We start from the raw sequence: 57671 nt of genomic DNA, 5'->3' as shown, positions 1-57671 counted from the left end.
CCGATGGAGAACGCGGTCGTCACGATCGGCCAGATCCATGGCGGGCTCGCCTCGAACCAGATCCCGACCCATGTCTGGATCGAGGGCACCTATCGCGTCTTCACCGTGCCGGTGCGCGAGCGCGTGGTGCAGCGCATCCGCGACATCGCCAACAACATCGCCGCCACCTTCGAGATGACCGCCGAGGTCGATTTCTCGCTGGGCGGGCTGGCGACGATCAACACGCCGGCCGAGGAGGACATGGCGGCGAATGCCGGCAAGGCCGCGGGGCTCGAAGTGCGCCGCGACATCCCCGCCAGCACGACCTCCGAGGACTTCTGCTATTTCCTGCAGGACCGGCCCGGCGCCTATGTCTGGATCGGCAACGGCCCGGCCGTGGACGGCGGCGAACTGCACAACGACCGCTACGACTTCAACGACGCCATCCTGCCCGCGACTTCGGGCTGGCTCGCGGCGGTGGCAAAGCAGGCGCTGGCCAGCAACGCGCCCTGAGCCCGGGATTACCCGCTGAGCTATTCGAAGGCGAGGCGCGGACGTGCCTCGCCGCTGGACCTGGGACGAGAGTAAGCCGAGCGGCTCGCTGCTCCGGCACGTGAATTTTTGTCGCTTATATTCAAAACAATTTTAATATTGATCGCGCCGATCTTCCATATCGTTCGCGAATACAACCTCTACTTGAGTCTTTATGTTTTTAGGTGATTGTCCCCCGTCGATATGATTGCGCAGACGGGGAAGCGGATGTCCTGGCTGTCTTGGATCTTTCATCAGTCTCCTGAAGCCGCCCTCTTCCTCTCCCTGGCCGTTGGCTACTGGGTCGGCAAATTCCAGTTTGGTAAATTCCAGCTCGGCGGCGTCGCCGGATCACTGCTCGCCGCCGTGTTGATCAGCCAGGTCGGCGTCACCATCGACAACGGCGTCAAGTCGGTGCTGTTCGCCCTCTTCATCTATGCCGTCGGCTTCGAGAGCGGGCCGCAATTCTTCCGCTCGCTCGGGCGGCAATCCATCCGCGAGATCGTGATGGCGGCGGTGCTCGCCCTCAGCGGCTTGGCGACCGTCGTGGTGCTGGCGCGGATGTTCGGGCTCGACAAGGGGTTGGCGGCCGGCATCGCAGCCGGCGGGCTCACGCAGTCCGCGATCATCGGCACGGCAAGCGCCGCGATCGGCAAGCTCGGACTCGCGGCCGAGGAGGTGCAGCGCCTGCAGGGCAACGTCGCCGTCGGCTACGCTGTGACCTACATCTTCGGCTCCTTCGGCGCGATCATCGTCTGCGTCAACATCCTGCCCTGGCTGATGGGGCGCAGCATCCGCGACGACGCCATCAAGGCCGAGGCCGAGATGCTGGCAGGTATCCGCGTCTATGGCGTCGGCGAGCAGCCGGCGGCACCTGATCTGGTCGGGCGCCTGTTCAAGGTTGAGGGCGTGGCGGGACGCTCAATCGCCGAAGTCGAGGGGTTCGCCGGCCCGGCGGCCTTCGCCATCGAACGACTCAAGCGTAACGGCTCGGTGATCGGTGTGGAGCCGGATCTCAAGCTTGAGGCCGGGGATACCATTCTGGTCGTCGGCAGGCGGGCGGGCGTCGTTGCCGTCGCCAGCAAGATCGGCCCCGAACTCCAGTCCTCCGAGGGTATGGATCTGGTCGTGCTCAGCCGCGACGTCGCCATCGCCAATCGCGACTTCATCGGCAAGACCGTGCAGCAGATCAGGGATGCCACTGCCGGCAGCCTGCGCCACGGCATCTACGTCACCGGCCTGCAGCGAGCCGGCAAGCCGCTTCCGCTGGCGGCTGGCACCGTCATCGAAGCGGGCGACGTCGCGACGCTCTACGGCACGGCGGAGGACGTCCAGCGCGTGGCGAAGGTCGTCGGCACGCTGCTGGTCTCCAGCGACAAGACCGATTTCGTCTTCCACGGGCTCGGGCTGGTGGTCGGCCTGCTGATCGGCCTTATCGTGGTGCGCATCGGCTCGATCCCGCTGACGCTCGGCAGCGGCGGCGGCGCGCTGCTCTCCGGCCTGCTGTTCGGCTGGTATCGCAGCCGCAACCTCGCCATCGGCAACATGCCGACGGCGGCATCGACGCTGCTGCGTGATCTCGGCCTTGCCGGCTTCGTCGCCGTGGTCGGGCTGCAATCCGGCCAGCAGGCGGTCACCACCATCATCCAGCAGGGGCTGTCGATCTTCCTGATCGGCGTGGTCGTGACCATCCTGCCGATGATCATCACCATGCTCGTGGGCCGCTACATCCTGCGCTACGACAACACGGCGGTCTTCGCCGGCGCGCTCTCGGGCTCGCGCAGCGCCAACCCCGCCTTCGGCGAGGTGCTGGACAAGGCCGGCAATTCCATCCCGACCACGCCCTTCGCGATCACCTATGCGCTCGCGAATGTCTTCCTGACCCTGCTCGGCCCGCTTGTCGTGGCCTTCGCCTGAACGAAACGAGGAGACGCAAGATGGCCGCCGACTACAGCCAGTATGCCAAGCTCAGCCCGTTCGAGCTCAAGGACGAGCTGATCAAGCTGGCCTCCAGCAGGGAAAACCGGCTGATGCTCAATGCCGGCCGGGGCAACCCCAACTTCCTGGCGACCTTGCCGCGCCGGGCCTTCTTCCGGCTCGGCCTGTTCGCGGCGACTGAATCCGAACTGTCCTTCTCCTACATGCCGAACAATGTCGGCGGCCTGCCGCAGATCGCGGGGATCGAGGGACGTTTCGAACGCTTCATCGCCGAGAATCGCGACCAACCTGGCGTGGTCTTCCTCGGGCGGGCGCTGAGCTATGTGCGCGACCAGCTTGGTCTCTCGGCCTCGGCCTTCCTGCACGAGATGGTCGAGGGCATCCTGGGCTGCAACTACCCGGTGCCGCCGCGCATGCTGAGGGTCAGCGAGGAGATCGTCCGGCACTACATCGTGAAGGAAATGGTCGGCGGCTTCATCCCGCCGGGCAGCGTCGACCTCTTCGCGGTCGAGGGCGGCACTGCCGCCATGACCTACATCTTCAACACGCTGAAACAGAACGGCCTCGTCAAGAAGGGCGACAAGGTCGCGATCGGCATGCCGGTCTTCACGCCCTATATCGAGATCCCCGAGCTCGACGAATACGGGCTGGTCGAGGTCGCGATCAACGCCGATCCGAAGAAGGAATGGCAATACCCGGATTCCGAGCTGGAGAAGCTCAAGGACCCGGCGATCAAGATCTTCTTCTGCATCAATCCGAGCAATCCGCCCTCGGTGAAGATGGATGATCGCAGTCTGGAGAAGGTCGCCGCGATCGTGCGCGAACATCGGCCGGACCTGTTCATCCTGACGGACGATGTCTACGGCACCTTCGCCGATGATTTCCGCTCGCTCTTCGCGCTCTGCCCGCAGAACACGATGCTGGTCTATTCCTTCTCGAAATATTTCGGGGCGACGGGCTGGCGTCTCGGCGTGGTTGCGACGCATCGCGACTCGATCTTCGACAAGGCGCTGGCCGCCCTGCCGGAATCGGCCAAAGCCGCGCTTGACCGGCGCTACGGCTCGCTCCTGCCGGACGTGCGCTCGCTCAGCTTCATCGACCGGCTCGTCGCCGACAGCCGCACCGTCGCGCTGAACCACACCGCCGGCCTCTCGACGCCGCAGCAGGTGCAGATGGTGCTGTTCTCGCTTTTCGCCCTGATGGACGAGGCCGATGGCTACAAGGCGGAGCTGAAGAAGCTGATCCGCCGGCGCGAGGTGGCGCTCTACCGCGAGCTCGGCGTCATGCAGGGGACCGATCCCAATGCGGTCGACTACTACACGCTGCTCGATCTCGAGGTGATCGCGCGGGACCTCTACGGCAAGGATTTCGCGGCCTGGGTGAAGGACAACGTCAATCCCGACGAGCTGCTGTTCCGCATCGCCGACGAGACCGGCATCGTGCTGCTGCCTGGACGCGGTTTCGGGACGCGCCAGCCGGCGGGGCGCGCCTCGCTCGCCAACCTCAACGAGTTCGAATACGCCAATATCGGCCGTTCGCTGCGCGGGATGGCGGAGGAGTTCCACGCGCTCTACCAGAAGAGTGGCGGGGGCAAGCGGCCCGGCAAGGCCAAGGCGAAGGCGGCTGCCGAGCCCGATAAGGTTTCCGGCAAAGGCAAGGGTGGTCAGAAGGGGCTGACCGGAAAGAAGCGCAAATAGAGGCGGGCATAGGTCCCGTCGTCCCACAGCCCCTGCAGCGCGTAGTCGATGGCGCGCTTCAGGGCGGGATCGTCCTTGCGCAGCAGGAAGGCGACGCCCTCGCCGAAATAGCGGCTCTCCAGATAGGGCCCGCCGGAGAAGGCGAACTCGCCGCCGCTGCCCGCCAGCGTCAGCGACAGCGCCACGCCGTCGGCGAAGACATATTCGGCCTCGCCGCTGCGCAGCGCGGCGACGGCGGAGCCGAGATCGGCGCTCTCGCGACGCTGCACGAAGGGCATCAGCCGTTCGAGGAAGGCCTGGTGCGCCGAGTTGGCGACCACGGCGACGCGCCGGCCCTGCAGGGCGGCGCTGTCGAGCGCCAAGCGCGCATTGCCGCGCGTCGTGGCGAAGCGGGCGGGAGCGCGGAAGTAGAGATGGCTGGCGGCGAAGCGCTCGCGCAGCGCCGGCGTCAGGTTCATCGCCGCGGCGAGCACGTCGCCGCGGCCCTCCGTCAGCGAATCCGGCAGGGTGTCGAAGCGGCGCGGCTGGATCGTGCAGGTCCAGGCCAGCCTCTCGCAGACGGCCCGCGCAAGCTCGACCGAGAAGCCGGTCAGCGCCCCGTCCGGCCCGGCGAAATGGAAGGGCGGGTAGTCGTCATCGGTGAGGAAGCGCACCACGCGCGGCGGGCCGGGCTCCGGCCGGTCGAGCCGGATGCGCGGATCCCAGAGGTTGGGGATTGCGATGCGCGGTTGCTCCTGCGCCGCGGCCGTCGCGGCGATGAGGAGGGAGATCGCAAAAGTGAGCGCGCGAAGCATCGCGCGCATCTGGCGCCGGATGGGGCGACGGATCAAGGGCGAAGGGGCATGTCGCCCTTCCTGCGTCATGGTCGGGCCCGTCCCGACCATCCACGTCTTCCTTCATGCAATGCGGTGTTCAAGACGTGGATGCTCGCCACATGGGCGAGCATGACGGGGAGAGTCCGGGGCCTCCTGCAAGAGATTCTCGGGTGGAGGCTGTGCTTCGCCCGAGAATGACGTCCTCTGTCAGCCCAGGCTCGCCGCCGTCGCCTTGGCGCCCTTGTCGAACAGCGCGGTAAGGTGGCCGGCAACCGGTTTTGTAAACCGCGGGTCGCCCGGCAGGTCATGTCCGAAGATCGCCTCGATGCCGGCGAGGGCCTCGGCCAGCGCCCCGGGATTGCGCCCGGCGGCTTCCGTGCGGCGCTTCAATTCCGCCGCCAGCGGGTCGCGGACCTCGATGACGCCGCCCTTCTCGTCGGTGCCGGTGACGTAGCGCATCCAGGCGGCGACGCCGAGCGCGAGATGGTCGATCGAGGCGCCGGCCTTCAGCCGCTCGCGGATGGTGCCGAGCAGGCGCTGCGGCAGCTTCTGCGAGCCGTCCATGGCGATCTGCCAGGTGCGGTGGCGGATCGCCGGGTTCTGGAAGCGGGCGAGCAGGGCCTTGGCATAGTCCGCCAGCACGACGCCCTGCGGCGCCGGCACGGTCGGCATGATCTCGGCCCAGAGGCCTTTGAGGAAGCGGGCGAAGACCGGATCGCCGCTGGCATCGGCCACCGTCTCATGGCCGGCGAGATAGCCGAGATAGGCGAGGGAGGAATGCGCGCCGTTCAGCATCCGGAGCTTCATGAACTCGAAGGGCGCGACCTCCGAGACCATCTGGGCACCGACTTCATGCCAATCCGGGCGGCCATTCGCGAAGACATCTTCGATCGCCCATTGCCGGAAAGGCTCGCCGATGACAGGCGCGGCATCCTCGGCGCCGATCAGCTTCGCGACCTCGGCGATGTCGGCGTCGGTCGTCGCCGGCACGATGCGGTCGACCATGGTCGCGGGGAAGGCGCCATTGGCTTCGATCCAGGCGGCGAGCTTGTCGTCGGTCAGCGCCGCGAAATCGCGGACCAGGCCAGCCAGGACATGGCCGTTCGAGGGAAGGTTGTCGCAGCACAACGCGGTGAAGGGGCCCAAGCCCGCATCGCGCCGCGCCTTCAGGCCGGCGACGAGGATGCCCACGGCCGAGCGTGGAGCGTGGGGATTGGCGAGATCATGGACGATGTCGGGGTGATCGGCCTTGAGGCGGCCGGTCGCCGGATCGTGGCAGTAGCCCTTCTCGGTGACGGTGAGCGAGACGATGCGGGTCTCGGGCGCGGCCAGCTTGGCGATGAGGGCGGAGGGGCTCTCGGACGCGACAAGCACGTCGAGAACCGAGCCGATGATGCGCAGCTCCGGCCCGGCCGGGGCGCGCTTCAGCAGGGTGTAGAGGCCGTCCTGCGGCTTCATCCGGTCGCGCTGGTCGGGGCGCTGGAGGCTCGCGCCGACGATGCCCCAGGCACCGAAGCGCTTCTCCAGAGCATCCTCGGTGTATTCGGCGAGATGGGCGCGGGCGAAGGCGCCCAAGCCTAGATGGACGATGCCGGGAGCGAGCCGCGAGCGGTCATAGGCCGGGCGGCGGACGGCTGCCGGCAGGCCGGCGAAGGTGGAGGCGGAGAGGCGGGTCACAGCTTGTAGGCCTCCTTGGCGAGGCGATAGGCGAGGTCGTAGGCGACTTCGACGGCTTCGTCCTCTTCCAGCCGGTGCTCGGCGACGAGCTTGGCGAGATAGGCGCAGTCGACGCGCCGGGCGAGGTCGTGCCGGGCGGGAATCGAGAGATAGGCGCGGGTGTCGTCGTTGAAGCCGACGGTGTTATAGAATCCGGCCGTCTCGGTCGTGAGCTCGCGGAAGCGCAGCATCGCTTCCGGAGCGTCGAGGAACCACCAGCCCGGCCCGAGCCGGAGCGCCGGATAATGGCCGGCGAGCGGGGCGAGTTCGCGCGAATAGACGGTCTCGTCCAGGGTGAAGGCGATGACGGTGAGGTTGCGCTCGTTGCCGACCGCATCGAGCAGCGGCTTGAGCGCCTCGACATAATTGGTCGCGGTGGGGATGTCGCAGCCCATGTCGCGGCCGAACTGCTCGAACAGCACCGGGTTATGGTTGCGCCAGGAGCCCGGATGGATCTGCAGGACGAGCCCGTCATCGAGGCTCATCTTCGCCATCTCGGTCAGCATTTGGCCGCGGAACAGATCGGCGTCCTTGGCCGAGACCTTGCCCTTGAGGATTTTGGCGTAGAGCTTCTCGGCATCCGCATCCGAGAGATTGGCGGTGCGGGCCGTGGCATGGCCGTGGTCGGAGGAGGTGGCGCCACGCTCCTTGAAATAGGCGCGCCGCTTGCGATGGGCGGCGAGATAGCCGGTCCAGGAACCGATATCCTCGCCCGTCAGCTCGCCGAATTTTTCGAGATTGGCGGCGAAGCCCTCGAACTCGGGATCGACGACGCTGTCGGGCCGGTAGGCGGTCACGACCTTGCCGCCCCAGCCGGACGAGCGGATCATGTCGTGCCATTTCAAATCGTCGAGCGCGCCTTCGGTCGTGCTGATCGCTTCGATGTTGAAGCGCTCGAACAGGGCGCGGGGGCGAAGCTCGGGTTCGTCCAGCCTCGCGGCGATCTTGTCGTAGATCCGGTCGGCGCTCTCGGGCGTCAGGCGCTCGTTGACGCCGAACACGGTCGAGGCGGCGTGCTCGAACCAGAGCCGGGTCGGCGTGCCCCTGAAGAGATGCCAGTGGTCGGCGAAGAGACGCCAGATCTTGCGCGGGTCGGTTTCCACCTCGCCGCCGTCCTTGCGGGCGATGTCGAGCTGTTCGAGGCGCACGCCCTGCGAATAGAGCATGCGGAAGATATAGTGGTCCGGCTTGACGAAAAGCGTGGCCGGATCGGGGAAGGCGTTGTCCTCGGCATACCAGCGCGGATCGGTGTGGCCGTGCGGCGAGATGATCGGCAGGTCGCGGACGGTGGCGAAGATCCGGCGCGCGATGCCGCGCGTCACCGGATCGGCGGGGAAGAGGCGATCGTCGTGCAACAGCATGGGCATCTCCATCGGTCGCCCGATCTCTAGAGCCGGCTGCGATGGGGGTCAATCGCCTGGTATACTAGTGCGCCAGATGGAGTGAGGCGCTCTGCCGTCATTGCGAGCGGAGCGAAGCAATCCAGGGGGACTGGGTGGAGCGTCTCACCCGGTCTCCCTGGATTGCTTCGTCGCTGCGCTCCTCGCAATGACGGCTGTTCGGAATGGACTGTAAAGCCGGCCGGGCGGGCTTGCGCTCGCCGCGCATCCCGCGCCATCCTCGCGCCGCAACGGCATCGGAGCGATGGATATGACGACGCGGCGTGAACTCCTGGCTGGGGCGGGGCTTTTGGCGCTGGCGGCGCAGCTTCCCGTGGTCGCCCTGGCCCAGGCGAAGGACAGCGTCACCATCGCCCAGACGCTGGAGCCGCCGACGCTCGATCCGACCTCGGGCGCCGCCCAGGCGATCCGCGAGGTGACGCTGCAGAACATCTTCGAAGGCCTGGTCAAGATGGACCGGGCCGGCAAGCTGCAGCCTTGCCTTGCCGAGAGCTGGCAGATCGGCGACGACAACGTCACCTATCGCTTCAAGCTGCGGCAGGGCGCGAAATTCCATGACGACACGCCCTTCACCGCCGAGCAGGTGAAATTCTCCTTCGAGCGGGCGGTCGCGCCCGATTCGACCAACGCCCAGCGCCAGCTCTTCACCCCGATCGCAGAGATCGCGACGCCGGACCCGGCGACGGTGGTGATCAAGCTGAAACAGCCCACCGCGAACTTCCTCTACGGCCTTGCCTGGGGCGACGCGGTGATCGTCGCGCCGGCGACGGCCGCCAACAACAAGACCAATCCGGTCGGCACCGGCCCGTTCAAGTTCGTGCGCTGGAACCGCGGCGATCGGCTCGAGCTCGCCCGCTTCGACGGCTATTGGGGCGAGAAGCCGGCGCTGGCCAAGGCGACCTTCCGCTTCATGTCCGACCCGCAGGCGCAGGTCGCGGCGCTCAGGGCCGGCGACGTCGATGCCCATACCAATCTCTCGGCGCCGGAGGCGGTGCCGCAGCTCAAGGCCGATCCGAAGCTCAAGGTCACGATTGGCGGCACCGAGGGCGAGACCATCCTCGCCATCAACAATGGCAAGCCGCCCTTCGACAATCTGAAAGTGCGGCAAGCGATCGCGCATGCGCTCGACCGCAAGACGATCGCGCTCGGCGTCTACGGTTTCGACGTGCAATTGATCGGCAGCCATTTCTCGCCGCTGCATCCGGCCTATGTCGACCTCACCGGCACCTATCCCTACGATCCGGCGAAGGCGAAGGCGTTGCTGGCGGAGGCCGGCTTCCCGAACGGCTTCAACTGCACGCTGAAGCTGCCGCCGCCCTCCTATGCCCGCCGCTCCGGCGAGATCGTCGCGGCGCTCTTGGCGCAGATCGGCATAAATGCCGCAATCGAACCGCTGGAATTCCCGCAATGGCTGGAGCGCGTCTTCCGCAACAAGGACTATGATCTCAGCATCATCGCCCATACCGAGCCGCTCGACATCGATATCTATGCGCGGGACGGCTACTACTTCCAGTACAAGGACCCGGAGTTCAAGGCACTGATCGCCAAGATCGCCGAGACGCTGCCGGAAGCCGAGCGCAACGCCCTCTACAAGCAGGCGCAGGAGAAGCTGGCGCGCGACGCGGTCAACGGCTTCCTCTTCATCCTGCCGAAGATCACGGTCGCGAACGCCGCGCTGGAGGGCATGTGGACCGACTGGCCGCTGCCGGTGACGCCGCTCGCGGAGCTGCGCTGGCGTTGAGGCCCTCGGCAGGCGGCAGAACGCCATGATCGGCTATATCCTGCGCCGGCTCGCCGCGCTGGTTTTGACCTTGCTGGCGGCGGCGCTGGTCATCTTCGTCGCGCTAGAGGTGCTGCCGGGCGATCCGGCGGCGGTGACGCTCGGTCTCAACGCCGCGCCGGAGGCTCTTGCAGCCCTCAGGGCCGAGATGGGCCTCGACAAGCCGGCGGCGCTGCGCTTCGTGCTCTGGCTCGGCGGGCTCGCCACGGGCGACCTCGGCCTGAGCTACACCTATCGCGTGCCGGTGGCGCAGCTCATCGCCGAGCGCATGGCGGTGACGCTGCCGCTCGCGCTGATGGCGATCGGCCTCGCGACCGCGATCGGCATTCCGCTCGGCATGCTCGCCGCGTCGCGCCGCGGCCACCTCGCCGATGCCGGGGTGATGGCCTTCGCCCAGGCCGGGCTGGCCATCCCGAATTTCTGGTTCGGCCTTCTGCTCGTGCTCGTCTTCGCGGTCGGGCTCGGCTGGCTGCCGGCCGGCGGCTTTCCGGGGTGGCAGGCGGGGCTCGGCACCGCGCTGAAGGCGCTGCTGATGCCGGCCCTGGCCTTGGCGCTGCCGCAGGCTGCGATCATCGCGCGGGTGACGCGCTCCGCCATGCTCGACACGCTGCAGGAAGACTTCGTCCGCACCGCCCGCGCCAAGGGCCTGAGCGAGGGCACGACGATGCGCCGGCACGCATTGCGCAACGCACTGATCCCGGTCGTCACCATCCTCGGCCTTCAGTTCTCGGTGTTGATCGCCGGTGCCATCATCATCGAGAACGTCTTCGCCCTGCCGGGGCTGGGACGACTGGTCTTCCAGGCCATCGCGCAGCATGACCTGATCGTGGTCAAGGACCTGGTGATGCTGTTCGCCGGATTGGCGATCCTGATCAATTTCGCGGTCGAGCTGCTCTACGGGCTGATCGACCCGCGCCTGAGGCAAGCATGAGCTCGGTTCAGGACAAGGCGCCGGGCGGGAAGCGGCACTGGTGGCTCGCGCCCTCCTTCGTGATCGGGGCGGTGCTGGCCGCGCTGGTGATCGTGGCGGCGCTGGTTTCCTATGTCTGGACGCCCTATCCGCCGACGCAGATGGCGATCCTGAACCGGCTCAAGAGTCCCTCTGCCGCGAACTGGTTCGGCACCGACCAGTTCGGCCGCGACGTCTTCTCGATGATCATGGTCGGCGCGCGCAACTCGCTGGCTGTGGGGCTGGGCGCAGTCGGCATCGGCATGGTGCTGGGGACGACGCTGGGGCTGACCGCATCGGTCCGGCGCGACGGCATCCTCGACCATGTCATCATGCGCACGGCCGATTTCACCCACGCCTTCCCGGCCGTGCTGACCGCGATCATGATGACCGCCGTCGCCGGGCCGGGCATGCTCAACGCGGTCGTCGCCATCGGCGTGCTGAACCTGCCCTATTTCGCGCGGCTCGCGCGCGGAGCGGCGCTGCAGGTCTGGGCGCAGGATTTCATCCAGGCGGCGCGGGCGGCCGGGCTGAACAACCGGCAGATCACGCTGCGCCACGTCCTGCCCAACATCGCTGGCATCCTGGTGGTGCAGGCGACGATCCAGTTCGCGCTCGCGGTGCTGGCCGAGGCCGGGCTTTCCTATCTTGGGCTCGGCACCCAGCCGCCGAACCCGTCCTGGGGGCGGATGCTCAACGAGGCGCAGACCTTCATGGCGGCGCAGCCTTGGCTTGCGATCTTTCCGGGTGCCGCGATCGCGCTGACCGTGCTGGGATTCAACCTGCTCGGCGACGGTCTGCGCGACGCCGTCGACCCGCGCCTGCGCCGCAGCCGGTGAGCTTCGAGGATACAGGAAATGACCGATCTTGCCGATCTGAGCGCTGCCGAACTGCTCGCCGCCTTCAGGGCGCGCCGGCTCTCGCCCGTCGAGGTGACGGAGGCGGTGATCGCCCGCATCGGCGCCTGGGAGCCGAAGCTCGATGCGCTCTACGCCTATGACCCGGAGGGCGCGCGGGCGCAGGCCAGGGCCTCCGAGGCGCGCTGGGCGAAGGGCGAGGCGCTGCCGCTCGACGGCGTGCCTGGCACGATCAAGGAGAACATCCGGACGAAGGGCGTAGCCGTGCCGCTCGGCACCGCAGCCAGCGATCTCGCTCCCGCAGCCGACGATGCCCCACCGGCCGCTCGGCTGCGCGAGGCAGGCCTCGTCCTGCTCGGCAAGACGACGATGCCCGATTACGGGATGCTCTCGTCCGGGCTGTCGAGCTTTCACAGGCTCGCCCGCAACCCCTGGGACACGACCAAGAACCCCGGCGGCTCCTCGGCCGGCGCCGGCGCAGCGGGGGCGGCAGGCTACGGGCCGTTGCATGTCGGGACCGATATCGGCGGTTCGATCCGCCTGCCGGCGGGCTGGTGCGGGCTGGTCGGCCTGAAGCCGAGCTTCGGGCGGGTGCCGATCGACCCGACCTATTACGGCCGCGTCGCCGGGCCGATGACGCGGACCGTCGAGGATGCCGCGCTGATGATGCGCGAACTGTCCAAGCCCGATGCGCGCGACGGCATGAGCCTGCCGCCGCAGCAGATCGATTGGCTGGCGCTCGACATCGACCTGAAGGGGTTGCGCATCGGCCTGCAGCTCGATGCCGGCATCGGGCTCGCGGTCGAGCCGGAGACGAAGGCCGCGATCGAAGCGGCTGCGAAGGCCTTCGCCGCGGCCGGCGCCGTCGTCGAGCCGGTGGCGCCTCACATCACGCGCGCGATGCTGGACGGGCTCGACGATTTCTGGCGCCAGCGTGCCTGGGTCGATATCGGTGCGCTGCCGCGCGAGAAGCAGGACAAGGTGCTGCCCTACATCTTCCAATGGGCGGAGGGCGGCAGGGATCTGCCGGGCGAGCGCGTCTATCGCGGCATGAGCCAGATGATGGCGATGCGCGATGCCGCCCTGAAGGCGATAGCGCCTTACGACTTCATCCTTTCGCCTGTCTCGCCCGTGCCGAGCTTTCCGGCCGAATGGGCCTCGCCGATCGACGATCCGGCGCGGCCCTTCGAGCATATCTGCTTCACGGTGGCGGCGAACATGTCGGACCAGCCGGCGATCTCGGTTCATGCCGGGTTGACGGCGGCCGGCCTGCCGATCGGATTGCAGATCACCGGCAAGCGCTTCGACGATCTCGGCGTGCTCAGGATGGCGCGCGCCTGGGAGACCATGCGGAGCGAAGCGATCCGCTGGCCGGCGGCCTGAGCGCGGCGCCGAGAGGGAGAGAGGCCATGGACCTGAAGCTCGAAGGCAAGCGCGCGCTGGTGACCGGGGGCAGCAAGGGCATAGGCCGCGCCATCGCGCGGCAGCTGGCGCTGGAGGGCGTCGACGTCGTCATCGCCGCGCGTAATCGGGCCGAGCTGGACGAGGCGGCCGCGGCGCTCGCCGCCGAGAGTGGGCGCAAGGTGGTCGGCCGCACGGTCGATACCGGCGATGATGCCTCGGTCAAGGCGTTGATCGCCGAGGCCGTCGCGGCGCTGGGCGGGCTCGACATCCTCGTCAATGCGGCGGCCAAGCCCGGCGGCCAGGCACCGCCGCCGAAGCTCGCCGAGATCACCGACGCGCTGTTCTGGGACGATATGAACGTCAAGGTGATGGGCTATCTGCGCCTGGCGCGCGAGGCCGCGCCGCATATGGCGGCCAATGGCTGGGGCCGGGTCATCAATATCAGCGGGCTCGCCGCACGCTCGACCGGATCGACCATCGGCTCGATGCGCAATGTTGCGGTGGCGGCGCTGACCAAGAATCTCGCCGACGAGCTCGGCCCGCAAGGCATCAACGTCACCGTCGTGCATCCGGGCCTGACGCGGACGGAGCGTACCGCCTCGATCGTCGCCGCGCGCGCCGCTTCCGGCGGCAAGAGCGAGGCGCAGGTCGAGGCCGGCATGGCTTCCAACGTTACCATCGGGCGGCTGGTCGATGCGGCGGAGATCGCCGACATCGTCGCCTTCCTGGCGTCGCCGCGCAGCGTCGCGATCAATGGCGATGCCATCGCCTGTGGCGGCGGCATCCGCGGCGCGATCCATTATTGAGGCGAGCAGCCTTCAGAAAAGCGCGGTCGGCGCGAACTGGGCGAGCGCCATCAGCGCGATGCCGACGAGGCCGAGCAGGCCGCCGGTGAGGGCCAGCAGGCCGACACCGGTGATGATCGCGGCCGAGGAGATCACGATCGCGATCTGGATCAGGCCGGAGGCGATGTCGAACTTGTCGTCGCGGGCGGCGGCGATGTCGCGCTGTGCCTCGGCCGTCTTGGCGCGGGCGGCGAGCTCCTTGCGGCCTTCATTGGTCTCCGGCTCGGAATCGTAGCGCGCGACGGTCTGCTTCCAGCTCTCGATGCGCTTGCTCAGGCGCTGCCGGGCAGCTTCGTCGGTGATGCCGGCAAGCTCGACCTCCATCGCCTCGGCGGCGGTGCGCACCGTGGTGCCGCGGATCGTCTTGGCTTGGAAGAAGGCCCAGAGATTGGAGGCCTCGATGTTCTTGGCGACGGCCTCCTGCTCGGCGTTCTTGCCGCCGATCTCGGAGAAGGCGAGCATCAACGCAAGCAGCGCGATCAGCAGGGCGATGCGCTTGTTGCCGCCCTCGGGCGTTTCGACGGAGCCGGACACGAATCACCTCGCAGAGCCGATGCGGCGCGGCTGTTTAAGGCTTTCCGTTAAGGCAGCAAGAGGGCGCTAGCGGCCGGCGCGCGGATGGGCGGCGTCATAGGCCGCCATCAATCTCGCGGAATCGATGCGGGTGTAGATCTGCGTCGTCGAAAGCGAGGCGTGGCCGAGCAGTTCCTGGATGGCCCGCAGATCGCCGCCGCGGCCGAGCAGATGTGTCGCGAAGGAATGGCGCAGGGAGTGCGGCGTGGCGGAGGAGGGCAGGCCGAGCGCGCCGCGTAAGGACTCGACCGCGAGCTGGATGATGCGCGGCGACAGCGGCCCGCCCTTGGCGCCGACGAAGAGGGGGCCGTCCGGCGGCAAGCGCCAGGGGCACAGCTCGAGATATTCCGCGATGGCGCCGACCACGACGGGCAGCACCGGTACCATCCGGGTCTTGTTGCCCTTGCCGATCACGGTGAGCGTGTCGCCGGCCTGTCGCGGCGCCTGGGCGCGGGAAAGCGAGAGCGCCTCCGAGATGCGCAGGCCGCTGCCATAGAGCAGGCCGAGCACGGCGGCATCGCGGGCAAGAATCCATGGTTCGCGCTCCTCGCCGGCGCGGGTATCGGCCTGGGTGACGGCCCTGGCGGCGCTGGGTTCGAGCGGGCGAGGCAGGGATTTGCCGAGGCGCGGACCGCGCGTGGCGGCGAAGGCGGCGGCGGTGAGCTTGCCGCTGCGCTCGCCGAAGCGGGCGAAGGAGCGCAAAGCCGCGAGCTGGCGCATCAGCGTGCGGTTGCCGACGCCGTCGCGGCGGCGCTGGCCGAGGAAGGCGCGCAGATCGGCCGGCTTCAAGCCCGCGATGTCGGCGAGCGAGGGGGCTCCGCCGAGATGCCCGGTCAGGAAGGCGGCGAACTGGCCGAGGTCGCGGCCATAGGCCTCCAGCGTCTTCGGCGAGAGGCGCCGCTCGGCCGAGAGGTGGGAGAGCCATTCGCGCCGGAAGGAGTCGAAATCGGTCATGCGCAGGCGTTCCGTCATGGTCGGGCTTGTCCCGACCAGCCACGCCTTGGCTGATCGAGATCGGTGTTCAAGACGTGGATGCTCGCCACAAGGGCAAGCATGACGGGGGCTCAGGCATCGACCATGACGCTCCCGCCTTAACAGGTCGCGAATCGATGCTAGACACAGGCACAGGAAACACGCCGTCATCCCGGACAAGCCGCCTTTGGCGGCGCCGATCCAGGATCCATGCCTGAACCGTTCCGGCATGGATCCCGGGTCTTCGCTACGCTCCGCCCGGGATGACGCGGCAATATTTGTGGCGATGGCGCAGTTCGATCTGATCGACGATACCGGAGAGACGGGGCAGGGTGGCACGGTCGACGTGCTGATCCCGCTAGGGCTCGACCAGGCCTATAGCTATGCCGTGCCGGCGGGGCTCGTGCTCAAGCCCGGCGACGTCGTGCAGGTGCCGCTCGGGCCGCGCGAGACGGTCGGCGTGGTCTGGGATGTCGGTTCCGGGCGCGGCGGTAATCTCAAGAAGGTCAGCGGCAAATATGACATGCCGCCCCTCGACCCGGCGCTGCGCAAGCTCGTCGACTGGGTGGCCTGGTACACGCTCGCACCCAAGGGCTCGGTGCTGGCGCTGGCGCTGCGCCGGCAACCGGACGACACGCCCGAGCGGCCGAAGCTCGGCGTCAGGCTCGCCGGGCCACCGCCGGGGCGGATGACGCCGGCGCGAGCCCGGGCCATCGCGGCGGCCGAAGGCGGGCTGCTGATCGCAAAATCGGCGCTGGCGGAGGCGGCCTCGGTCAGCGCGGCAGTGATCGATTCGCTCGTCGATGCCGGCACCTTCGTGGTCGAGCCGCTGCCGCGCGAGGCGATCGCGGCGCGGCCCGATCCCGACCACGCCGTGCCGGAATTGTCGGAAGGGCAAGGCGAGGTCGCGCAGGCGCTGGTCGCATCGGTGCAGGCGAAGGCTTTCAGCGTCTCGCTGCTCGAAGGCGTTACCGGTTCGGGAAAGACCGAGGTCTATTTCGAGGCGGTGGCCGAGGCGATCCGGCAGGGCCGCCAGAGCCTGATCCTGATGCCGGAAATCGCTCTCACCGCCCAGTTCATCGACCGCTTCGAGGCTCGCTTCGGCGTCAAGCCCGGGCTCTGGCACTCGGCCGTCAGCGGGCGGCGGCGCGAGCGGCTGCAGGCGGCGATCGCGAGCGGCGAGGCCAAGGTCGTGGCCGGCGCCCGCTCGGCGCTGTTCCTGCCCTATAGCGATCTCGGCCTGATCGTCGTCGATGAGGAACATGAGAGCGCCTACAAGCAGGAGGACGGCGTCTCCTACCATGCGCGCGACATGGCGGTGGTGCGGGGGCGGATCGAGAATGCGCCGATCGTGCTGGCTTCGGCGACGCCTTCGCTGGAAACCCGCGTCAATGCCGAGCGCGGGCGCTACGCCCATCTCAAGCTGCCGGAGCGTTTCGGCGGGCGCGAATTGCCTGAGCTCGGCCTCGTCGACCTGCGCCGCGACAAGCCGGAGCGGGGGCAATGGCTCTCGGGGGCGCTGATCAAGGCGGTCGAGGCGAATCTCGAGGCCAAGGAGCAGTCGCTGCTCTTCCTCAACCGGCGCGGCTATGCGCCGCTGACGCTCTGCCGCGATTGCGGCCATCGCTTCCAATGCCCGAACTGCACGGCCTGGCTGGTCGACCATCGCTTCCGCCGGGCGCTGGTCTGCCATCATTGCGGCCATGTCGAGCGCCGGCCGTATGAGTGCCCGGCCTGCCACCAGCCGGAGAGCCTGATCGCCTGCGGGCCGGGGGTAGAACGCCTGGCGGAGGAGGTCGCGACGCTTTTTCCACAGGCGCGTTCGATCGTGCTCTCCAGCGATTTTCCCGGCGGCACCGAAAGGTTGAAGCAGGAGCTGATGGCAGTGGCCGAGGGCGAGTTCGACATCGTCATCGGCACGCAGCTCGTCGCCAAAGGCCATAATTTCCCGGGAATGACGCTGGTCGGCGTGATCGATGCCGATCTCGGCCTCACTTCCGGCGACCCGAGGGCGGCAGAGCGGACCTTCCAGGCGCTGCGGCAGGTGACCGGGCGCGCCGGGCGAGGCGAAAAACCGGGCCGCGCCCTGCTTCAGACGCATGACCCGGAGCATCCCGTGCTCAAGGCGCTGATCTCGGGAGACCCGGAGCGGTTTTATGCCGCAGAGGAGGCTTCGCGCGAGGCGGCGGGGCTGCCGCCCTTCGGCCGTCTGGCGGCGCTGATCGTCTCCGCGAACAGCCAGGCGGAAGCGGAAAGCCACGCCAGGGCGCTGGCGCGTTCGGCCGAGGCGGGCGACGGAATCATGGTGCTGGGGCCGGCGGAAGCGCCGCTCGCAGTGCTGCGCGGGCGCCATCGCATGCGCCTGATCGTCAAGACGGCGCGCGAGATCAATCTGCAGGACTATCTGCGGGGCTGGCTGAAACGGGCGCCGCGGCCGAAGGGCTCCGTCAGGGTCGCGGTCGATGTCGACCCCCAGAGTTTCCTTTGACGTGCTGAAAGTGATGGCAGAATTGCCGCTGGGGATGGCGAACTAGCGATTGCGTGGCCCCGTGCCGCATGCTAGGGCACCGCCACATTTCGGTCGCGAAGCCGTCTAGCCGGCTTGGCGCCTAAGATACTCGCAGCGCCGGGACCATGCACTCCACCTTCCCAAGGAAGGTCGCCGGTGCGGTCCCTTGAAACGAGAGACGGGAAGCGTGGCTGAAGGCGGATCGCAGGGGACATTGGTGTCGGGCGTAGCTCAGCGCTATGCCACCGCTCTGTTCGAGCTGGCTGAGGAGACGGGTGCGATCGATACCGTCGCGGCCGCTCTGGACTCGTTCAACGGCCTGCTCGCCGAGAACGCCGACCTCACCCGCCTGATCGAGAGCCCGGCCTTCACCGCCGAGGAGCAGGTCGCGGCGATCAAGGCCGTGCTCGACAAGGCCGGCATCACCGGCGTTGCTGCCAATTTCATCGGCCTGGTCGCCAGCAAGCGTCGTCTCTTCGCGCTGCCGGGCATGATCACCGCCTATAAGCGTCTGGTCGCTGAGGCCAAGGGCATCGTCTCCGCCGAGGTGACGGTCGCCGAGCAGCCCACCGCCAAGCGCGTCGATGAGATCCGCGCGGCGCTCAAGGGCGTCGCCGGCAAGGATGTCGACGTCTCGATCAAGGTCGATCCGGCGCTCATCGGCGGGCTCATCGTCAAGATGGGCTCCCGCATGGTCGACGCCTCGCTGAAAACCAAGCTCAATTCAATTCGTCTTGCCATGAAAGAGGTCGGCTGATGGACATCCGCCCCGCTGAAATCTCCGCCATCCTGAAGGCCCAGATCTCGAATTTCGGGTCGGAAGCTTCGGTCACCGAAGTCGGCCAGGTTCTTTCCGTCGGTGACGGCATCGCCCGCGTCTACGGCCTCGACAAGGTCCAGGCCGGCGAGATGGTCGAGTTCGAGTCCGGCGTGCGCGGCATGGCGCTCAACCTCGAGAGCGACAATGTCGGCGTCGTGATCTTCGGTTCCGACCGTGAGATCAAGGAAGGCCAGACCGTCAAGCGCACCGGCGCCATCGTCGACGTTCCGGTCGGCAAGGAGCTGCTCGGCCGCGTCGTCGACGCCCTCGGCAACCCGATCGACGGCAAGGGCCCGATCAAGGCCAAGACCCGCGCCCGCGTCGACGTCAAGGCGCCCGGCATCATCCCGCGCAAGTCGGTGCACGAGCCGATGGCGACCGGCCTCAAGGCGGTCGACGCCCTGATCCCGATCGGCCGTGGCCAGCGCGAGCTGATCATCGGCGATCGTCAGACCGGCAAGACGGCCCTGGCGCTTGATACCATCCTCAACCAGAAGCCTCTCAACGTCGAAGGCGCTCCGGAGAGCCAGAAGCTCTACTGCGTCTACGTGGCCATCGGCCAGAAGCGCTCGACCGTCGCCCAGCTCGTGAAGGTGCTCGAGGAGCGCGGCGCGATGGAGTATTCCATCGTCGTGGCCGCCACCGCCTCGGACGCCGCCCCGATGCAGTTCCTGGCGCCCTTCGCCGGCTGCGCCATGGGCGAGTATTTCCGCGACAACGGCATGCACGCCGTGATCATCTATGACGACCTCTCCAAGCAGGCCGTCGCCTATCGCCAGATGTCGCTGCTGCTGCGCCGCCCGCCGGGCCGCGAGGCCTATCCGGGCGACGTGTTTTATCTCCACTCCCGCCTGCTCGAGCGCGCGGCGAAGATGGGCGAGGCCGCCGGCCTCGGCTCGCTGACGGCGCTGCCGGTCATCGAGACGCAGGCGAACGACGTCTCGGCCTACATCCCGACCAACGTGATCTCGATCACCGACGGCCAGATCTTCCTGGAGACGGATCTGTTCTACCAGGGTATCCGCCCGGCGGTGAACGTCGGCCTCTCGGTGTCGCGCGTCGGCTCCTCGGCGCAGACCAAGGCGACGAAGAAGGTTGCCGGCAAGATCAAGGGCGAGCTCGCCCAGTATCGCGAGATGGCCGCCTTCGCCCAGTTCGGCTCGGACCTCGACGCGGTCACGCAGCGCCTGCTCAACCGCGGCGCCCGCCTGACCGAGCTGCTGAAGCAGCCGCAGTTCTCGCCGCTGAAGATGGAAGAGCAGGTCATCGTGATCTATGCCGGCGTGAACGGCTATCTCGATGCGCTGCCGGTCACCAAGGTTCGCGCCTTCGAGGACGGCCTGCTGTCGCTGGTCCGCTCGAAGCATGCCGACCTCCTCAACGAGATCGGCTCGTCGAAGGATCTGTCGGACGCCAACGCCGGCAAGCTCAAGGACATCGTCGCGGGCTTCGCGAAGTCCTTCGCCTGATCATGACCGCGGGCGCGGCGAGCATCAGCTCCGCCGCGCCGCTTCTCTGGATTGCTTCGTCGCCGTTCGCGGCCGACGGGTAGGGGTAGAGATCGGATGCCGTCCCTTAAGGACCTACGTAACCGCATCGCCTCCGTGAAGGCGACGCAGAAGATCACCAAGGCCATGCAGATGGTCGCGGCTGCCAAGCTGCGCCGGGCGCAGACGGCCGCCGAGGCCGCGCGCCCCTATGCCGAGCGCATGGAGACGGTGCTGGCGAATCTCGCTTCCGGCGTGTCCGGTTCGAGCGCGCCGCGCCTGATCGCCGGCACGGGCTCGGACAAGGTGCATCTGCTGCTCGTCCTGACCGCCGAGCGCGGCCTGTGCGGCGCCTTCAACTCCTCGATCGCGCGCCTCGCCCGCGACAAGGCGAATGCGCTCAAGGCCGAAGGCAAGACGGTCAAGATCATCTGCGTCGGCAAGAAGGGCTACGACATCCTGCGCCGGCAGTTCGCGAACGAGATCATCGAGTTCATCGATCTGCGCGAGTTCAAGCAGGTCGGCTTCGTCAACGCCGAGGCGATCGCCCAGAACGTGCTGAGCCGCTTCGGCAATGGCGAGTTCGACGTCGCGACCCTGTTCTTCTCGAAGTTCAAGTCGGTGATCGCCCAGATCCCGACGGCGCAGCGCATCATCCCGGCCGAGATTCCGGAAGGGACGAAGCAGACCGACGCCGTCTACGACTACGAGCCGGACGAGGGCGAAATCCTCGAGGCGCTGCTGCCGCGCAACCTGACCGTCCAGGTCCTGCGCGGGCTGCTCGAGAACGCCGCTTCCGAACAGGGCGCGCGCATGTCGGCGATGGATTCCGCCACGCGCAACGCCGGCGAGATGATCAAGAAGCAGACCACGCTCTACAACCGCTCGCGCCAGGCGATGATCACGAAGGAACTGATCGAGATCATCTCCGGCGCGGAAGCGCTCTAACCGCCTACTTCCGCCGGCGGAGCGATCCGCCGGCAGCCGCTACATCCGAATGCGCTAGTCCCGAGGTTCCACCATGGCCAAAGCCGCTACCAAGACCACCAAGACGAAGACCGCCGAGAAGCCCGCGAACACCGGCACCGGCCGCGTTGCTCAGGTCATCGGCGCCGTCGTCGACGTGCAGTTCGACGGCGCCCTGCCGGAGATCCTGAACGCGCTCGAGACCGAGAACCTCGGCAACCGCCTCGTCCTCGAGGTTGCGCAGCACCTCGGTGAGAACACGGTCCGCACCATCGCCATGGACTCGACCGAAGGTCTGGTCCGCGGCCAGTCGGTCACCGACACCGGCGCCCCGATCGCCGTTCCGGTCGGCGACGAGTGCCTCGGCCGCATCATGAACGTCATCGGCGAGCCCGTGGACGAGGCCGGCCCGATCAAGACCACCAACACCCGCGGCATCCATCAGCCCGCCCCGGCCTATTCCGAGCAGTCGACCGAGGCGCAGATCCTCGTCACCGGCATCAAGGTCGTCGACCTGCTGGCGCCTTACGCCAAGGGCGGCAAGATCGGCCTGTTCGGCGGTGCCGGCGTCGGCAAGACCGTGCTGATCATGGAGCTGATCAACAACGTCGCGAAGGCCCACGGCGGCTACTCGGTGTTCGCCGGCGTCGGCGAGCGCACCCGTGAGGGCAACGACCTCTATCACGAGATGATCGAGTCGAACGTCAACAAGGACCCGAAGGAGAACAACGGTTCGACCGCTGGCTCCAAGTGCGCCCTTGTGTACGGCCAGATGAACGAGCCGCCGGGCGCCCGCATGCGCGTCGCGCTCTCGGGCCTGACCGTCGCCGAGCACTTCCGCGACCAGGGCCAGGACGTGCTGTTCTTCGTCGACAACATCTTCCGCTTCACGCAGGCGGGCTCCGAGGTGTCGGCGCTGCTAGGCCGCATTCCTTCGGCGGTGGGCTATCAGCCGACGCTCGCCACGGACATGGGCAACCTGCAGGAGCGCATCACCACCACGACCAAGGGCTCGATCACCTCGGTGCAGGCGATCTACGTGCCGGCGGACGACCTGACCGACCCGGCGCCGGCGACCTCCTTCGCCCACCTGGACGCCACGACGGTGCTTTCGCGCTCGATCGCGGAAAAGGGCATCTACCCGGCGGTCGACCCGCTCGACTCGACCTCGCGCATGCTCTCGGCCGACATCGTCGGCGAGGAGCACTACGGCGTCGCCCGCCAGGTCCAGCAGGTGCTCCAGCGCTACAAGGCGCTGCAGGACATCATCGCGATCCTGGGCATGGACGAGCTCTCCGAAGACGACAAGATGACGGTTGCCCGCGCCCGCAAGATCGAGCGCTTCCTGTCGCAGCCCTTCCACGTCGCAGAAGTCTTCACCGGATCGCCCGGCAAGCTCGTTTCGCTCGAAGACACGATCAAGGGCTTCAAGGGCCTGGTCGAGGGCAAGTACGACCACCTGCCGGAAGCGGCCTTCTACATGGTCGGCTCGATCGAAGAAGCCGTCGAGAAGGCGCAGCGCCTGGCCGCCGAGGCCGCGTAAGCTACCGAATGCGTCATCCTCGGGCTTGCCCCGGGGATCTCATGACCAGAAACCGCTGGTTTCCGAGATGGCCGGGTCAAGCCCGGCCATGACGAGCCGGGGAGAATGAAACGATGGCTACCTTCAAGTTCGAACTCGTCTCGCCGGAGCGCATCCTGTTCTCGGGCGATGTCGTCAGCGTCATCGTTCCCTCGGTCGAGGGCGAGATGACCGTGCTCGCCGGCCATGCGCCGCTCGTCGCGACGCTCAAGGCCGGCATCGTCTTCATCCAGACGACCGACAGCAACGGCAAGGAATTCTTCGTCAATGGCGGCCTCGTCGAGGTCAACCAGGCGTCGACCACGATCCTGGCCGAGCAGGGCCGCTTTATCGAGGACGTCGACACCGCCGTGCTCGAGGCCGAGATCCTGAGCGCCGAGACGCGTCTGGCCGGTTCGCACAATGACGACGAGAAGAAGCGCCTGCAGGACACGCTGGTGCAGCTGCACGAGTTCAAGCACGTCTTCGAGCAGCGCAAGGCGGCCTGATCGCCCCTTCAGCTCCGGAATTCGAAAGGGCCGCGCGAGCGGCCCTTTTTTGTTGGCGCGATGTTGTCGCCCCTCGTCGTCATTGCGAGTGCAGCGAAGCAATCCAGGGGGGACTGGGTCGATGCAGCCACCCAGTCCCCCCTGGATGGCTTCGTCGCTTCGCTCCTCGCAATGGCGGCTCGCAGCCGCCTCAGCGCAGAATCTGCCGCGAGGGGTATGCTGTGCTCAAGGCGTCGCGAAGCCCGCAAACGCCTGCGTCACCTTCTCATAGACCGGGCGCTTGAAGGGCACGACCAGCCCCGGCATCGCCGCGAGCGGGCTCCAACGCCACTCGCTGAACTCCGGCGGCTCCTCGCCATTCGGCTTGCCGATATCGATCCCGTTCTCGCTGCCGGAGAAGCGGAAGGCGACCCAGCGCTGGCGCTGGCCGCGGAAGGCGGTGAGCTTGTGCGGCGGCCCGGCATAGGGCGGAAAATCATAGCTCCACCACTCTTCGGTGACGGCCAGGAACGTCGCGTCCGTGATGCCCGTCTCTTCTTCCAGCTCGCGGCGGGCGGCGGCGACGATGTCCTCGTCGGGGTCGATCCCGCCCTGCGGCATCTGCCATTCGAAGCCGGGCAGCACGATCTCCGGGCCGGCGCTGTGGGAGCGGCCGGCGAAGACCAGTCCCTGTGCATTGAACAGGGCGATGCCGACATTGGGGCGGTAGGGGAGACTCATGACGCGAGCATAGGGCTGTGCCTTCCGCTGCGAAACCGCCGAGTGTGAGCGAACTGATCAACGCGTCGGCCGCCGGGCCGTCGGTCAGGAAACTCAGTCTTCCTGCTTGGCCAGAACGCAGGAGAGAAGTCCGGGGAAGCGGCGATTGATGTCCTCGTGGCGGAGGGCGTTCATCCGCGTCGCGCCCTCGTTGCGCGTGCGGATCAGCCCGGCTTCGCGCAGGACGCGGAAATGATGCGAGACGCTGGATTTCGGGCGGTCGCCTTCCAGGGCCTGGCAGCTGGCCTCGCCCTCTGTCGCGAGCCGCCGTACGACCTCGAGCCGGAACGGGTCGCTCAGCGCGTGGAAGACGTCCTCAAGCGCTATCTCGTCGGAAGCGGGTAGGCGGGCATGTCGCATGAGGCAGAGCCTATCACAGGGTTTTGATATTGCCAAAGTTCGAAAAATATCGAAATATGGAAATATCAAAATCCCTCACGGAGCCCAGCATGCCCGGCCTCTTCGATCCCTTCAGCCTGAAGGATGTCACCCTTCGCAACCGCATCGTCGCCTCGCCGATGTGCCAATATTCGGCGCAGGACGGCGTCGCCAATGAATGGCATCGCGCCCATTTCGCCGGGCTGGCCCGGGGCGGAGCCGGCCTCGTCGTGATCGAGGCGACCGGCGTCTCGCCGGAAGGGCGGATCACGCCGGCCTGTCTCGGACTCTGGAACGACGCGCAGGCCGAGGCGCTGGCGCCGATTATCGCGGAGATGCGCAAGGCCGGCGCCGTCACGGGCATCCAGATTGGCCATGCTGGCCGCAAGGCCAGTGCCAACCGGCCTTGGGAAGGCGACGACCACATCCCGGCGAACGATCCGCGCGGCTGGGAGACGATCGCGCCTTCCGCCCTCGCCCATGGCGGCGGCCTCTCGCGGGTGCCGCGGGCGATGACGCAGGCCGACATCGCCCGGGTCCGCGCCGATTTCGTCGCGGCGGCTGAGCGCGCCCGCGACATCGGCATCGAATGGCTGAAGCTGCATTTCGCCCATGGCTATCTGGCGCAGAACTTCCTGTCGCCGCATGCCAACAAGCGCGACGATGCCTATGGCGGCAGCTTCGAGAACCGCAGCCGCTTCCTGATCGAGACGCTTGCCGCGGTGCGCAAGGTCTGGCCGGAGAACCGCCCGCTCTCGGCCCGTCTCGGCGTCATCGAATATGACGGGCGCGACGAGGAGACGCTCGCGGAGGCGATCGAGCTGGTGAAGCGCTTCAAGGCCGAGGGGCTCGACTTCATCGACGTCAGCGTCGGCTTCTCGACCAACGAGGCCAGGATCCCGTGGGGCCCGGCCTTCCTGGCACCGGTCGCCGAGCGTGTGCGCCGCGAGAGCGGGCTGCCGGCCTCGACGAGCTGGTACATCAGCAAGCCGGAGCAGGCCGATGCGCTGGTGCGCGAAGGTAAGGTCGATCTGGTCACGCTGGGCCGGCCGCTGCTGGCCGACCCGCATTGGCCCTACGCCGCGGCACAGGCGCTCGGCGTCGAGAACCCGGCCTGGGCGACCCTGCCGGCGCCTTACGCCCATTGGCTGGCGCGTTACCGCGCTGCCTGAGGGGGAGCGCGGGAAGCGACGCAGATGAAGAAGAGGGGCCTTTCGGCCCCTCCGGTTCATTCGCCCATCGCGATCAGGCTGGCATTGCCACCGGCGGCGGCGGTGTTGATCGTCACCGTCTGCTCGGTGGCGAAGCGCATCAGGTAGTGCGGGCCGCCGGCCTTGGGACCGGTGCCCGAGAGCCCATGGCCGCCGAAGGGCTGGACGCCGACGACCGCGCCGATGATGTTGCGGTTGACATAGACGTTGCCGGTCGACAGGCGCTGCGCCACGCGCTCCACCGTCGCCTCGATGCGCGAATGGACGCCGAGCGTCAGCCCGTAGCCCGAGGCGTCGATCGCATCGATCACCTTGTCGAGCTCGCCGGCCTTCCAGCGCACGACATGCAGGACCGGCCCGAAATGCTCGGCGGTGAGGTCGGTAACGCGGTCGAGCCGGACGATATGCGGCGCGACGAAGGTGCCGCCGAGATCGGCGGCTTGCCCGGCCCAGGCGACGCGGCCCTGCTGGCGCATGGCGGCGACATGGGTGTCGAGCCGCTGCTTGGCGGCGGTATCGATCACCGGTCCGATATGGGTGTCGAGCCGGCGCGGATCGCCGAGCTTGAGCTCCTTGGTCGCGCCCTCGATCATCTCGAGCATCTTGTCGGCGACGTCCTCCTGCACCACGAGCAGGCGCAGCGCCGAGCAGCGCTGGCCGGCCGAGCGGAAGGCCGACATCACGACATCGTCCGCGACCTGTTCCGGCAGGGCGGTGGCGTCGACGATCATGGCGTTGAGGCCGCCGGTCTCTGCGATCAGCGGTACGATCGGGCCGTCCTTGGCGGAGAGCGCCCGGTTGATGCCGCGCGCGGTCGCCGTCGAGCCGGTGAAGGCGACGCCGGCGACGTCCTTATGCGCGACCAGGGCGGCGCCCGCCTCGGTGCCGCCCGGCACGAGATGCAGGGCGGTGACCGGCACGCCGGCCTCGTGCAGGATCTTGATCGCGACGGTCGCGATGATCGGCGTCTGCGGCGCCGGCTTGGCGACGACGCTGTTGCCGGCGACGAGCGCGGCGACGACCTGGCCGGTGAAGATCGCGAGCGGGAAGTTCCAGGGCGCGATGCAGACGAAGGCGCCGCGACCGCGCAGGATCAGCCGGTTCTCCTCGCCGGTCGGGCCGGGCAGAACCGTCGGGGCGGCGAAATGCTCCTCGGCCTGCGCGGCATAATAGCGGCAGAAATCGACGGTCTCGCGCAGTTCGGAGATGGCGTCGTCGATGGTCTTGCCGGCCTCGCTCTGCAGCAGCGCGATCAGCAGCCCGCGGCGGGTTTCCATGATGTCGGCCGCCTTGCGCAGCGCGGCGGCGCGGATGCGGGCGGGCGTCTCGCTCCAGGCGCGGAAACCGACCTTGGCCGCGAGCAGGGCCCGCTCGGCCGTGGCGGCATCGGCCTCGATGGCCTTACCGATCGGCTTGTTGTCGATCGGCGAGCGCACGTCGCGCGCGATGCCGGCCTGGGGCTTGCCATCGATCAGCGGTGCGGCGTCGGGGAAATTCTTCGTCGCGGCGATGTCCTTCACCAGAGCATCGAGGCTGGCTTCATGGCCGAGCTCGGTGCCGGCCGAGTTCTTGCGCGACGGGCCATAGAGATCGGCCGGAAGCGGGATGCGGCGATGGCGGGCGGCGCTGGCGGAACCGATGATGTCGGCCGGCGGCAGCAGCAGCTCCGCGACCGGGACGTCGGGATCGCCGGAGGCGCTGACGAAGGAGGAGTTGGCGCCGTTCTCGAGCAGGCGGCGGACGAGATAGGCGAGCAGGTCCTGATGGCCGCCGACCGGTGCATAGGTGCGGCAGGCATAGCCCTCGTTCTCGCGCAGCAGCTTCTCGTAGAGCGCCTCGCCCATGCCGTGCAGGCGCTGGAACTCGAAGCCCTCGGCATCCGCAGCCATTTCCGCGACGGTCGCGACGGTCAATGCGTTATGCGTGGCGAATTGCGGGATGATGCGGGGCCTGAGCTTCAGGAGCTGGGCGGCGCAGGCCTCGTAATTGAGGTCGGTCATCGCCTTGCGGGTGAAGACGGGATAGTCGGCGAGGCCGCGCTCCTGGGCGCGCTTGAGCTCGGTGTCCCAATAGGCACCCTTGACCAGCCGCACCATCATGCGCCGGTTGTGGGTCTCGGCGAGCCGGCCGATATGATCGATCACGGCCGAGGCGCGCTTCTGATAGGCCTGGATGGCGAGGCCGAAGCCGTCCCAGCCGTCGAGCGAGGGATCGGCGAAGACGGCGTCGATCACGTCGAGCGAGAGCTCGAGCCGGTCGGCCTCCTCCGCGTCGATGGTGAAGTTGAGGTCGTAGCCCTTCGCCTGACGGGCGAGATCGATCACCTTCGGCACCAGCTCCGAGAGCACGCGCTCGTGGTTCGTCGCCTCGTAGCGTGGATGCAGCGCCGAGAGCTTGACCGAGATGCCGGGGCGGTTGGGCAGCTTGTCGTTGCCGGCCGAGCGGCCGATGGCGTCGATCGCGTCGGCATAGGACTTGAAATAGCGGTCGGCGTCGGCCTGGGTGCGGGCGCCTTCGCCGAGCATGTCGAAGGAGTAGCGGTAGAGCTTGCCGGTGCCGGTCCGGGCGCGCTTCAGCGCCTCCTCGATCGTCTGGCCGAGCACGAAATGATTGCCCATGACGCGCATCGCCTGGCGCGTCGCGGTGCGCACGGTCGGCACGCCGAGACGTTTGGCGAGGCTGCTGACGATGCCGGTCGGTGTCTCGCCGGGCTGGATGACGCGGGCGGTGATGCCGAGCGCCCAGGCCGAGGCCGAGACCAGGAAGGCGTCGGACTTCGATTCATGATGGGCGAAATCGCCCTGGCCGAGCTTGTCCTCGATCAGGCGGTCCGCGGTGGTCGCATCCGGAACGCGCAACAGCGCCTCCGCCAGCACCATCAGCGCCAGGCCTTCCTTGGTCGAGAGCGAGTACTCGCGCAGCAGTTCCTCGATGCCGCCGAGGCCGACCTTGCGGGTCCGGATCGCTTCGATCAGCCCGGTGGCGCGGGCGTCGATCCGGGCCTTGGCCGCGGGGTCGCGGCGCGCGGAGGCGAGCAGGCGGCCGGCGATGGCGCCGTCATCCTCGGCGAAGGGCGCGCGGAAGGGCGGCATGGCGGTATGCGAGGCAGGGGCGGCCATGAAGGGCTCCGAAACGATCGGTCAAACTGGATTATCTAAAGGATGATGGATCACATGGCGCATATCAATTGGCATTTGTAGGCTCTTGCCAGTATAAATCTTCGATAAATATCGTCTTGATAGTGAAAGATCATGCTGGACCGAACGGACCGTCGTATCCTCACGCTGCTGCAGGGCGATGGCCGCATCGCGGGGGTGGAACTCGCCGAGAAGGTCGGGCTTTCCCCCACCGCCACGGGCGAACGCCTAAAGCGGCTGACGCGGGACGGCTACATCACCGGCTACCGCGCCACGCTCGACCCGGTGAAGCTCGGCCTGAGCCTGCTCGTCTTCGTCGAAGTCTATCTCGACAAGACCACGCCCGACGCTTTCGAGCGCTTCGCCGCGGCGGTGAAGCGGGCGCCGGAGGTGCTCGAATGCCATATGGTGGCAGGTGGTTTCGACTACCTGGTCAAGACGCGCGTCGCCGACATGAACGCCTATCGCCATTTTCTCGGCGAGGTGCTGCTGGCGCTGCCGGCGGTGCGGGAGACGCGGACCTATGCCGTGATGGAGGAGGTCAAGACGGATGGGGCGCTGCCGTTATGAAGATGCGGCCCGATCCCCAGAGTGTCGCGGCGTTGACGTAGTTTCAACGTGTTATGGTGTTAGGAGGATCGGGCGAGGGCGTTGTCGCCCTGATCGACACCATCTCAAGGCGCGGAGGCCTGCCATGCCGATCGTTCCGCCTCGAACCGCAGCGACCCTGTCGCGGCGTGCCGTCGGGCGGCTGCTGCTGGGCGCCGCCACGCTCGGCGCTGCGAGCGGCGGGCGGGCGCGGGCCCAGGGCAATACCGCCATTCGCTTCGCCTTGGACTGGCGCCTCGAAGGACCGTCGGCGCCGTTCCTCATCGCCCAGGAAAAGGGCTATTTCGGTGTGGAAGGCCTCGACGTCACGATCGAGGCCGGCAATGGCGCGCGCGCCATGGTCCAGCGGATGGGGGCGGGGCAGCTGGATGCGGGCTTCGGCGACGTCAATGCGCTGATCCGCTATCGCGACGAGAATCCGAGCGCGGATCTCAAGGCGGTCATGATGGTCTATGACCGGCCGGCCTTCGCCGTGATCGGTCGCAAGAGCCGCGGCATCACCGCCGAACCGGCCAGCCTCGAAGGCAAGAAGATCGGCGCGCCGGCCGGCGATGTCAGCTTCGCGCAGTGGCCGCTGTTCAAGACCCTCAACAAGATCGACGACAGCAAGATCAAGCTGGAGACCGTCGGCTTTCCGGTGCGGGAGCCGATGCTGGCCTCCGGCGAGATCGATGCCGCCTTCGGCTTCGGCGCCTCGTCCTATGTCAGCCTGAAGGCCCGGGGCGTGCCGACCGACGACATCGTGCTGATGTGGATGGCCGATCATGGCCTGGAGCTCTACGGCAGTACGGTGATGATCGGGCCGAAGCTGCTCACGGAGCGGCCGGAGGCGGTGCGCGGCCTGGTACGCGCGATCATGCGCGGCATCCGCGATGCGATCGTCAACCCGACCTTCGCTGCGCAGCTCGTCGTCCGCCGCAACGAGGCGACCCAGGCCGAGATCGAGCGCGAGCGGCTCGACATGGTGATCGCCCAGAACATGCTTACGCCCCATGTGAAGGCGCATGGGTTCGGCGGGATTGACCAGGAGCGCTGGGGCCGGGCGCTTGACCAGCTCGCCCTGGCGGCGCCGTTCCGGGACAAGGCGCGGGCGGGCGATGCCTTTTCCGACGCCTACCTGCCCCCCGCCGGCGAACGCATGTTCTGAGCGCATCGTGACGCACGGAAAGCCCGCGCCGGGCGCGGGTGACAGCCGGAGATCGCCTGCCTATCGTGCGGCGCCCCTTTCCGGACCGTGATCTTGAGACTGCCAGAACCGACCGACCATGACGCGTTGCGCGCCGCCTTCCGCTGGTGCATCCCCGAGCGCTACAACATCGCTGTCGATGTCTGCGACCGCTGGGCGGCCATCGCCCCCGAGCGGCCGGCGATCATCGAGGTATCGGGGGACTGGCGGGTCGAGCCGGTCAGCTTCGGCTGGTTTCGCGAGCATTCGAACCGCCTCGCCCAGGCCTTGCGGGCCTGCGGCGTCGGGCGAGGGGACCGGGTCGCGATCCTGCTGCCGCAGGGACGTGCGGTCCTGACCGCGCATCTCGCCGCCTATAAGCTCGGGGCCATCGCCGTGCCGCTGGCGGCCTTGTTCGGCGTCGATGCGCTGGCCTATCGGCTCGCCGATTCCGGCGCGAAGGCGATCATCACCAACGCGCCCGGCCTGGCGAAGCTGCGGCAGATCGCGGAACCGCTGCCGGAGCTCGCGCTGCAGATCTCGACCGACGGGGCGGACGGCGCGGCGCTGGGGTGGGACGCGCTGCTGGCCGACGCCAGCCCGGATTTTACGCCTGTCGAGACCGCGCCCGACGATCCGGCGCTGATGATCTACACCTCGGGCACCACCGGCAATCCGAAGGGCGCGCTGCACGGACACCGCGTCCTGCCCGGCCATCTGCCTGGCGTGCAGATGCCGCATGAGTTCATGCCGCAGCCGGGCGACCTCGCCTGGACGCCGGCCGACTGGGCTTGGGCGGGCGGCCTACTCAACATGCTGCTGCCGGCGCTGCATTTCGGCGTCGCCGTGGTCGCCCGGCCGGTGACGCGCTTCGAGCCGGACGAGGCCTATCGCCTGATGCAGGATCTCGGCATCCGCAACGCCTTTGTGCCGCCGACAGCGCTCCGGATGCTGCGCGGTGCCGGCAATCCGCAGGGGCGTTTCAAGCTGAATCTGCGCACCGTCGCTGCCGCCGGCGAGGCGCTCGGCGCCGAGACGCTGGCCTGGGGGCGCGAGGCGCTCGGGCTCAGCATCAACGAGGCCTATGGCCAGACCGAATGCAACCTGGTGCTCGCCTCGAGCGCCGCGATCGGGGTGAGCCGACCGGGCGCGATCGGCAAGGCGGTGCCTGGGCATGAGGTCGCGATCATCCGGCCCGACGGCACGGTCTGCGCTGTCGGGGAGCAGGGGCAGATCGCGGTGCGCCGGCCGGATCCGGTGATGTTCCTGGAGTACTGGCGCAACCCGGCGGCGACGGCGGCGAAGTTCGTCGGCGACTGGATGACGACCGGCGACGAAGGCGTTCAGGACGAGGACGGCTATGTCCGCTTCATCGGCCGGGACGACGACGTCATCACCTCTTCCGGCTATCGCATCGGGCCGGGCGAGATCGAGGACTGCCTGCTGAAGCATCCGGCGGTCGCGCTCGCCGCCGTCATCGGCAAGCCCGATCGGCTGCGCACCGAGATCATCAAGGCCTTCGTCGTGCTGAAGTCGGGGCTCGCCGGCTCGCCGGCGCTGGTCTCGGAGCTGCAGGGCTTCGTGCGGGCCAGGCTGTCGGCGCATGAATATCCGCGCGAGATCGCCTTCCGCGACGAGTTGCCGATGACCACGACCGGCAAGATCATCCGCCGCGCGTTGCGGGCCGAGGCCTGAACAGCGATTGGGCGATGCGCCTGCCCATGCGGGCGGCGAGCTCGGCCGGGCTCCGCGGCGTTCCGGATGTCAGCCGCATGTTGCCGAAGCCGTCTCGTTGCGCACCGAAGAGCGGCAGTCCGCTGGGCAGCAGGATCTGGCGCGCCGGGGCCGCGCCGCGCATCAGCGTGAGCAGCAGGGAGAGCGGCGCGAAGGCGGCGAGCGTCTCGTCCTCGACGGCGAGGTAGAGCCAGCAGCAGGCGCCCCGGCCGAGCGTCAGGGCGGCTGCGATCGGCTGCTCGTCGAGCATCAGCAGGGCGACGCGGCAAAGCTTCTGCCGGCCGAGATGGCGGCTCATGCTGCGCAGGAAGGCGGCCTCCCGCGTGTCCTGAAGCGTCGCCCGGCCACTGCGGGCATAGGCACCGGAGGCCTCGAGCGCCAGCAGGATCTCGACCGCGTCGCGCCGGGCCGACAGGGCGCGCGGTTCGCGCAGGCTGAGCTTGCCGCGCGCCGCCAGAGCCTCTTGCGCGATTGAGAGATGGGACGGCCCGGCCAGATCGGGACGAACACCAGTCCGCTCCAGCCAGTCGACGGCCACGCCCTGGCCGACGGCGATGCGGGCGAGGGTCGCGGCGAAGCTGCCGGCGGGATCGATGGCGCTCAGCGTCAGGTCGAGCCGGCCCGTCCCGGCTTCGCGCTGCTGACGCAGCAGGCCTGAGAGCGCGACGGCCGCCTGGTCCTTGTCGATCAGCGGGGTGCCGTTGAGCAGGCGGCGATCGGAGAAGCCTTCCAGCGTCGTCGCGCCGAAGATGCGCCGCCGCTGGCGCAGCGGCACGAGGCCGATCAACCGCCGCCCTTCCGGCTCGGGCGCCGCCTGCCAGAGCAGCAGCAGGGCGGCGTCGCGAAAGGCGATCAGATGCTGGGCTGCCGGCAGCAGGAAGCCGGGTGCGAGGCAGGGGTTGGGCTCGAGGGCGCGGGCAGCCAGATCCGACCATTGCCGGGCGATGTCGCCGCAGGCGGAGAGCGGGCGAACCTCGCCGCGGACCACGGCCTGCGGGCGACGCGTGGCGGCGGGGATGCCGATCGACGGGCCGGAATGCCCGACGCCTGCCAGAGCCATGATGCCGCCCATCGCCTCCCGCTCCCTTGCTTCGTTCCGGCGCAGCGCTGTGCCGGAATGACGAGGCGCATGCGCGCGCCTCGTTGCAGGCTCGGGATGGTTCAAGAAGCGGGCCGCGCCGCTCAGGCGGGCCGGGCGGCGGCGGTTTCACCGGAGATCTGGCCGAGGAAGGCGGACCAGAGCCGCTGCACCGTCTCCTCCTCGACGTCGTTGACGATCAGGACGAGGCGGGAGCGATGGTCCGCATCCGGCCAGCCATCGAGCTCGACCGGCGGATGGAGGATCTGCTGGACGGCATGGACCAGCAGCGGCCGGTCGGGCTGCTCGGCGATGTCGACCAGACCCTTGAGCCGCAGCAGGCGCGGGCCGTGGATCGAGCGCAGCAGGGTCCAGAACAGGTCGAAGGTGGTGCGCGCGATCGGGTGCTCCGCCGTCAGGGCGAAGGCCCGGATCGCTGCGTCGTGGCGGTTGACGTCATGGCCGCCTTCATGGCCATGGGCGTGATGATCGCGGTCATGGTCATGGCCGTGGTGATCGTGGCCGTGGTGGTGATGGTGCCCATGCGCGGAGGGGGCATCCGCCAGCCAGTGACGCAGCGCGGCGGGGCGCCGCGCCAGATCATAGAGCCCGGCGCCGACGAGCTCTCTCGCATCGGCATCGGGTGCCAGGATGTCGATGCCGGGGTTGAGCGCGGTGAGGCGGTGGCGCAGCGCCGTGCTGTCCTGCGGCGCGGCGAGGTCGGTCTTGGTGAGCACGATGCGGTCGGCCGCCACGACCTGGCGGCGGGCTTCCTCATGTGCGTCGAGCGTCGCCATGCCGTTGACGGCATCGACCAGCGTGACGACGCCGTCGAGCCGGAAGCGCATGGCGAGATAGGGGTGGTTGATCAGCACGTTGAGGATGGGCGCGGGGTCGGCGAGGCCCGTCGTCTCGATCACCACGCGGCTGAAGGCGCCGATGCGGCCATTGTCGCGACGGCGCAGCAGGTCCTCCAGCGTGACGATGAGATCGTCGCGGATGGTGCAGCACAGGCAGCCGGATTCGAGGAGGATCATGTTCTCCTCGACGCCCTCCACCATCAGGTGGTCGAGCCCGACCTCGCCGAACTCGTTGATCAGGACGACGGTCTCTGCCAGCGCCGGGTCCTTGAGCAGGCGGTTGAGCAGGGTGGTCTTGCCGGCGCCGAGAAAGCCGGTGAGCAGGGTCAGCGGGACAGGTAGGGGCCGGGCCGGGTCGCCAGTCATGGGTGCACGCCTTCAGGCAGGCACGACGCTCCGCCTCGTTTGTTCTAGTATTACATTAGTGACGAGGGCGGCGATGACAAGGGCGCCGCCGGCATATTGCAGCGGGCCCAGCCGCTCGGCGAGCACGAAGGCGGCGATCGCCACGGAGAAGACCGGCTCGGCGCAGAAGGCGAGGCCGGCCGGGCCCGGCGCGACACGGGCCAGTGCCAGGATCTGGAACAGGAAGCCGACGACATAGCCGGCATAGGTGACGGCCACCGCGACCGGGGCGAGCAGGAAGCTCTGGGGCGGCAGGAAGCCGCCCGTCACCAGCAGCACCAGCGCCGTCACCGGCAGGATGACGACATGCGACCAGAACAGCTTGGGCAGCGTGGCGACCCGGGCGCAGCGGGCGGCCGCGAAGAACTGTGCGGTTGCGCCGAGGCTCGCCAGCATGGCGAGCGCCAGGCCGCGCGGATCGAGCCCGTGCAGGTCGGGGCCGACGACGAGGGCGACGCCGAGAAAGGCCAGCAGCGCGACCGCCAGCCTGTCGGCGCGGAAGGGGGCCGAGGTCAGCACGGGCTCGGCCAGGACGATCAGGATGGGGAAGGTGTAGAACACCACCGCCGCGACCGAGACGGGAACGAAGGCGACCGAGGAGAGATAGGCGATGCCGACCAGCGCCGTCGCCAGGCCAAAGAGCAGGACCGGCCGGCGCTCGTCGCGCGCGAGTGCGAGCGAGCCGCGCCAAGCCCGAGCCGCGGCCACGACGAGGACGAGCATCAGCAGCACGCGATAGAAGACGAGCAGCGGGCCGCTCAGTCCGGCCTGGCCGGCGATCTGCGCGCTGACGATATTGGTGCCGAAGGCGGCGGCCGAAACGAGGGCCAGCACCAATCCGTGGTTTTGGCTGGCGCGCGTCTCGTCCAATCCGGCCTCAGGCGTCGTTGCCGGCCTTGGCCTTCACGCCCGCGGTCGGCTTGCCGGTGGCCGCTTTTCCGGCCGGCTTGGTGCTGGCCTGGGACGGCTTGGCGGCGGTCGGTCGCGGCTTGGGGACCACCTTGGCCGCCGGCTTGCCGGCCTGCTGCTTGCCGGCGCGCGGAGCAGCCTTGATGCCGGCCGCGGCGGAGGGGCGCAGGCTGGCCGCATTGGCCGCGCCGGGCCGGACGGCGCCCTGCAGGCGCAACGGGCCGGATTCGAAGGCTTCGGCCGAGGGCTGGACCGGCGCGCTCGCCGGGGCGAAGGCCGTGGTGCCGCGCGGGATCGCCCCGTTGCCGGAAGCGGTGCGCCGGGCGGAGCTGCCGGCGAGATCGGCCGAGACGGGGGCGCCAGGCGCGATGGTCGCGACACGGGATTCGGGCTGGGCCGTCACATTGGCGGCGAGCGGGGCCGTGGCGGAACCGGCGCTCCGGCCGAAGGAGACCTGGACGGGCACGGTTTCGGCGCGCGGGCCGAGCACGATGCGGCCGCGCGGCGAGCGCGTGGCGACCGGCGCCGCCGCTCCCTGCGTGGCGAAGGCCGCGAAGCGGCCGCCATCGGCATCATTGCCGCTGGTCGCGGAAGCGGCTGCGGAGATCGGGCCGGAGACGTCGGCATCGTCGGCCAGCGCCACGCCGCCACCGCGATGGCGGACGTCGTCGCAGATATTGGGCGCGCGGGTGCCGCTCGCCGGCATGGAGGCAACGCTGTAGCCGGCGCCGCCCCAGCTGGCGAAGCCCTGGTCGAGGAGCTGTGCAGCCCTGACCGTCCGTTCGGCGCCGGACAGCGAGCCGAGCACGACGGCGATGAGCGTGCGCCCGCCCCGCGTCGCGGTGGCGACGACGTTGAAGCCCGAGGCGCAGGTGAAGCCGGTCTTCATGCCGCTGGCGCCGGAATAGCGCCCGACCAAACCGTTGGTATTGGGCATCACCTGCTTGCCGAGCTGGACGGCGGAGGTGCCCCAATATTCCGAGTATCGCGGGAAATCATGCATCAGCGCCATGGCGAGCACGGCGAGGTCGCGGGCACTGGTCTGCTGCTCCGGGTGGTCCCAGCCATTGGGATTGACGAAGCGGGTGTCGCGCATGCCGAGCCGCTGCGCCTCGGCGTTCATCATGCCGACGAAGGTCTCGACATCGCCGCCCACGCCCTCGGCCACGACATAGGCGATGTCGTTGGCCGACTTCACCATCATGATGCGCAGCGCGTTGTCGAGCGTGATCTCCTGGCCGGCGCGGATATAGACCTTGACGCGGGGCTGGCTGGCCGCCCGCTTCGAGGCGGGGATCGCGGTCTCGAGCCCGATGCGCCCTTCCTCCACCGCCTTCAGCGCCAGATAGATCGTCATCATCTTGGTCGTCGAAGCGGGGCGCCAGGCCTGGCTCGCATTCTCGCTCGACAAGACCGCGCCGGTGGACGCGTCGATGACGAGGCTGGTGCCGGCGAGCGCCGGGGCCGTCGCGACGAGGCTGAGGGCAAGGGTGACGGCGAGGCGAGGAGCGATCATCGGGCGATCTTGAACCTGTCTTTCTGGGAACAGTCTTGCGGGAAGGCAGTCTTGCAGGAAAGCAGTCTTGGCGGAGGACGACGGCGCAGGGTTCAACGCGATGCTTGCGGCGATTTCGAGACGGCGGGCGCATTTGTCCGCCCGTGAACGCATACCTACCCCCAGCCGAGCGATTTGCCTAGTCGCGCCGGCCGGTTCAAAAGCCTTAGCCCATCTTGCTTTCCCGAGGCTTACCGTGGTTTTCGGCCTTCTCTGGATCCCGGCGACCATCCTCGCCTCGCTGCTGCAGACCGCGCGCAACCTGGCGCAGCGCTCGCTCACCGACGTCATCGGCGTCGTCGGCGCCACGCAGGTGCGCTTCCTGTTCGGCCTGCCCTTCGCGCTCTTGTTCCTGGCCCTGGCCTGCCTCGGCCTGCAGCGGCTGCCGCCGGAGATCGGCATGGCGTCGCTCGGCTTCACGCTCTGGGGCGCGTTGACGCAGATCGCGGCCACCGCCTTGATGCTGGCGGCGATGCGCGAGCGCTCCTTCGCGGTGACGACGGCCTATACCAAGACCGAGCCGGTGCAGGTCGCGCTGTTCGGCGCGGCGCTGCTCGGCGACGCGCTGACGCCGCTGAAGTTCCTGGCCATCGCGATCGCGACCGCCGGCGTGATCGTCGTGTCGTGGAAGCCGGGCGAGAAGCTGACGCGCGCCGGCCTGCGGCCGGCCGTGCTCGGCATCGTCTCCGGCGCCTTCTTCGCCCTTTCGGCGATCGGCTTCCGCGGCGGCATCCAGGCGCTGCCGGAGGGCAGCTTCCTGATCCGCGCCTCCACCATCCTGGTGCTCGGCCTCGGCCTCCAGACGCTGCTGCTGGTGGCCTATATGCTGGTCGCCGACCGACAGGCTCTCATCCTCAGCCTGAAGAGCTGGCGCCGCTCGCTCTCGGCTGGCTTCCTCGGCGCGGCCGCCTCGCAGTTCTGGTTCATCGGCTTCTCGCTGACGACGGCCGCCAATGTCCGGACGCTGGCGCTGGTCGAGGTGCCGCTGGCGCAGATCGCCTCGCGCAAGCTGTTCGCGGAAGGCACGAGCCGGCGCGAAATCCTCGGCATGGCGATGATCGTGGGTGGGGTCGGGCTGCTCCTGTCTCTGTCGTTGCGGTGAGGGGGCCGGGGGGCTAGTGCTGGAGCAAAGCCCGCCAGCCGATCCGCGCACGGCCATCATGCATGGATGCCGGCTTGCCGAATAGCGCGGGGCTGCCAAGATAACGTGTAACTGCACATCGTAGGGAGAAACCGTCATGAGCGCTGCAATCGTCGGCTGGGCGCATACGCCGTTCGGCAAGCAGGACGCGGAGACAGTCGAAAGCCTGATCGTGCGGGTTGCGACCGACGCGCTGGTCGATGCCGGCATCACTGCCGATCAGGTCGACGAGATCGTGCTCGGCCACTACAACGCCGGCTTCTCGGCGCAGGACTTCACCGCCTCGCTCGTCCTCCAGGCCGATCCGGCCCTGCGCTTCAAGCCCACCACGCGTGTCGAGAACGCCTGCGCCACCGGCTCGGCCGCTGTCCATCAGGGCGTGCGCGCGATCAAGGCGGGCGCGGCCAAGGTCGTGCTCGTCGTCGGTGTCGAGCAGATGACCAAGACGCCGGGGCCGGAAATCGGCAAGAATCTGCTGAAGGCCTCCTACCTGCCCGAGGATGGCGAGACCCAGGGCGGCTTCGCCGGCGTCTTCGGCAAGATCGCCGCCGCCTATTTCCAGCGCCATGGCGACCAGTCCGACGCGCTCGCCATGATCGCGGCCAAGAACCACAAGAACGGCGTCGAGAACCCCTATGCGCAGATGCGCAAGGATCTGGGCTACGCGTTCTGCCGCGAGGAGAGCGAGAAGAACCCCTATGTCGCCGGGCCGCTGAAGCGGACCGACTGCTCGCTGGTCTCGGACGGCGCCGCCGCGCTGGTGCTGGCCGACGAGGAGACTGCGCTCCAGATGCGCCGCGCCGTCGGCTTCCGCGGCATGGCCCATGTCCAGGACTTCCTGCCGATGTCGAAGCGCGACATCCTGAAGTTCGAGGGGGGCGCGCTTGCCTGGCAGAAGGCGCTGGCCCAGGCCGGCGTGACGCTCGACGACCTCTCCTTCGTCGAGACGCATGACTGCTTCACCATCGCCGAGCTGATCGAATACGAGGCGATGGGGCTGACCAAGGAAGGCGACGGCGCCCACGCCATCAAGGAAGGCTGGACCCAGAAGGACGGCAAGCTGCCGGTCAACGCCTCCGGCGGCCTCAAGGCCAAGGGCCACCCGATCGGCGCCACCGGCGTCTCGATGCATGTGCTCTCGGCGATGCAGCTGACGGGCGAGGCGCCCGAGGGCATGCAGCTCAGCGAGCCGCGCCTCGGCGGCATCTTCAACATGGGCGGAGCCGCGGTCGCCAACTACGTCTCCGTGCTCGAACGGATCAAGTGAAACGGGCCTCCCGGGCGGCTAACGCCCGGGAACCTTGCAGGGCTTTGCCGGAACGCAGGCCGCTATCGCGCCGGACCGAGAAACGGATTCCGCTTCTCGGATAAATCTGGCGCAAAACCAATGAGATAGATCGTCTTTGCCGCGTTCGGTGGGACGCGCGACGATCTAAGCGAAAGCGATCTTCGTGACGAGCTTCGTCGTCCTGCTGCTGGCCTATATCCTGAGCCAGTTCTTCCGTGCGTTCCTGGCGGTCATCTCGGGGGATCTCACGCGGGACCTCGGCCTCGACCAGGGCCAGCTCGGCAGCCTGCAGGCCGCCTGGCTGGTCGCGTTCGCGCTCTCGCAATTCCCGGTCGGATACGCGCTCGACCGGATCGGCCCGCGACGGACGCTGGCCGGCTTCCTCCTGGTCGCCGTCGCGGGGACGGTGATCTTCGGCCTGGCGCGAAACTATGCCGCTGCCCTGACGGCCCTGGCGCTGATCGGTATCGGTTGCGCGCCCATCCTGATGGCCGGCTTCTATCTCGCGGCGCGGCTCTACTCGCCCCGGCACTTCGCGACGATGTCGTCGCTCCTGATCGGGTTCGGCTCCATCGGCGACCCGCTGAGCGGCGCACCGCTCGCCTATTTCCTGGCGACCTATGGCTGGCGGGCCACCGTCTTCGGCCTTGCCGGTATCGTGGCGCTGACGGCCCTGCTTGTGGTGCTGCTGCTGGAGGACCCGCCGCCGCTGCCCAACCCGACGCAACGGCATGTCTCGCTGCTGGGCGGGGTCCGGCAGATCGTGACGAAGCGCTCGCTATGGCTGATCTTTCCCTTCGCCTTCGTGAGCTACGGGGTCACGATCTCGATGCGCGGTTTGTGGATCGCTCCCTATCTCCAGACCGTGCACGGCTTCGACCTCGCCGCGACGAGTTATGCGGCGATGGCCATGGGAGGCGCCATCGCGCTGGGCGCGCTGCTGGTGCTGCCGCTCCACCGGCGGATCGGCGCTAAGCCCACGGTCGTCGTCTGTGCCGTGATCGCGGCCTTGGCCTTCGCCGCGCTGGCGCTCTGGGGAAACGAATCGCCGCGTCTCGCAGTCGGCCTGTTCCTCGTCATCGGCCTGTTCGGTGTCACCTACGCCGTGGTGATGGCGCATGCGCGCGTCTTCATGTCGGCTCAGGAGATCGGCCGCGGCGTGACCTTCATGAATTTCGTCTTCATGGGCGGGGCAGGCGTGATGCAATGGCTGTCGGGGCGCCTGGTGAACGCTCTCGGCGGGCACGGCTACGACGCGCAGGCGACCTTCGGCTGGCTGTTCGTCTTCATGGGTGTTGCGCTCGCCGCGACCCTCGCGGTCTACGTCGTCTCGCCGGTGGAGCCGAAGGGTGCCGGCTCCGCAGCAAGCTAGCCCCAGCCCCAGGTCCCGGTGCTCGGATCGATCGCCGCCCGAAGCGGCTGCCGACGATCAAGCCTCGCCCGGCGCCTTCGCGGCGATGGCGAGCGCATGGACGCGGTCCGCCAGCTCCTGGGCCAAGGCGGCGTTGACGAGGCGGTGGCGCTCGAGCCGGCTCTTGCCGGCGAAGGCCTCCGACACGATATCCACCCGGAAATGAGTCTCGCCGCCCTCCCGCCAGCCGCCATGACCGTGATGCTGGTGTGATTCGTCGATCACCCTGAGTTGCTGTGGCGCAAAGGCCTCGGTCAGCTTTCGCGTGATTCTTTCAGTGATTGCGGTCATGATCGCGCCACCGTTGCAATGATTGTCCTGTCGGTTCGGCGTTGCGTTGCGTCGCACTTGCCGGCTCCGACCCTTGCGTCTCATAACCCGTCGACGATGAACATCAACTCGCGCCTTTTCGACAGCATCAGGATCGGCTCTTCCGAGGCGGAAGCGGTCGCGGACAGCGCTGCGCCGCGCTGCAACCATCCGGGTTGCGCGCGCGCCGGCGAATTCCGTGCGCCCATGGGGCGCGGCCGCGAGGGGCAATTCTTCCTGTTCTGCATGGAGCACGTGAAGGCCTACAACGCGACCTACAACTATTTCGCCGGCATGGATGACGACGCGCTCGCCGCCTACCAGAAGCAGGAGGAGATCGGCCATCGGCCGACTTGGAAGCTCGGGGTCAACTCGCAGGCGGCGCGGATGTCGCAGCGCGGGCGCCTGCGCAATGGCGAGGCCGGGCCCGACATGCACGACGCCTTCAACCTGTTCGGCGCGCGCTCCAAGCAGCAGGCGGCGCAGCCGGAGACCCGCGTCGGCGTGGTGGCACGCAAGGCGCTCGATACGCTCGGCCTCGACGACACTGCGGACTCCGTCGCGATCAAGGCGCGCTACAAGGAGCTGGTGAAGCGTTTCCACCCTGACGCCAATGGCGGCGACCGCTCGCGCGAAGGCACGCTTCAGGAAATCCTGAAGGCTTATCAGCAGCTCAAGAGCGTGGGGATGGTTTAGGCGGGATCACGGCTAGCCCTTTTTCGCCGCCAGCCCCGCGACATCGGCGATGATGCCGTCCAGCGCGAAATCCTTGGGGGTGTAGACCCGCGCCACGCCCATGTTGCGTAGCGCGTTCTCGTCGTCGGGCGGGATGATGCCGCCGACCACGACCGGTACCTCCATGCCGGCGACGCGCAGGCGGGCGGTGACGTCGCGCACGAGCGGCAGATGCGAGCCGGAGAGGATCGAGAGCCCGATGATGTCGGCTTCGCTCTCCCTGGCCTCGCTGACGATCTCCTCCGGCGTCTGGCGGATGCCGCCATAGCTGACATTCATCCCGGCATCGCGGGCGCGTACCGCGATCTGCTCGGCGCCGTTCGAGTGCCCGTCGAGGCCGGGCTTGCCGACGAGGAAGCGCGGCGGGCGGCCGAGACGCTCGGTCGCCTTCTCGACGGCGGCCTTCGCCGTGGCAAGGCCGGTCGCGTCGCCCAGCTTCGTCGTGTCGACGCCGGTCGGCGCACGGTATTCGCCAAAAATCTCGCGCAGAGTCTGAGCCCATTCACCGGTGGTGACGCCGGCCTTGGCGCAGGCGATCGAGGCCGGCATGACGTTGCGGTTTTCGCGCGCGCTTGCCGCAAGCTCGGCGAGCGCCGCCGCGGCCGCCTTGGCGTCACGGTCGGAGCGCCAGGCCTTGAGCCGGGCCACCGCCTCGATCTCGACGGAATCCGGCACGGTGACGACGGCGCCGTCGCCCGCCGAGAGCGGGGAGGGCTCGCTGTTGGTGAACTTGTTGACGCCGACGACGACCTGCTCGCCGCGCTCGATCGCCTCGATCCGGCGGGCGCCGTTCTCGACCAGCGCCTGCTTCATGTAGCCGGTCTCGACCGCGGCGAGCGCGCCGCCCATGTCGTCGATCTTCGCCAGTTCCTCCAGCGCAGCGGCTTTGAGATCCGACACCTTGGCGTCGACCACGGTGGAGCCGTCGAAGATGTCGCCGAATTCGAGCAGGTCGGTCTCATAGGCCAGGACCTGCTGCATCCGCAGCGACCATTGCTGGTCGAAGGGACGGGGCAGGCCGAGCGCCTCGTTCCACGCGGGCAGCTGGACGGCGCGCGCACGCGCCTTCTTGGAGAGCGTCACTGCCAGCATCTCGATCAGGATGCGATAGACGTTGTTCTCCGGCTGCGGCTCGGTCAGCCCCAGCGAATTGACCTGGACGCCGTAGCGGAACCTGCGCATCGCCTCATCGGCAACGCCATAGCGGCCGAGCGTGATCTCGTCCCAGAGCTCGACGAAAGCCCGCATCTTGCAGAGCTCGGTGACGAAGCGCATGCCGGCATTCACGAAGAAGGAGATGCGGCCGACGATGCCGGGGAACTCCTCGGGGCTCACTTCCGGCCGGGCGCGGATCGAATCCAGCAGTGCGATCGCCGTCGCCAGCGCAAAGGAGAGTTCCTGCACCGGCGAGGCGCCGGCCTCCTGCAGATGATAGGAACAGACGTTGGTCGGGTTCCATTTCGGCAGCTCGTTCGCCGTGAAGACGACGATGTCGGTGGTGAGCTGCATCGAGGGGCGCGGCGGGAAGACATAGGTGCCGCGCGACAGGTATTCCTTGACGAGGTCGTTCTGAGTCGTGCCTTGCAGCAGCCTGCGGTCGGCGCCCTGCTCGTCGGCGACGGCGATGTAGAGCGAGAGCAGCCAGGCCGCCGTCGCGTTGATCGTCATCGAGGTGTTCATCTGCGCCAGCGGGATCTGGTCGAACAGCGCCCGCATGTCGCCGAGATGGGAGATCGGCACGCCGACCTTGCCGACCTCGCCACGCGCCAGCACATGGTCGGGGTCGTAGCCGGTCTGGGTCGGCAGGTCGAAGGCGACGGAGAGACCCGTCTGGCCCTTGGCGAGGTTCGTCCGGTAGAGCCGGTTGGATTCGGCCGCGTCGGAATGGCCCGCATAGGTGCGGAAGATCCAGGGCCTGTCGCGCTGGGCCGATTGCGGGCCGCTTTGCTGCGTCGCGGTCATGGCGCCTCCCCGTGTTGCAGAGCAATCTGAATGTTGCACTGCGGCGAGGATAAGACCAGAACCTCGGCGATGTCCCCTTCGACGTTAGGCGAACGGCCTTCCGGCTTGGGCCGCTGTTAAAGCCCTCATCCTGAGGAGCAAGCCGACGGCTTGCGTCTCGAAGGATGCTTCAGGAGGCTCCGGTGTCATCTGGAACATCCTTCGAGACGCCGCTGACGCGGCTCCTCAGGATGAGGGCCATCAGAGGCTTCGGGGATCCTGGGCGCTTAGCGCGAGGGCGACGAAACGCTGCCCCTGATTTCGGCGGTCGACAGCAGCGCCACGCGGCGGTCGTCCTTGGGCGGCGCAACAAGGGCGCGCGCGGACGCCTTCGGCAGGTCGAGATCGAGCGGCCGGCCGGGCGGCAGCGGGGCGTTCTTGACCAGCGTGACCATCGGCGATTCGAGCGCAGGTAGCTTGGGCGCGGTCGCCTCGGGTGCGAAGGCGAGCGGCGCGGAGGCGAAGGAAGTCGCGGCCGAAGCGGACGAGGAAGCGGTGGTGAGGGGCGCGGAGGTCGAGGCCGCGGCGAGCTGGATCGTCGGCTCCTCGATGCGGCGACGCTCGGGACGCTCGCCCTTGACGTAGAAGGCGTTGCCGCCGGCCACGGTCACGTAATGCATGTTCTTGTAGCCGAAGCGCAGGCCAGCCATGTGGAAATGCTTGGCGGCGCCGACCGATTCGTTGCGGCGGCCATTGAGGATGTCCTCGGCGATGGCCTCGACCTTCGGCAGGACATTGTCCGTCATCGGACGGGTCAGGACGCCGGAGGCGAATTGGCGGGGAGCCCCGACCACGCCGCAGATCGTCTCGGGATAGCGCGCCGACTCGACGCGGTTCATCACGACCGTGCCGACGCCGAGCAGGCCGGCCTCGCTCGAACGGTTCGATTCGAAATACATCGCGCGGACCAGGCAGTCCTTCTCGCGCGGATCGGCCTTGGCCAGGGCGACGGCACGCTTGCGCGCGGCGGCGGGCTCCTTCGTCGCCGGGGCGGAAACCGCGGCGGTCTCGACCGGCGACATGCTGCAGGCGCCCAAAGCGGGGGCCAGAAGCGCAATCAAAAGCGGGATCGATCCACGTCCACCGTACCGGAAAACTCCGCCGGAACGGAGACCATGTGCAGCGATCGCGGCCCGCGTCATGCGGCAACTCCTGGGTTCGAGATCCTGAGCCGCCGCATGCGGCGCGCCGGTCACACCGGCAAGGAAACCTGAATTCCTTAACAGAAAGTTAATCCGGGGTGGAAGGGGGGAGGCGGGCAAGGCGGCGTCCGGCCGGTCGCCCTCTTCGGCGGGCATGCCGCTAGCTTGTTGTATCGAAAGGAGAAAAGCGGGGCTTACCGAACCGGGATTTTTCGCTCGCGGCCCGCAGGTGCCGCTAGGGAAGCTCTGAGCGATCGCGTCGGAACGACGCGGAAAACCGGCGACAGAGGGCGGAGCCCGCTCGCGAAATCGGGGATCTGCGAAGCGCCCGCGATCAAGGCCTGCCGCCGAGGCGCAGCCTTGCCGCGATCACGAAAGGCGCTTCAGTTCCCCGCGCCCGGCAGGCGCGGCAGCGGCAGGAAGTCGACGCCCTCGTCCTGCAGCATGCGCGCGTCGTCCGCCGTGGCCTCGCCATAGATCGCGCGCGCTTCGGTCTCGCCATGGTGGATCTTCAGCGCCTCGTCGGCGAAACGCGGGCCGACATGCTCGGCATGCTCGCGAACATGCTGATGCAGCGCGGTCAGCATCTCGCGGAAAGCCTTCTCCTTTTCTCCCATCAGCGCGACCGGCGCCGGCGCGCCGGCCGGGGCGGGCGCTTCCGGCGCGGGCCCGGTGGCGCGCGCGTCGAGATCGGTGCGTGCGACATTCGGCGCCATGATGGCGCGTTCGATCTTGGCGCTGTTGCAGGCCGGGCAGGTCACGAAGCCGCGCTTCGTCTGATCCTCGAAGCTGGCCGAGGACGAGAACCAGCTCTCGAATTCGTGGGCGTTGTCGCAGATGAGGGCGTAGCGGATCATGTCGTCTTAGATGGTGGCGCTGCGCCACCAAGGCAAATGAACAGGGAGCGGCAAGGCTGACCGGAGCCGGCCGGAATCGCCGTCGGGCCTCAGGCCACCAGCAAATCGTCGAGCTCGCCGCGCGCATCGAGCGCGTGGATGTCGTCCGAGCCGCCGACATGGCGCTCGCCGATAAAGATCTGCGGCACGGAGGTGCGCCCACCGGCGCGCGCCGTCATCTCCTGGCGCAGCTCCGGCTTGCCGTCGACGTCGATCTCGGTGAAGGCGACCCCCTTCTGCGCCAGCAGCGCCTTGGCGGCCCGGCAATAGGGGCACCAGGAGGTGGTGTAGATCGTGACGGGCGGCATGGGCTGAGGCCTCTCCATGAAATGCTGGGCCTCATGTAGTGGCTTCCCGGCCATCCGTCACGACCCGTGCGAAGGTCAGCACGTCGACGGCGCCGGCGCCGGCCCGCAGCAGCGCGCGGGCGGCGGCATTGGCCGTCGCGCCCGTCGTCAGCACGTCGTCGATCAGCAGGATGCGCCGGCCCTCGACCCGCGGGCGCATGGCGTCCGGCACGCGGAAGGCTCCCTGCAGGTTGTCTGCGCGTTGGGCGCGCGTCAGGCCGACCTGCCGGCGCGTCGGCCTGACGCGGGCCAGAGCAGTCAGGGCCAGCGGCACGCCGGCGTTGCGGGCCAGAATCCGCGCCAGCACAGCAGCCTGGTTGAAGCGGCGCTGCCAGAGCCGCGTCCGGTGCAGCGGGATCGGCACGACGAGGTCGGCATCGGCGATGAGTTCGCGCCCCGCCAGCCGCATCATCCGGCCGAGCGTCAGGGACAGGTCGACGCGATCGCCATATTTCAGGCGATGGACGAGCTCGCGCGCCGTGCCTTCGAAGCGGCAGGCCGCCCGTGCCCGGCCGAAGACCGGCGGCGCGGCGATCGCGGCCGGCGACAGCAGGCCGGGGCCGAGATCGACCGGGAACGGCGTGCCGAGGCGCTCGCAATAGGGGCGTTCGATGAAGCCGATCCCGCTCCAGCAGCGGGCGCACAGGGCCTGCGCCTCGCCGATCGCCGCCTGGCAGGCGATGCAGGTCGGCGGATAGACGATCCCGATCAGCCGCTGCAGCGCGGTCCGGAGTGCCAGGCGGCCGTGGCCGAGGAGGCGGGGGAGGCGGTCTCCCCGCATCCGCGGTTCTTCGTCGGCAAGGGAAGCCTGATCGGCACGGGAAGCCTGTGTCGGGAGCTCGTGCCTGATGCAGGCTTCGGCCTCCGGCGTCTCGAGCCGCCACTCGCTCATCGTTGCGCTCGCCCCCCTGCCTGAGACTGCAGTCGTCCGAGGATCTGCCGTCACCATGTCAGCATCGTCTGTCTCGCCGTGAAGGACAACGCATCGGCCTGCGGGCCAAGCGGCGTTGCATCGACCAATAGGCACGGTGGAAGGCGAAGGCTGGCGGAGCAGATCGGCGGCGCAGGCAACGGGCACCGCCGCGCGAGCTGGAGCGGCCGTTGTGCCGGGCGCCGACGGGCTTTCCACAGGGCGCCGCCGGCCCGGCATCTTTTCTTCGCGGCGATGCAAAAACCAGTTGCGGCGGCACGGTTGTCCGACTACATAGGCGCCCTCGGCCAGCGCTGCTCCCTTCGTCTAGCGGTCTAGGACGTCGCCCTCTCACGGCGAAAACAGGGGTTCGAGTCCCCTAGGGAGCGCCATTTCCGGCCGTAATCCACCAAAATCAAGGCCTTAGCTGTCCGGCGAGCTTGCTCGCTGCCGCTCCTTGCGGGACGTTTTGCATAACAAATTGCATAACGCGGACGGCGCATGTCGATTCCAAATTACGTTGCTCTGCGAAAGCGCACCTACCACTACGTCCGTCGGATACCGGATGAGACGCGGTCGCCCTCTCCGATGGAGCCGCGCTCTGGACGAAGCCGAAGAGTGAGATCACCAAGAACGAATACGCCGATTTCTACCGCGGTGTTGCCGGGCAGTATGACGAGCCCGCCGCAACGATCCATTTTCGCGCGGAAGGCCTGCACGAATATACCGCGCTGACCTTCGTCCCGGGCGCGCGTCCGTTCGATCTCTTCGACGCCGACCGCAAAGGCCGGATCAAGCTCTACGTGAAGCGCATCTTCATCACGGGTGAGGCAGAACTCCTTCCGCGCTACCTGCGCTTCGTCCGCGGCATCGTCGACACCGCCGACCTGCCACTCAACGTCTCCCGCGAGATGATCCAGGACAGCCTGCTGCTCGGCGCGATCAAGAAGGGCGTCACCAACCGTGTCATTGCCGAGCTTGCGAAACTGGCAGAGCAGGATCCGGACACATTCCGGGTGATCTGGGAGAACTTCGGTGTCGTCATAAAGGAAGGGCTTTACGAGGATTCCGCACGCCGGGAGCAACTGCTCGGGCTCGCTCGCTTCCGGACGACAGCCTCAGGCGAAACGTGGCGCAGCCTCAAGGACTATGTCGGCGCGCTCAAGGGCAACCAGACAGCGATTTACTACATTACTGGCGACGATGCCTCCCGGATCGCCAACTCCCCGCAGCTCGAAGGCTTCCGAGCGCGCGGCATCGAGGTCCTGCTCCTCTCCGATCCGATTGACAGCTTCTGGGCCTCGGCCGTGCCGGATTTCGAAGGCAAGCCGTTCAAGTCGGTGACGCAAGGTTCGGCTGATCTTGGTCTTATCCCGCTGCTTGAAGGCGCAGCGCCTCCGTCGGCTGAAACTAGTGAGAAGATCACCGCTCTGCTTGCATCGATAAAGGAGATTCTGGCCGACGAGGTTGCCGATGTCCGATCCTCCGATCGGCTAACCGAAAGCGCGGTCTGCCTTGTTGCATCAGACATAGGGCCGGATCGCCAGTTCGAACGCCTGCTCAGCGCCGCAGGTCGAGTCGAGAGTGCGGCCAAGCCTATCCTCGAGGTCAACCAGCGCCATGCGATGGTCTCAGCCCTCGCCTCAACGGAAGATCATGCCCTCCGTAGTGACGTCGCCCACCTGCTCCTGGATACCGCCCACATTTTGGACGGCGAGCGCCCGGCCGAGGCAAACGCATTTGCTGAAAGGCTAAGTCGGTTGGTGACCAGAAGCCTCGGCAATGGCTGACGCATGGGGCGGACAAGGCTCTGCCGGCTCTCGTCATCAGAGGAGAGTGATCCGGCCGCTCGACAACTCGTAATGGGCACCAACCACCTTGACCTTCCCATTCTTCACGAAATCCGCGAGGATCGGCTTTGCCGTTTCGAGGCGGCGAACCCCCCGGTTGACGTTCGCCGCGATCGCCGCGGCTTCAAACTCTCCGAAAGCCGATAACCCACGTGACTGACCAGCGCGCCGTTTTCGGGAACCGCTGGACCATGTTGGGGTTCTAAAGTCGCCTGCTGTTCTGGGCCGGGCAAGATTACGGGGGAATCCGTTTTGTTCGCACCGTCTCGCCGCGCGCTCCTCGCCCTACTCTCTGGCGCTTGGCTGGCGGCCGACCGTTCCGCTCTGGCTCAATCGTCTGCACGACCCGCCAAAAGCTTTGGCTATGGCGACGTCATCGACCAAGCAACGGCTCTGGCGAAGCAACCCTTCGATGCCGAGACTGCGAAGATCCCGGCCGAGCTCTCCAACCTGACCTATGACAGTTATCGCGAAATCCGCTTTCGTCGCGACAAAGCCTTCTGGCGAGACGGCGGCGCGGATTTCCGCCTGCTGCCCTTCCATCTCGGCTTCCTGCACAACAAGCCGGTCCAGGTTCACATCATCAATCACGGCAACGCGGTCCCGATTCCTTTCACGACCGGCCTGTTCGAATACGGCAAGGTGCCCGTCCCCAAGGGCCTCTCGCCGGCGCTGGGCTTCGCGGGTTTCGCTGTCACCACCAACCTGAACGATCCGAAGGTGCAGGACGAGGTCATCTCCTTTCTGGGTGCGAGCTATTTCCGGCTGATCGGGCGAGGGCACCGCTACGGACTTTCGGCGCGCTCGCTGGCTTTGGATGTGGGCGGCGAAGGCCCCGAGGAGTTCCCGTTCATGCGGGCACTCTGGCTGGAGGAGCCGTCGCGCGACACGACCGAGCTTGTCATCTACGCCCTGCTCGACTCCCCGTCGGTCGCGGGGGCCTTTCGCTACGTTGTCCGTCCGGGGCGCGACACCTCCATGGAAGTCACTGCGACCATCATTCCGCGCCGCGAGATCGAGCGGCTCGGCATTGCGCCGCTGACCTCGATGTTCCAGGCTGGTGAAGGCGATCTTGGCCAGAGAACCGATTTTCGTCCGGAGATCCACGATTCGGACGGGCTGATGCTGGAAACCGGCAGCGGCGAATGGATCTGGCGCCCCATTCGCAATCCCAAGGCGCTGCGCATATCGAGCTTCCGCGACAAGAGCCCGCGTGGTTTTGGGCTGATGCAGCGCGACCGCGATTTCGGCAGTTATCAGGATTTGGAAACACGCTACGATGCGCGGCCCGGCTATTGGGTCCAGCCTCAGGGCGACTGGGGCGAAGGCCGGATCGACCTCATCGAGATCCCGACCGTGAACGAAGCCTTCGACAACATCGTCGCGTGCTGGACGCCCGGCAAGCCCTTGCCTGTGGGACAAGCCGCCGAATTCAACTACCGCATCTCGGCGCTGTCCACGACCTGGCACCTGCACCCCTATGCGCAGGTGCAGCAGAGTTTCAACGGCTCTGATATCGAGGACGGCATCTCCGAGGGAAAGGGCACGAAACGCTTCATCGTCGATTTCGCCGGCGGCGACCTCGCCTATTACCAGACCGAGCCCGATCGCCTGGAGCTTGTCGCCACGACGACGGCCGGCGCCATCACCACGAAGATCCTGACGTTTAATGCGCCACTGAAAGGCGTGCGCGCCATCGTCGACGCGACGCTGCCGGACGGTCAGTCGGCGGAGCTTCGTATGTTCCTGAAATCGCGCAATCGTACCCTCAGCGAAACTTGGACGGCAACCTGGGCGGTTCCGGCCGGCGACTCCACCAGTCCACAGCCGTCGAGGAACCAACCTGCACGCAAGTGATGCCTCTGCCTTTCAAGCTCGCATGATCATGACGCTCCGGCGACAACCCCTCGTCATCGCGCTCCTCTCGGCCATACTGGGTGTCGCGGGCTGTCTCGTCGTCGGCAACATGCTGCGGGAGCCGCAGGAGCTGAAGCAACCGCTTCCACATCATCTCGCCTCGTCGGATCGCCAGCTCAGGACATCGATGGGTGCCCTCTTCGGATCGAACTATGTTCCCGGCAACAAGGTCGAGACGCTGGTCAACGGTATCAGGATCTTCCCCGCGATGCTGAGCGCCATTCGCGAGGCGCGGCAGACGATCAGCTTCGAGACCTATATCTACTGGCGCGGCGCCATCGCTGAGGAGTTCGCCTATGCCCTCTCGGCGAAAGCGCGGGACGGGTTGAGCGTGAAGGTGCTGCTCGACTGGGTCGGCAGTCTGCCGATGGACGAGGGGCTCATCCAGCGGATGCGGGAGGCCGGTGTCGAGGTTGTCCGGTTTCGCCCGGTCACCTGGTACACGCTCGACCGGGTCAACAATCGCACTCACCGAAAACTGCTGGTCGTCGATGGGCGCGTGGGCTTCACCGGCGGCGTCGGTATCGCAGATGAATGGAACGGCGATGCGCGCACGCCCAACGAATGGCGCGACAATCACTATCGCGTCGAGGGACCTGCCGCGGCGGAAATCCAGGCGGCTTTCGCCGAGCACTGGATCGAGGCGACCGGAGAGTTGCTCCTGGGTGACCGCTTCTTCCCGGAGATCGCCCCAGCAGGCGACCATGCCGCTCAGGTCGTCGTCAGCTCGACCCATCAGCGCAATACCATGCATCTCATGCTGATGACCGCGCTTGCGGCGGCAGAGAAGAGCATCCGCATCGCAACGCCTTATTTCGTTCCCGACGACCTGACTCGCCGGCAGCTCCTTGAGGCCCGCAGGCGAGACGTCGAGATCGAGATCATCGTGCCGGGGCCTCGCACGGATGCGCGCATCGTCAGGAAGGCATCGCGGCACCTGTGGGGTGATCTGCTCCAGGCCGGCGTAAAGATCTACGAATATCAGCCCACTTTCTTCCACTGCAAGCTTGTGATCGTTGACGATATCTGGGCCTCCGTCGGCTCGACGAATATCGACGACCGCGCACTGAGGCTCAACGACGAAGCCAACATCAATCTGTTCGATCGGGAATTCGTCAAAACTCAGATGGCTTTGTTCGACAGGGATGCCGCAGCCTCCCGTCCCTATACCTTTTCGGACTGGCAAGGCCGTTCATCGAGCGAGAGGTTCTCGGACTGGCTGTCCAGCCTCGCTCGATCGCAGATATGACATGAACTCACTGCCCCGCTAGGTAGCGGAGCGTTCCGACAGCCAAGCGAAAGTGGTCATGCCGTCGCCTTGCCCGAGCTGCGCGTCCACGTCGCCGAAGCCTATGTCAGCACGTCGGGGCTGCGGGAGCAGGTCGGGCAGGTCATGGATCTACCGCGCGATGTACAGAACGACGTCGGCATTATCAAGAAGCGCCTTGACCGAGTGATCGAAGTCGTCACTCGCCGCAGCGCGCAAGGAGCGGTTCAAGCAAACCTGAATGTTGTAGCCCCCAAAAGCCCGGACATTTCTCACGGTGCTGCATGGGCCGCGATGAACTCGCGGGGTGAACGATATCCGAGCGCTCTATGGGGGTGAAGCTCGTTGTAATGGTCGAACCATCCGGCAGGGCGAGCATGACGGTGCTGGCATCGGGGGCGGGATTCACCGAGACGCAGTCGCGCTTGAAGGTGCGCACGAAGGCTTCGGCCATGCCGTTGCTCTGCGAGCTCTGGACCGGGGTGGTCAACGGCTCCAGGCCGATATCGCGGGCAAAGCGGCGGGTCGGTCCTGCGATGAAGCAGGAGCCGTTATCGGTCAGCCATTCGATGGTCTGCGGCAGGCGGTTGACCTTGCCGAAGCGATGCTCGACGGCGGTGACCATCAGGTCGCAGACATCCTCGCCCTTGAGGCCCTCGGTGGTGGCGACATGGCCCATGGCTTCCCGGTCGCAGCAATCGAGCGCGAAGGCGACCCGGACCTTTTCGCCGTTGTCGCAACCGATCTCGAAGCCGTCGGAGCACCAGCGCAGGTTGGAGCGCGCAACAGCGATGCGGCCGTCGTGACGGCGCTCGACCCCGCCCGCATGACGGTCGAGCAGAAGGCCATGGACCTTCATCACTCGATAGACGCGCTTGCGATTGGCGGGCGGACGGCCCTCGGCCAGGGCCTTGCGCCGCAACCTGGCCCAGACGCGGGCATAGCCGTAGGTCGGCATGTCGTCGATGATCGCTTCGATCTCGGCCAGGAGTGCCTCTTCCGGCAGGGGCGGACGCCTCTGCGCTGTGGCGAGCGCCCGGCCGTCCGCTGCGCCAGCCGCGTGGCGAGATGCGAACGGGACACGTCCAGCGTCGCGGCGACGGCACTCACGGCAAACCGTCCTTCGGCAGCGACAGCGACCGCAATCTCCGTTTTTTTATATCCTCCGCCACGGTGAGGGCTTCCTGGAGAAGCTCGACCTCCAGCGTCTTCTTGCCCAACAGCCGTTGCAGTTCGCGGATCTGCTCCTGCTGCGCCCGGAAGGCGGAGGCCGGAACCACTTCTTCCTCGGCCGCGGTCGCGGTCAGCGCTCCTTGCTCGGCAAGACGCCGCCAAGTGAAAAGCTGGTTCGGCGACACGCCGCATCGGCGAGCGACGAGGCTGACCGTGACGCCCGCCTCGCGCGTCTGCGCCACCATCTCCAGTTTCTCCGCGACAGACCACCGGCGACGCCGCTCAGGCCCGATCAGAACCTCGGCCTTCGGATAAGAACCAGTCATAGACACGACATTACTCCCAACCCTTATTTTAAGGGTGAGACATGTCCGGGGAATTCGGGGGCCGCTTCAGGAGCGATACCGATCGGATAGACACCTGCTTCAAAAACGCTCACGGGCGAGTGTGGTGCCGGTGCCTTTCTTGATGCCAAACCTTGCGAGAGCGGGTAACGCTCACCATCATCCTGACACCTGTAGCCGGAGACGCCTTCGAAATGGACTTGCCCCTCGCTGTATTCGCCCCTTCGGTTTTTCTGCGAGAAGTTCTTTTCGATGCCTGCACTCGTCTCCCTGTCCGGCCTGTCATGGTCAACGCCTGACGGCACGCCGCTTTTCACCGATCTCGATCTCACCTTCGGACCCGAACGCACCGGCCTTGTTGGGCGCAATGGCTCAGGCAAGAGCACGCTTCTTCACCTGATCGCCGGCGACCTACCTTCTGCCCCGGATCAGATGCGGATATCCGGCTCCGTCGCGATGATGCGCCAAGAGGCCTTGAAACGCCCGAGCGACACCATTGCCGATCTCTTCGGTGCTCGGGATGCACTCCGGCTGCTTTACCGGGCCGAGGCTGGGCTTGCCGATGCCGGCGAGCTGGCCGAAGCCGACTGGACGTTGTCCACGCGGATGGAGGCGGCACTTTTGCGGTGTGATCTAGCGGTCGAACCGCAAACGCCTTTGGCGGCGCTGTCGGGCGGACAGCGCAGCCGCGCGGCTCTTGCCGCCCTCATCTTTGCCGAACCGGATTTTCTGCTGCTGGACGAGCCGACCAACAATCTCGACCGTGCCGGGCGCAAAGCGACGATCGATCTCCTCCAGGGGTGGAAAGGCGGTGCGGTCATCGTCAGCCATGATCGCGACCTGCTCGAGGCGATGGACGCCATTGTCGAGCTGACCGCGCTCGGGGCCACACGCTATGGCGGAAACTACAGCGCTTTCAGGCAGCGCAAGGCCAAAGAACTGGATGCGTTGGAGCGCGATCTTGTTCATGCGGAGAAGGTCCGTGACGAGGCTGTTCGTCGCGCGCAAGAAGCTGCAGAGCGCAAGGCCCGCAAGGATAGTGCCGGGCGGAACGGGCGGGCCAAGGGCGGCAAGCCGAAGATCCTGATGGATGCGGCCAAGGGCCGGGCCGAAGCCTCCGGTGGCGCGGCCGCGCGGCTGCGCGACACCCGACGCGAAGCGGCGCAGGAAGCGCTCGCCGATGTCCTCCAGCGGATCGAGGTGCTGCAACCTCTGCGCATGGACGTTCCTGCAACCGGCCTTCCGTCGGCCAAGCCGGTCCTCAGGCTCGACGGCGTGACGGGTGGATATGGTCCTGAGCGACCTGTCGTCCGCGATCTGTCGTTAAACATCGTCGGCCCCGAGCGCATCGCGGTCGCCGGACCGAACGGAAGCGGCAAAACGACGCTCCTCAAGTTGATCACCGGCGAGATAAAGCCGCATAGCGGCGTTGTGGAAGTGGCGGTTCCGTTCGCGATGCTGGACCAGCATGTCGGTCTGCTCGATCCAATGCTGAGCCTACGCGAGAACTTTCAGGAAATGAATCGCGGGGCCGGCCAGCGCGCGGCCCACGCAGCCCTGGCCCGGTTTGGCTTCCGCGCGGCGGATGCGCTGCGCCGAGCCGGCGAACTCAGCGGCGGCGAACGTCTGCGCGCGGGTCTCGCCTGCACCCTCGGCGGGACGCCGCCACCTATGTTGTTGATTCTCGACGAACCGACCAACCACCTCGATCTCGACGGAATCGCTGCGTTGGAGGCAGCCTTGGCCGCCTATGACGGAGCGGTGCTGGTGGTCAGCCACGACGCGGCGTTCATCGACGCGATCAAGCCGCACCGAACAATTCATATGAGAGAATGGCCGAGCTCCCGATCTGCTCGAGAGTGACAGGGGCGCGTCAAGTTTTCGACAGAACTCGGCCTGAAGCCGGGGCTGAATTCCTACTGATAGCGTCTCGGCATTGAACTAAGCTGTTCTTTTGCGGCTACGGTCGACTGGCGCCACGTCAGGCCATTGGGCCGTTGCCCGGAAGCGGACCTTCCCAGATCGGCTATGGGACCCGCTCCTGCCCCCTCCCGCCGGTGTCTAGTCGCATCCATTCCTCTCGAGGCTTTTGACTTTTTGCCTGATCTTCCCCATGGCCGGTTCCCTTTGGGAGGCCGGCCATTTTTTGGATCGATGCAGGCCGCTTCGATCTGAGCGTTATCGGCTCAACACCACGCAGTTCGCTAGATGCCCCGAATTAGGCCGCCATCGACGCGGATTTTGGCGCCCGTCACGTAACTGGCCCGTTCGCTGGCGAGGAAGGTGACGACATCGGCGAATTCCTGCGGCTTGCCATAGCGGCCGGCGGGGATCGTCGCGATCGAGGCCTTGGCCACGGCGTCGCGCGTGCCGCCGCTGCGGGCCGCTGCGGCGTCGTCGAGCTGGTCGACGCGCTCGGTATGGATGCGGCCCGGCAGGACGACATTGACCGTCACGCCGCTGCCCGCGACCTCGGAGGCCAGCGTCTTCGACCAGCCGATCACCGCGGCACGGATGCCGTTGGAGAGGGCGAGCCGCGGAATCGGCTGCTCGACGCCTGAGGAGGCGATGGTGACGATGCGGCCGAAGCCGCGCTCCGTCATCCCCGGCAGCAGGCGCTGTGCCAGATGGAACAGGTTGGCGGCCATCCCTTCAAAGTGCTTCAGCCAGTCGTCGCGCTTGGCGTCGCGGGCCTCGCCCGGCGGTGGGCCGCCGGAATTGCCGATCAGGATGTCGACGCCGCCTTCCGCGGCGAGTCGATCCGCGAGGGCCTCGACGGAGGCGAGGTCGGCGAGGTCGAGCTTCGCGGCGCTGACGCGGCCGCGCTGCTCCGCGGGCAGGGCCGCGATCCAGCTTTCCGTCACATCCGTGCCGCGCGCGGCGGCGATGACGGTCGCGCCTTCAGCGGCGAGCGTCTGCGCGATCGCGGCGCCGAGCCCACGGCTCGCGCCCAGTACGAGGGCGCGCTTTCCGACAAGTCCCAGATCCATCAGCCGATCTCCTTCAGGCGCCGCTCCTGCCGCGCGATGAGCCGTTCGATATCGGCGATGTCCATCTTGGACAATGCCCCGCCCGGCTTGCGCAGGGTGGCGGAGGCGATGGCACCGCGCTTCGCCAGCGTGTATTTGCGCAGCGCGAGGCCAAGGCCGGGCTGCTGCTCGTAGCGGGCAAGCGGCAGATAGGCGTCGAAGAGGTCATGCGCCCGCTCGACCTGACCGGCGGCATGCGCCTTCCAGACATCGACCATCATCTCCGGATAGGCGAAGCCGGTCATGGCGCCGTCGGCGCCGCGCGAGAGTTCCTCCGGCAGGAACATGCCGCCATTGCCGACGAGGATCGAGATGCGCCGGCCGCCCTGGTCGCTCGCTGCGCGAAGGGCGGAGATCTTGGCGAGGCCCGGCCAGTCCTCATGCTTGAGCATGACGCAGCTGGGATGGGCGGCGACGATCTTCAGGATCACGGCAGGCGTGATCTGCACCTGCGTGACCAGCGGGAAATCCTGCAGCACGAAGGGCGTCTTCGGCCCCAGCGTCTCGGCCGCCATGGCGTAGTAGGAGAGGATCTGGTCGTCGGTGCGCAGCGTCGAGGGCGGCGCGACCATCACGCCGGCAGCGCCGTCGCCCATCACGCTGTCGCTGAGCTCGCGCATCGCGGCGAAGCCGGACGCCGAGACGCCGGCGACGACCGGGACGCGGCCGTCCACCCGCTTCAGCACGCGGCGCACGAAGATGCGGGATTCGTCCGCCGTCAGCTTCGGCGCCTCGCCCATCATGCCGAGCACGGTGAGACCGGTCGCGCCCTTCTCCAGATAGAAGTCGACCATGCGGTCGGT

The 57671-nt window shown here is 67.6% G+C and carries 45 protein-coding genes, 1 tRNA gene and 2 pseudogenes (1 of these 48 running past the window's edge); 27 read left to right on the top strand and 21 right to left on the bottom strand.

From position 1 onward, the window contains the following. The 3 genes from B5Y19_RS23845 to B5Y19_RS23835 all read left to right on the top strand — a co-directional run. A protein-coding gene (locus B5Y19_RS23845; RefSeq protein ID WP_055730897.1) for an amidohydrolase crosses the window boundary here: on the top strand, positions 1 to 492 show its 3' portion. 663 nt of this gene lie to the left of the window's left edge; the window shows 492 of its 1155 coding nt (coding positions 664-1155); its start codon lies beyond the left edge, outside the window; its stop codon occupies positions 490 to 492. 246 nt (positions 493 to 738) lie between these two features. Beyond that, a complete protein-coding gene (gene aspT, locus B5Y19_RS23840; RefSeq protein ID WP_079592231.1) occupies positions 739 to 2427 on the top strand; it encodes an aspartate-alanine antiporter in 1689 nt (562 codons plus the stop codon). 20 nt (positions 2428 to 2447) lie between these two features. After that, positions 2448 to 4145: a bifunctional aspartate transaminase/aspartate 4-decarboxylase gene (locus B5Y19_RS23835; protein ID WP_079592229.1), complete on the top strand. Its 1698-nt coding sequence runs from the start codon at positions 2448 to 2450 to the stop codon at positions 4143 to 4145. Here B5Y19_RS23835 and B5Y19_RS23830 read toward each other — a convergent pair. The 3 genes from B5Y19_RS23830 to uxaC form a co-directional block, all read right to left on the bottom strand. Beyond that, positions 4112 to 4939, bottom strand: a complete 828-nt coding sequence (locus B5Y19_RS23830) for a transporter substrate-binding domain-containing protein (RefSeq protein ID WP_244555709.1) — start codon at positions 4937 to 4939, stop codon at positions 4112 to 4114. The two genes, B5Y19_RS23835 and B5Y19_RS23830, sit on opposite strands and share 34 nt — an antisense overlap. Before the next feature lie 228 nt (positions 4940 to 5167). Then, positions 5168 to 6637: a mannitol dehydrogenase family protein gene (locus B5Y19_RS23825; protein ID WP_055730899.1), complete on the bottom strand. Its 1470-nt coding sequence runs from the start codon at positions 6635 to 6637 to the stop codon at positions 5168 to 5170. Next, positions 6634 to 8037, bottom strand: coding sequence for a glucuronate isomerase (gene uxaC, locus B5Y19_RS23820; protein WP_176168711.1), 1404 nt, complete (start codon positions 8035 to 8037; stop codon positions 6634 to 6636). The genes B5Y19_RS23825 and uxaC overlap by 4 nt, the downstream gene beginning before the upstream one ends. 289 nt (positions 8038 to 8326) lie before the next feature. On the opposite strand from uxaC, the gene B5Y19_RS23815 reads away from it, so the two are divergent. The 5 genes from B5Y19_RS23815 to B5Y19_RS23795 are packed head-to-tail and all read left to right on the top strand — an operon-like array spanning position 8327 to position 13872. Beyond that, positions 8327 to 9817, top strand: a complete 1491-nt coding sequence (locus tag B5Y19_RS23815) for an ABC transporter substrate-binding protein (protein ID WP_055730923.1) — start codon at positions 8327 to 8329, stop codon at positions 9815 to 9817. Between the two features lie 25 nt (positions 9818 to 9842). After that, on the top strand, positions 9843 to 10787 hold the full coding sequence (locus B5Y19_RS23810) for an ABC transporter permease (protein ID WP_055730900.1): 945 nt from the start codon (positions 9843 to 9845) through the stop codon (positions 10785 to 10787). Further along, positions 10784 to 11644 carry an ABC transporter permease gene (locus B5Y19_RS23805; protein ID WP_055730901.1) on the top strand — a complete coding sequence of 287 codons (861 nt, stop codon included), beginning with the start codon at positions 10784 to 10786 and terminating at the stop codon, positions 11642 to 11644. Before B5Y19_RS23810 ends, B5Y19_RS23805 begins: the two co-directional genes overlap by 4 nt. Before the next feature lie 18 nt (positions 11645 to 11662). Next, a complete protein-coding gene (locus B5Y19_RS23800) occupies positions 11663 to 13045 on the top strand; it encodes an amidase (protein ID WP_055730902.1) in 1383 nt (460 codons plus the stop codon). 26 nt (positions 13046 to 13071) lie between these two features. Next, positions 13072 to 13872, top strand: a complete 801-nt coding sequence (locus B5Y19_RS23795) for an SDR family NAD(P)-dependent oxidoreductase (protein WP_055730903.1) — start codon at positions 13072 to 13074, stop codon at positions 13870 to 13872. 12 nt (positions 13873 to 13884) lie between these two features. Here the strand turns inward: B5Y19_RS23795 and B5Y19_RS23790 are convergent, their stop codons facing one another. Together B5Y19_RS23790 and B5Y19_RS23785 are read right to left on the bottom strand one after the other, a co-directional pair. Then, the gene (locus B5Y19_RS23790; protein ID WP_055730904.1) at positions 13885 to 14445 is read right to left on the bottom strand and encodes a DUF4337 domain-containing protein; all 561 of its coding nucleotides are present in this window, start codon (positions 14443 to 14445) and stop codon (positions 13885 to 13887) included. A gap of 66 nt (positions 14446 to 14511) precedes the next feature. Continuing rightward, positions 14512 to 15456 (bottom strand): tyrosine recombinase XerC, encoded by a 945-nt coding sequence (locus B5Y19_RS23785; protein ID WP_280174408.1) that lies wholly within the window; start codon positions 15454 to 15456, stop codon positions 14512 to 14514. 286 nt (positions 15457 to 15742) lie between these two features. Between B5Y19_RS23785 and B5Y19_RS23780 the strand changes: the two genes are divergently transcribed. The 6 genes from B5Y19_RS23780 to B5Y19_RS23755 all read left to right on the top strand — a co-directional run bounded on the left by B5Y19_RS23780 (position 15743) and on the right by B5Y19_RS23755 (position 23308). Continuing rightward, positions 15743 to 17944, top strand: a complete 2202-nt coding sequence (locus B5Y19_RS23780) for a primosomal protein N' (protein WP_079592227.1) — start codon at positions 15743 to 15745, stop codon at positions 17942 to 17944. A gap of 208 nt (positions 17945 to 18152) precedes the next feature. Further along, positions 18153 to 18722, top strand: coding sequence for a F0F1 ATP synthase subunit delta (locus B5Y19_RS23775; protein ID WP_055730906.1), 570 nt, complete (start codon positions 18153 to 18155; stop codon positions 18720 to 18722). Beyond that, positions 18722 to 20254 (top strand): F0F1 ATP synthase subunit alpha, encoded by a 1533-nt coding sequence (gene atpA / locus B5Y19_RS23770; RefSeq protein WP_055730907.1) that lies wholly within the window; start codon positions 18722 to 18724, stop codon positions 20252 to 20254. The genes B5Y19_RS23775 and atpA overlap by 1 nt, the downstream gene beginning before the upstream one ends. 96 nt (positions 20255 to 20350) lie before the next feature. Then, positions 20351 to 21220, top strand: coding sequence for a F0F1 ATP synthase subunit gamma (locus B5Y19_RS23765; protein ID WP_055730908.1), 870 nt, complete (start codon positions 20351 to 20353; stop codon positions 21218 to 21220). 73 nt (positions 21221 to 21293) lie between these two features. Further along, positions 21294 to 22781 (top strand): F0F1 ATP synthase subunit beta, encoded by a 1488-nt coding sequence (atpD, locus tag B5Y19_RS23760; protein ID WP_055730909.1) that lies wholly within the window; start codon positions 21294 to 21296, stop codon positions 22779 to 22781. A 113-nt stretch (positions 22782 to 22894) separates the two neighbouring features. After that, a complete protein-coding gene (locus B5Y19_RS23755; protein ID WP_055730910.1) occupies positions 22895 to 23308 on the top strand; it encodes a F0F1 ATP synthase subunit epsilon in 414 nt (137 codons plus the stop codon). 225 nt (positions 23309 to 23533) lie between these two features. On the opposite strand, the gene B5Y19_RS23750 is transcribed toward B5Y19_RS23755, so the two are convergent. Both B5Y19_RS23750 and B5Y19_RS23745 read right to left on the bottom strand, forming a co-directional pair. Beyond that, positions 23534 to 24028: an RNA pyrophosphohydrolase gene (locus B5Y19_RS23750; RefSeq protein WP_055730911.1), complete on the bottom strand. Its 495-nt coding sequence runs from the start codon at positions 24026 to 24028 to the stop codon at positions 23534 to 23536. A 93-nt stretch (positions 24029 to 24121) separates the two neighbouring features. Further along, positions 24122 to 24427: an ArsR/SmtB family transcription factor gene (locus B5Y19_RS23745; protein ID WP_055730912.1), complete on the bottom strand. Its 306-nt coding sequence runs from the start codon at positions 24425 to 24427 to the stop codon at positions 24122 to 24124. Positions 24428 to 24516: 89 nt separating this feature from the next. On the opposite strand from B5Y19_RS23745, the gene B5Y19_RS23740 reads away from it, so the two are divergent. Then, positions 24517 to 25617: an NADH:flavin oxidoreductase/NADH oxidase gene (locus B5Y19_RS23740; RefSeq protein ID WP_055730913.1), complete on the top strand. Its 1101-nt coding sequence runs from the start codon at positions 24517 to 24519 to the stop codon at positions 25615 to 25617. Between the two features lie 56 nt (positions 25618 to 25673). Here the strand turns inward: B5Y19_RS23740 and putA are convergent, their stop codons facing one another. Beyond that, complete coding sequence (putA, locus tag B5Y19_RS23735) at positions 25674 to 28775, bottom strand: bifunctional proline dehydrogenase/L-glutamate gamma-semialdehyde dehydrogenase PutA (protein ID WP_079592225.1); 3102 nt, start codon at positions 28773 to 28775, stop codon at positions 25674 to 25676. 129 nt (positions 28776 to 28904) lie between these two features. Here putA and B5Y19_RS23730 point away from each other — a divergent pair, with 129 nt between their 5' ends. The 3 genes from B5Y19_RS23730 to B5Y19_RS23720 all read left to right on the top strand — a co-directional run bounded on the left by B5Y19_RS23730 (position 28905) and on the right by B5Y19_RS23720 (position 32262). After that, on the top strand, positions 28905 to 29363 hold the full coding sequence (locus B5Y19_RS23730) for an Lrp/AsnC ligand binding domain-containing protein (protein WP_055730914.1): 459 nt from the start codon (positions 28905 to 28907) through the stop codon (positions 29361 to 29363). Positions 29364 to 29487: 124 nt separating this feature from the next. Beyond that, positions 29488 to 30549 (top strand): ABC transporter substrate-binding protein, encoded by a 1062-nt coding sequence (locus tag B5Y19_RS23725; protein ID WP_055730915.1) that lies wholly within the window; start codon positions 29488 to 29490, stop codon positions 30547 to 30549. 99 nt (positions 30550 to 30648) lie between these two features. After that, positions 30649 to 32262: an AMP-binding protein gene (locus B5Y19_RS23720; protein WP_079592241.1), complete on the top strand. Its 1614-nt coding sequence runs from the start codon at positions 30649 to 30651 to the stop codon at positions 32260 to 32262. Here the strand turns inward: B5Y19_RS23720 and B5Y19_RS23715 are convergent. The 4 genes from B5Y19_RS23715 to B5Y19_RS23700 form a co-directional block, all read right to left on the bottom strand. Continuing rightward, positions 32231 to 33373 (bottom strand): GNAT family N-acetyltransferase, encoded by a 1143-nt coding sequence (locus tag B5Y19_RS23715; RefSeq protein WP_055730916.1) that lies wholly within the window; start codon positions 33371 to 33373, stop codon positions 32231 to 32233. The two genes, B5Y19_RS23720 and B5Y19_RS23715, sit on opposite strands and share 32 nt — an antisense overlap. A gap of 110 nt (positions 33374 to 33483) precedes the next feature. Then, positions 33484 to 34605: a CobW family GTP-binding protein gene (locus B5Y19_RS23710; protein WP_055730917.1), complete on the bottom strand. Its 1122-nt coding sequence runs from the start codon at positions 34603 to 34605 to the stop codon at positions 33484 to 33486. Positions 34606 to 34617: 12 nt separating this feature from the next. After that, positions 34618 to 35514 (bottom strand): EamA family transporter, encoded by an 897-nt coding sequence (locus tag B5Y19_RS23705; RefSeq protein ID WP_079592223.1) that lies wholly within the window; start codon positions 35512 to 35514, stop codon positions 34618 to 34620. Between the two features lie 7 nt (positions 35515 to 35521). Continuing rightward, the gene (locus tag B5Y19_RS23700; RefSeq protein ID WP_176168709.1) at positions 35522 to 37069 is read right to left on the bottom strand and encodes a serine hydrolase; all 1548 of its coding nucleotides are present in this window, start codon (positions 37067 to 37069) and stop codon (positions 35522 to 35524) included. Positions 37070 to 37304: 235 nt separating this feature from the next. Between B5Y19_RS23700 and B5Y19_RS23695 the strand changes: the two genes are divergently transcribed. From B5Y19_RS23695 to B5Y19_RS23685, 3 genes are all read left to right on the top strand, one after another. Continuing rightward, positions 37305 to 38210, top strand: a complete 906-nt coding sequence (locus B5Y19_RS23695) for an EamA family transporter (RefSeq protein WP_055728487.1) — start codon at positions 37305 to 37307, stop codon at positions 38208 to 38210. Between the two features lie 136 nt (positions 38211 to 38346). Continuing rightward, entirely contained in the window at positions 38347 to 39516 is a 1170-nt protein-coding gene (locus B5Y19_RS23690) for an acetyl-CoA acetyltransferase (RefSeq protein ID WP_055728488.1), read from the top strand. 184 nt (positions 39517 to 39700) lie between these two features. Then, on the top strand, positions 39701 to 40909 hold the full coding sequence (locus tag B5Y19_RS23685) for an MFS transporter (RefSeq protein ID WP_055728489.1): 1209 nt from the start codon (positions 39701 to 39703) through the stop codon (positions 40907 to 40909). 57 nt (positions 40910 to 40966) lie between these two features. Here B5Y19_RS23685 and B5Y19_RS23680 read toward each other — a convergent pair whose 3' ends face one another. After that, complete coding sequence (locus B5Y19_RS23680; protein ID WP_055728490.1) at positions 40967 to 41239, bottom strand: BolA family protein; 273 nt, start codon at positions 41237 to 41239, stop codon at positions 40967 to 40969. On the opposite strand from B5Y19_RS23680, the gene B5Y19_RS23675 reads away from it, so the two are divergent. After that, entirely contained in the window at positions 41180 to 41953 is a 774-nt protein-coding gene (locus tag B5Y19_RS23675; RefSeq protein WP_342060168.1) for a DnaJ domain-containing protein, read from the top strand. The genes B5Y19_RS23680 and B5Y19_RS23675 overlap by 60 nt on opposite strands. Before the next feature lie 12 nt (positions 41954 to 41965). Here B5Y19_RS23675 and B5Y19_RS23670 read toward each other — a convergent pair whose 3' ends face one another. From B5Y19_RS23670 to B5Y19_RS23650, 5 genes are all read right to left on the bottom strand, one after another. Then, complete coding sequence (locus B5Y19_RS23670; protein ID WP_055728492.1) at positions 41966 to 43954, bottom strand: ethylmalonyl-CoA mutase; 1989 nt, start codon at positions 43952 to 43954, stop codon at positions 41966 to 41968. Positions 43955 to 44220: 266 nt separating this feature from the next. Continuing rightward, the gene (locus tag B5Y19_RS23665) at positions 44221 to 45015 is read right to left on the bottom strand and encodes a cell wall hydrolase (RefSeq protein WP_055728493.1); all 795 of its coding nucleotides are present in this window, start codon (positions 45013 to 45015) and stop codon (positions 44221 to 44223) included. A gap of 503 nt (positions 45016 to 45518) precedes the next feature. After that, positions 45519 to 45992, bottom strand: a complete 474-nt coding sequence (locus B5Y19_RS23660) for a DUF1178 family protein (RefSeq protein ID WP_055728494.1) — start codon at positions 45990 to 45992, stop codon at positions 45519 to 45521. An 89-nt stretch (positions 45993 to 46081) separates the two neighbouring features. Then, a complete protein-coding gene (gene grxC, locus B5Y19_RS23655) occupies positions 46082 to 46339 on the bottom strand; it encodes a glutaredoxin 3 (protein ID WP_055728495.1) in 258 nt (85 codons plus the stop codon). Positions 46340 to 46370: 31 nt separating this feature from the next. Then, complete coding sequence (locus B5Y19_RS23650) at positions 46371 to 47159, bottom strand: ComF family protein (protein ID WP_079592239.1); 789 nt, start codon at positions 47157 to 47159, stop codon at positions 46371 to 46373. Between the two features lie 445 nt (positions 47160 to 47604). On the opposite strand from B5Y19_RS23650, the gene B5Y19_RS23645 reads away from it, so the two are divergent. The 4 genes and pseudogenes from B5Y19_RS23645 (at position 47605) to B5Y19_RS23630 (ending at position 52304) form a co-directional block, all read left to right on the top strand. After that, positions 47605 to 47680: transfer RNA gene (locus tag B5Y19_RS23645), tRNA-Glu, on the top strand. Positions 47681 to 47857: 177 nt separating this feature from the next. Beyond that, a pseudogene (gene htpG, locus B5Y19_RS23640) lies at positions 47858 to 49078 on the top strand (molecular chaperone HtpG); the annotation flags it as partial. Positions 49079 to 49390: 312 nt separating this feature from the next. Beyond that, the gene (locus B5Y19_RS23635; protein ID WP_055729693.1) at positions 49391 to 50995 is read left to right on the top strand and encodes an OpgD/OpgG family glucan biosynthesis protein; all 1605 of its coding nucleotides are present in this window, start codon (positions 49391 to 49393) and stop codon (positions 50993 to 50995) included. Between the two features lie 22 nt (positions 50996 to 51017). Beyond that, positions 51018 to 52304: a phospholipase D-like domain-containing protein gene (locus tag B5Y19_RS23630; protein ID WP_139384535.1), complete on the top strand. Its 1287-nt coding sequence runs from the start codon at positions 51018 to 51020 to the stop codon at positions 52302 to 52304. Positions 52305 to 52594: 290 nt separating this feature from the next. Here the strand turns inward: B5Y19_RS23630 and B5Y19_RS23625 are convergent. After that, a pseudogene (locus B5Y19_RS23625) lies at positions 52595 to 53821 on the bottom strand (IS3 family transposase). A 270-nt stretch (positions 53822 to 54091) separates the two neighbouring features. Here B5Y19_RS23625 and B5Y19_RS23620 point away from each other — a divergent pair. Next, positions 54092 to 55702, top strand: a complete 1611-nt coding sequence (locus B5Y19_RS23620) for an ABC-F family ATP-binding cassette domain-containing protein (RefSeq protein WP_079592213.1) — start codon at positions 54092 to 54094, stop codon at positions 55700 to 55702. A 341-nt stretch (positions 55703 to 56043) separates the two neighbouring features. On the opposite strand, the gene B5Y19_RS23615 is transcribed toward B5Y19_RS23620, so the two are convergent. Further along, positions 56044 to 56829, bottom strand: coding sequence for an SDR family oxidoreductase (locus B5Y19_RS23615; RefSeq protein WP_079592211.1), 786 nt, complete (start codon positions 56827 to 56829; stop codon positions 56044 to 56046). Beyond that, a partial coding sequence (locus B5Y19_RS23610; protein ID WP_139384529.1) for a dihydrodipicolinate synthase family protein occupies positions 56829 to 57671 on the bottom strand: 843 nt, incomplete at its 5' end. The genes B5Y19_RS23610 and B5Y19_RS23615, both read right to left, overlap by 1 nt.

Origin of the sequence: Allobosea thiooxidans (assembly GCF_900168195.1) — a bacterium.
Taxonomy (GTDB): domain Bacteria; phylum Pseudomonadota; class Alphaproteobacteria; order Rhizobiales; family Beijerinckiaceae; genus Allobosea; species Allobosea thiooxidans.
This window is presented reverse-complemented; position numbering and strand designations above follow the sequence as displayed.

Bases quoted from the DNA above. Each gene is read 5' to 3' on its own strand.
- B5Y19_RS23680 (WP_055728490.1), bottom strand. From the start codon at position 41,239: ATGACCGCAATCACTGAAAGAATCACGCGAAAGCTGACCGAGGCCTTT.
- B5Y19_RS23750 (WP_055730911.1), bottom strand. From the start codon at position 24,028: ATGAGTCTCCCCTACCGCCCCAATGTCGGCATCGCCCTGTTCAATGCA.
- B5Y19_RS23815 (WP_055730923.1), top strand. From the start codon at position 8,327: ATGACGACGCGGCGTGAACTCCTGGCTGGGGCGGGGCTTTTGGCGCTG.
- B5Y19_RS23740 (WP_055730913.1), top strand. From the start codon at position 24,517: ATGCCCGGCCTCTTCGATCCCTTCAGCCTGAAGGATGTCACCCTTCGC.
- B5Y19_RS23710 (WP_055730917.1), bottom strand. From the start codon at position 34,605: ATGACTGGCGACCCGGCCCGGCCCCTACCTGTCCCGCTGACCCTGCTC.
- B5Y19_RS23780 (WP_079592227.1), top strand. From the start codon at position 15,743: ATGGCGCAGTTCGATCTGATCGACGATACCGGAGAGACGGGGCAGGGT.
- atpD (WP_055730909.1), top strand. From the start codon at position 21,294: ATGGCCAAAGCCGCTACCAAGACCACCAAGACGAAGACCGCCGAGAAG.
- B5Y19_RS23765 (WP_055730908.1), top strand. From the start codon at position 20,351: ATGCCGTCCCTTAAGGACCTACGTAACCGCATCGCCTCCGTGAAGGCG.
- B5Y19_RS23745 (WP_055730912.1), bottom strand. From the start codon at position 24,427: ATGCGACATGCCCGCCTACCCGCTTCCGACGAGATAGCGCTTGAGGAC.
- B5Y19_RS23785 (WP_280174408.1), bottom strand. From the start codon at position 15,456: ATGACGGAACGCCTGCGCATGACCGATTTCGACTCCTTCCGGCGCGAA.
- B5Y19_RS23690 (WP_055728488.1), top strand. From the start codon at position 38,347: ATGAGCGCTGCAATCGTCGGCTGGGCGCATACGCCGTTCGGCAAGCAG.
- B5Y19_RS23650 (WP_079592239.1), bottom strand. From the start codon at position 47,159: ATGCGGGGAGACCGCCTCCCCCGCCTCCTCGGCCACGGCCGCCTGGCA.
- B5Y19_RS23715 (WP_055730916.1), bottom strand. From the start codon at position 33,373: ATGGGCGGCATCATGGCTCTGGCAGGCGTCGGGCATTCCGGCCCGTCG.
- B5Y19_RS23800 (WP_055730902.1), top strand. From the start codon at position 11,663: ATGACCGATCTTGCCGATCTGAGCGCTGCCGAACTGCTCGCCGCCTTC.
- atpA (WP_055730907.1), top strand. From the start codon at position 18,722: ATGGACATCCGCCCCGCTGAAATCTCCGCCATCCTGAAGGCCCAGATC.
- B5Y19_RS23810 (WP_055730900.1), top strand. From the start codon at position 9,843: ATGATCGGCTATATCCTGCGCCGGCTCGCCGCGCTGGTTTTGACCTTG.
- B5Y19_RS23615 (WP_079592211.1), bottom strand. From the start codon at position 56,829: ATGGATCTGGGACTTGTCGGAAAGCGCGCCCTCGTACTGGGCGCGAGC.
- putA (WP_079592225.1), bottom strand. From the start codon at position 28,775: ATGGCCGCCCCTGCCTCGCATACCGCCATGCCGCCCTTCCGCGCGCCC.
- B5Y19_RS23725 (WP_055730915.1), top strand. From the start codon at position 29,488: ATGCCGATCGTTCCGCCTCGAACCGCAGCGACCCTGTCGCGGCGTGCC.
- B5Y19_RS23660 (WP_055728494.1), bottom strand. From the start codon at position 45,992: ATGATCCGCTACGCCCTCATCTGCGACAACGCCCACGAATTCGAGAGC.
- B5Y19_RS23665 (WP_055728493.1), bottom strand. From the start codon at position 45,015: ATGTCGCCGGTCGAGACCGCCGCGGTTTCCGCCCCGGCGACGAAGGAG.
- B5Y19_RS23805 (WP_055730901.1), top strand. From the start codon at position 10,784: ATGAGCTCGGTTCAGGACAAGGCGCCGGGCGGGAAGCGGCACTGGTGG.
- B5Y19_RS23755 (WP_055730910.1), top strand. From the start codon at position 22,895: ATGGCTACCTTCAAGTTCGAACTCGTCTCGCCGGAGCGCATCCTGTTC.
- B5Y19_RS23630 (WP_139384535.1), top strand. From the start codon at position 51,018: ATGATCATGACGCTCCGGCGACAACCCCTCGTCATCGCGCTCCTCTCG.
- uxaC (WP_176168711.1), bottom strand. From the start codon at position 8,037: ATGCTGTTGCACGACGATCGCCTCTTCCCCGCCGATCCGGTGACGCGC.
- B5Y19_RS23795 (WP_055730903.1), top strand. From the start codon at position 13,072: ATGGACCTGAAGCTCGAAGGCAAGCGCGCGCTGGTGACCGGGGGCAGC.
- B5Y19_RS23620 (WP_079592213.1), top strand. From the start codon at position 54,092: ATGCCTGCACTCGTCTCCCTGTCCGGCCTGTCATGGTCAACGCCTGAC.
- B5Y19_RS23670 (WP_055728492.1), bottom strand. From the start codon at position 43,954: ATGACCGCGACGCAGCAAAGCGGCCCGCAATCGGCCCAGCGCGACAGG.
- B5Y19_RS23835 (WP_079592229.1), top strand. From the start codon at position 2,448: ATGGCCGCCGACTACAGCCAGTATGCCAAGCTCAGCCCGTTCGAGCTC.
- grxC (WP_055728495.1), bottom strand. From the start codon at position 46,339: ATGCCGCCCGTCACGATCTACACCACCTCCTGGTGCCCCTATTGCCGG.
- B5Y19_RS23700 (WP_176168709.1), bottom strand. From the start codon at position 37,069: ATGATCGCTCCTCGCCTCGCCGTCACCCTTGCCCTCAGCCTCGTCGCG.
- B5Y19_RS23830 (WP_244555709.1), bottom strand. From the start codon at position 4,939: ATGCTTCGCGCGCTCACTTTTGCGATCTCCCTCCTCATCGCCGCGACG.
- aspT (WP_079592231.1), top strand. From the start codon at position 739: ATGTCCTGGCTGTCTTGGATCTTTCATCAGTCTCCTGAAGCCGCCCTC.